The sequence below is a fragment of the Micromonospora sp. NPDC005367 genome (assembly GCF_040606825.1).
Taxonomy (GTDB): domain Bacteria; phylum Actinomycetota; class Actinomycetes; order Mycobacteriales; family Micromonosporaceae; genus Micromonospora.
In genome coordinates this window covers 57,672-114,862 of the sequence record NZ_JBEXFP010000010.1, presented here as the reverse complement: position 1 = coordinate 114,862, position 57,191 = coordinate 57,672, and the positions used below count along the sequence as shown (strand labels likewise).

Genomic DNA, 57,191 nt, shown 5'->3' with positions numbered 1-57,191 from the left:
GGCGAAATGGTGAGGTACCGCAGCCAGGGCGCGGGCGAGGGCTATCTCGCGATACCCTCCGGCGGTGCGGCCAGCCCCGCGGTCATCGTCATCCAGGACTGGTGGGGCCTCGTGCCCCACGTGCGGGCGGTCGTGGACCGCTTCGCCGAGGCCGGATTCGTCGCCCTTGCGCCGGATTTCCGGCACGGGGAGCCGGCCAGCAAGCCGAGTGAGCCGAGGCAGATGCTGAACAGCGTGCAGATGGACGAGGCGGCGGCGGACATCGCGACCGCGGCCGATTACCTCGCCGGTCGGACCGAGGTCGCCGGCAAGGTCGGCTGCGCCGGTTTCTGCGCCGGAGCCAGCCTGGCCCTGTGGGCGCCCACCCGATCCGAGCGGATCGTCGCCACGGCGGCCTTCTACCCGCGGCTCCCCTGGGAGGGGATGCGCAACGAGTGGACCGACTACGCCGGCAAGGCTGCGATCATCCACTGCTCCGAAGCGGACGGCACCTCCGCCGACGAGGGCGTGCAGACCGCACGCCGGGCCGTCGAGACCGCCGGCGGCACCTGCCAGACGTACGACTACCCGGGCACCGCGCACGCGTTCTTCAACGAGGACCGGCCGGAGAACTACGACCAGCGCGCCGCCGCGACCGCCTGGGCCCGCACCCTCGAACTCTTCCGGGCCAAGCTTGGTTGAGCCCCGTAGCCGCGAGGAGGTGGTCGACCGCGCCGAGCGGGCGACCGACCTCGCTGATCTCGACGCGGCCGTGAGTGACTGCTTCGCCTGTCCACGCCTGGTCGACTGGCGCGAGGAGGTGGCCCGCACCCGTCGCGCCGCGTTCCGCGACCAACGGTACCGGGGCCGCCCGGTGCCCGGGTACGGCGCACCCGACGCCCGGATCGCCGTACTCGGCCTCGCCCCCGCCGCGCACGGCGGTAACCGGACCGGTCGGATCTTCACCGGCGACCGCTCCGGAGACGTCCTCTTCGCGGCGCTGCACCGTGCGGGGCTGGCGAACCAGCCGACCAGCGTCGCCGTCGACGACGGGCTCACCCTGCGCGACACCCGGATCTTCTCGGCGGTGCGCTGCGCACCACCGGAGAACAAGCCCACCCCGCAGGAGCGGGACAACTGCGCGCCCTGGCTGCATCGCGAGGTGACCCTGATCCGCCCCACACTGCGGGTCGTGGTCGCGCTGGGCGCGTTCGCCTGGGCCGCGTGGTGGCCGACGCTGCGCCAGGTGTACGGCCTCCGTCCGCCCAGCCCGCGACCGGCGTTCACGCATGGGGCACACTGGTCCGGCACGGCCGTACCGGATCTGCTCGGCTGCTACCACGTCAGCCAGCAGAACACCTTCACGGGACGGCTGACACCAGGAATGCTGGACGATGTGTTCGCCCGGGCGAAGCAGCTGGCCGGAGTGGACTGAACCCGCGTGGGGCGGTGGCGATGACGGACGGCGGGCGTCAGCCCACGCCGTACGCGCCGGGCGACGATGCTCCGGCGCGTACCGGTCTCGACCTGGCTCGTCGGTTGTGGCCGGTGGTCGCGGTGGTCCTGCTGCTGGGTGTCGCCGCGGTGGCGGCCGGGCACTCGTCGATCGGCGCGAGCCGGATCCCGCCGGCCGTCAAGGAGATCCCGTTCCTCCCCGAGTACCCGTCGACGCAGCCGTCCATTCCGGTCGAGCCGCGCGACACCGCCCAGACCGACGGGCGGGAGATCCCGAAGTGGATCGTCACAGTGGCGCTCGTCCTGGGTGGTCTCGCCGTGGTGGCCGCGCTCGGCTACCTGCTCTGGGTGCTGCTCCGCGGGGCGCTGCGCCGGCGTACCCGGGCACTGCCCCAGCAGCGGCACCGACGCACCGCCCAGGGCACCACCCACGACGTGGTGGCCGCGGTCGACGCCGGCCTCGTCGAACTCGACGACCAGGCCGTCGACCCGAGAGTCGCGGTGATCGCCTGCTGGGTACGGCTGGAGGAGGCCGCCGCCGCGGCCGGCGTACCCCGGCTGGCCGGCGACACCTCGACAGACCTGGTGCTGCGCCTGCTGCGCGGCGACCCGTCGGCCGGTGTGCCGGCGATCGCCAGCGCCGACGTGCTGGCCGAGTTCGCCCACGTCTACCGGGAGGCGCGGTACGCGACCCGCCCGGTCGACGAACGCACCCGCGACCAGGCCCGCGCGGCGCTGCGACGGCTGCGCGGCGAACTCACCACGGCCACGCAGAGCGGTGCTGCATGAGCGGTAGCGCGAGCATCGACGACCTGCTCACCTTCGAGGAGGAACGGCCCCGGCAGGACGAGCGGACCGGGCGCAGCCGTCTGGGTGCGGTGCTGCGCCTGCTGGCCGGCGTCGCCTCGGTCGTCGTCGTGGTGATCGTCGGTCTACGCGCGGTCGGCATGCAGGTCTCGCTGCTGATCCTGATCGCCGGCGTGCTCGCCCTGTTCCTCGTACGCCGGATCGTGGCCGCGCTCGCTCCCGGCCCGCTTCCGCCCCCGCCCCGGCGCCCGGTGACCCGCGCGGACGACGGCACCTGGAACTGGACCGCCCAGGACGCGCTGCGTAGAGCGATCAACGGCTGGGAGTGGCCGCTGGAGTGGTCGAACACTCGGCCCGAGCGGTTCACCGGGATGATCCTGCCCCGCCTCGGCGAGTTGGCCGACGAGCGGCTACGCCTGCGGCACGGCGTCACCCGCGAGTCGGACCCGGCCCGGGCCCGTGACCTGCTGGGCGAGCGGCTCTGGGTGTTCCTAGAGACTTCCCCCCGCCGCACACCGTCGCCGCGCGACATCGCGGCGATCGTCGCCGAACTGGAGAAGATCTGATGAACGACGTGGACCGGAGCATGCCCGCCGCCGAGGTCGGCCGCCTGGCCCGGGCGGTGCTGGACGCGGTCGGCTCGGTCGTGGTCGGCAAACGGGACGCGCTGGAGCTGGTGCTCGCGGGGATCCTGGCCGGCGGGCACGTCCTGTTGGAGGACCTGCCCGGGCTCGGCAAGACGCTCACGGCGCGTTCGTTCGCACAGGCGCTCGGGCTGGATTTTCGCCGGCTCCAGTTCACCCCCGACCTGCTGCCCGCCGACGTCACCGGGTCGTTCCTCTACGACCAGCGCAGCGGTGACTTCTCCTTCCGGGCCGGACCGGTCTTCACCAACCTGCTGCTCGCCGACGAGATCAACCGGACGCCGCCGAAGACCCAGTCGGCGCTGCTCGAGGCGATGCAGGAGAAGCAGGTCTCGGTGGAGGGCGTCACCTACCGGCTGGACGAGCCGTTCCACGTCCTGGCCACCGCCAACCCGGTCGAGTACGAGGGCACCTACCCGCTGCCCGAGGCGCAGCTCGACCGTTTCCTGCTGCGTGTCTCGTTCGGCTATCCCGAGCACGAGGAGGAGTGGGAGGTGCTGCGCCGGCGGATGGTGCGCCGCCGGGAGGAGGCCGAGATCAAGCCGGTGGTGGACGCGGCGACGCTGCGGGCCATGCAGTCCGCGTTGGAGGACGTCGTGGTCGAGGATTCGATCGGGCGGTACATCGTGGCGCTCACCGCGGCCACCCGTGAGCACCCGTCGGTGTTGGTCGGCGCGTCACCACGCGGGTCGCTGGCGTTGTTGCTGCTCTCCCGGGTCCGCGCCGTGTTCGCCGGACGCGACTACGTGGTACCGGAGGACGTCAAGGAGGTGGCCGCTCCGGCGCTGGCGCACCGGATCACCCTCCGGCCGGAGATGTGGCTGCGCCGGGTCGATCCGTCCTTCGTGGTCGGTGAGGTGTTGGAGGGTACCCCGGCACCGGCCAGCGGCGCCCTGCCCAGCTACGCGGCCGGCGGGCCCACGCGCTGATGACCCGGGCGAGCGTGCCGGACCAGCAGCCGGCGGCGACCGGCTGGGCGCCCACCCGGGCGCTCGGCCGCGCGGTGCTGCTCACCGGTCTGCTGCTGGTGGCGGGGGTGGTGCTCGGCCGGATCGACTTGATCGTGCTGGCCGCACCCTTCGCGCTCGGCACCGCGTACGCGCTGCGCCGCCGGCCCGCCGCGCTGCCGCAGGTGTGGGTGGAGACCGACGACGGCCACCTGATCGAGGGCGCCGAACTTGCCGCCGCGGTCACCGTCGGCAACCCGGACCCGGTCGACTACGAGATCGCGGTGATCCGGGGCCGGGTCTCACCCTGGCTGCGGATCGACCGGGCCGGGTTCGCCAGCGGTGCCCGGGCCGAGGGGCGTGCGGTGCTGGACCGTCCGTTCGTCACGTCGGTGCCCACCTCGGCGGCGGTCGACCTGGAGCTGGCCGGCACCGCGCTGCGCTGGGGTCGGCACCCGATCGGTCCGGCGGGCGCGCGCGTCGCCGCGGCCGGCGGGCTGCTCGTGTCCCGGGCGGTGGTCACCGAACCGGTCCAGGTGAAGGTCTACCCGAAGACCGAGCCGTTCGAGGCGGTGGAGGCGATGCCCCGGGCCGCGGGCCTGGTCGGCGCGCACCGTTCCCGGCGCCCCGGTGAGGGCGGTGAGCTTGCCGGCGTACGGATCTTCGCGCCGGGGGACCGGCTGCGCCGGATCGACTGGCGGGTGTCGCTACGGGCGCGGCAGCTGCACGTGGCGGCCACCCTCTCGGACCGGGACGCCGAAGTGGTGGTGCTGCTCGACGTGCTCGCCGAGGCGGGCCGCTCGGGTGGCGTCGACGGCGCGGCGTCCGTACTGGACACCACGGTCCGGGCGTCGGCCGCCATCGCCGAGCACTACCTGCACCGCGGTGACCGGGTGTCCCTGCTGGAGTACGGGCCGGCCGCACGCCGGCTGCGCCCCGCCACCGGACGCCGCCAGTATCTGACCGTGCTGGAATGGTTGCTCGACGTACACGTCGACGTCGGCGGCGCAACCGAACCGTACGACCAGGTCTTCGGCCCGCAGTTGCTCTCCGCGGACGCCCTGGTGGTGGTGCTCACCCCGCTGCTGGACGAACGGTCGGCGCAGATGCTGGCCCGGCTGGCCCGTTCCGGCCGGTTCGTGGTGGCGGTGGACACCCTTCCCGCCGACCTGGCGCCGCCGAAGGACCGCGGCTGGGCCGAGGTGGCGTACCGGCTGTGGCGGCTGGACCGGGACACGATGATCGCCCAGCTGCGTGAGCACGGTGTGCCGGTGGTGCGGTGGGCCGGGGCGGGCAGCCTGGACCAGGTGCTGCGCGACGTGGCCCGGCTCGCCACCGCGCCTCGGGTGGGCGGCCGATGAGCGCGGGGCACCGGTCGGTGGACGGAGGCGGGCCGCGATGATCGACGCCCTGACCGAGCGGGTGCGTACGCTCCGGTCGGCAGCCACCCGGATCAGCCTGGCGCCGCTGATCGTCCGGGCGGGCATCTTCATCACCGTGCTGGCCGGCTTCGTGCTGGCCTATCCGGCCGAGGTGCTCTCCAGCCGGACACTCGGCCTGCTGGCGATCGCGGCGTTGCTGCCCGCGGTCGGTCCGCGCCGGGTCTGGCCGACCTTCGCCGCGCTCGTCGCGGTGGGCGGGTGGCTGGTCGCGGCCGACGGGTACGACCGGCCGATCGAGCTGTGGCGGCTACTCGCCCTCGCCGCCCTGCTCTACCTGGCGCACACGCTCTGCGCGCTGGCCGCGTTGCTGCCGTACGACGCCGTCGTGGATCCGGACGTGATCACGCGCTGGCTGCTGCGCGCGGGCGCCGTGGTGCTGGGGGCCTCGGTGCTCGGGGTGCTGATCATGGTGGCCGGCGGTCTGGGCGGAACCACCGGCCATCAACTGGTCACGGTGGGTGGTCTGCTGGTCGCGGTGGGTATGGCCGCGTTGCTCGGTTGGCTGCTGAGACGGCGGTGACACCAGTGGCCTGAAGGAGTTGCGCAGGTCACAGCGGTTGTGCTCCGTCACAGAACGGGGGCGCGATCGGGATTAGCCGAGCGGCCCGGGGAAAGATAGTCGGCGTGAATCCGAAGCGGATCCTTGTGGTGGGTGCTGGTCACGTCGGCCTCTACGCGGCCCTGCGCCTGTCGAAGAAGCTCAGCTCCCTCGAGGCTGAGGTCATCGTGGTCGACCCCCAGCCCCACATGACCTACCAGCCCTTCCTACCGGAGGCCTCGGCCGGCAACATCTCCCCCCGGCACTCCGTGGTGCCGCTGCGCCGGGAGTTGCGCCGGTGCACGGTCGTGGCTGGTGCGGTCACCCGGGTCGAACACGACCGCAAGGTCGCGACGGTTCAGCCGATCGCCGGGCCAACGCGAGAGATCGCGTACGACCACGTGATCGTGGCCCCCGGCTCGGTCTCCCGGACCCTGCCGATCCCGGGCCTGCACGAGAACGGCATCGGGTTCAAGACCATCGGCGAGGCCATCTACCTCCGAAACCACGTGCTGGCGCGGCTCGACCTGGCGGCTGCCACCTCCGACCCGGACGTCCGTCGGCGCGAGCTGACCTTCGTCTTCGTCGGCGGCGGCTACGCCGGCATCGAGGCGCTGGCCGAGATGGAGGACATGGCGCGCGACGCGCTGCGCTACTACCCGGAGCTCAAGCCGGAGGACATGCGCTGGGTGCTCGTCGAGGCCACCCAGCGGGTGCTGCCCGAGGTGGACCGGGACATGGGCGCCTACACGGTGCAGCAGCTGCTCAAGCGGAACATGGACATCCGGCTGGACACCCGGCTCGAATCGTGCGTGGACGGGATCGTCAAGCTCTCCGACGGCGACAGCTTCCCCGCCGGCACGATCGTCTGGACCGCCGGGGTGAAGCCGTCCCCGCTGCTCGACAAGACGGACCTCCCGCGGGGCGAGCGGGGGCACATCACGTGCGTGCCGACGCTCCAGGTCGTCGACGGTGACAAGGTGGTCGAGGGCGCCTGGAGCGCGGGCGACTGCGCCGCGGTGCCGGACCTGACCAAGCCGCCGGGTGCGTACTGCTCGCCGAGCGCGCAGCACGCGGTGCGCCAGGCCGCCCGGATGGCCGACAACATCGCGAACGTGATCCGCGGGCGCGAGCCGGTCGAGTACAAGCACAAGCACGCCGGCAGCGTGGCCAGCCTCGGCCTGCACAAGGGCGTCGGCCAGGTGTACGGCATCAAGGTCAAGGGCCTGCCCGCCTGGGTCATGCACCGGACGTACCACATGAGCCGGATCCCGTCGTTCAACCGGAAGGTCCGGGTTGTGGTCGACTGGACGCTGGCGTTCTTCCTCCGGCGCGAGGCCATCGCACTGGGGCAGCTGCACGAGCCGCGCGTCGAGTTCCTCGAAGCGTCGGCGCCGGTGCCCTCCCGCCAGGGCTGACGGACCTGTCGCGAAACCCCTCCGGCCGACCGCCGGAGGGGTTTCGTCGTACCGGGCAGGTGTGGGTCAGACCCGCCAGGTCCAGGCGTCGGCGATGCGGGTGCCCGGGCCGTACAGCTGCTCAAGAGTGATTCGCAGGCTCTCCGCGTGCGGAGTCCCGTCGGCCAGCGCCACGCAGGACGCGTTCCAGAACTCCATGTCCCGCGCGGCCTGCCGGCGCTCCTCGGGCCCGATCACCGGCCGTTCGCCCCGGCGTGCGACCTCGGCGAGCAGCAGCGACGTCGGCCGCGGGTAGTTGCCGAAGACGGCGGTGCCGCGGCGGCCGTACGGGCCGATGAAGAACCCTTCCGGCAGCCGGAACGCGGCGTCCGCGGCGGCGGCCCACCGCATGGGCCAGGGATCCTTCGGGCTGGGCAGCGGCACGGGCACCAGCACACCTCCCGGCTCGACACAAGCCCGCCAGTGGCCGCCGCTGACGAACTCCGGCACCGGGGGACGTTCGACGGTCGGCAGCGGAGTGGGCACCAGCGGCAGCAGCGCCACGCCGACCGCCGCCGGGACCAGCCGGCGGGTCAGACCGGTGCCACGCAGCGCCCGGTCCACGGCCAGCACCAGCAGCGCCCCGACCAGCGGCAGCACGGCGAGAGCGAACCGCATCGGCAGCGCGCCGTCCACCACCGGCAGCCCGGCCAGCAGGATGTACGGGCCGGGCAGTCCGGTACGCGTACCGCCCAGCACCACGGTCGGGCCGAGGGCCAGCGCCGCCATCACCAGCGCGGCGACCGTACAGGCGAGGGCCGCCAGCCGGCGGCGGCCGAGCCATACGGCGCAACCGACCGTGACGAGCAGCAGGGGCCAGCCGAGGAACGTGTTGTACTCGGCCGGTCCGGTGGTCAGCGTGGCCGAGCGTTCGCTCCCGGCCGCCGAGAGCGGGGAGATCGCCCACCAGCTGCGCAGGTCGGCCGAGAAGTGGCGCGGGTTGAAGACGCCGTCGGCGACCCCCTGCGGGCCGGCGAACTGGAACCAGAGCGGGTACGCGAGCACCAGCACGGCGAGCCCGGTGGCGAGCGCCAGGCCACCGGCGAAACCCGGCAGGGTGCGGCGGGCCAGGTCCCGGTCCGCCACGGCGCAGGTCATGGCCATGACCAGCAGGGTGAGCGCGGCGAGGAAGAGCACCTCCTCGCCGATGAAGACCTGCGCGCTGACCGTCACGGCGAGGCCGACCGCGGAACTCACGATCCGTCGCCGGTCCGCGCCGATCCGGAGGGCGCGTCCCGGCGGGGCGGCGGCCCGCAACCGCCGTGGGTCCGCGGCGTGTAGCAGCCGTACCACCAGCCAGACGATCACCGGAACCAGCCACTGTGCCGTCATGTGCAGGTGGCTGTTGGTCTGCGACACCATGCCCGGGCCGAAGCCGCACAGGCCGGCCCCGAGTCCGGCGGCGAGCCGGCGGGCCCGCAGCACCCGGGCGAAGAACAGGTACCAGGCGATCGCTGTGCCGGCCACGTTGGCCGCGGCCAGCAGTGCGAAGGTGACCGGCGCGCCGAACATCAGGGTGACCGGGGCGAGCACGATGCCGAGCGCGATGACCGTGGTGTTGGCCATCAGGTTCACCCCTTCCGGCGCGTTGAGCCGGTCGGTGAGCAGGCCGAAGTCACCGAGCAGAGCCCGAGCGTCGATGGTGAGGAACCATTCGTAGAGGGTCTGGTCCGCGGGGTTCAGCGCCAACGTCCGAGCACCGGGGTCCGGCCACAGCCCGTGGGTGAGCCAACCGGCCGACACGGCGAAGAACAGCGCCACCACGAGGTCGGTGCGGTGCCGGCCGAGGGCGGCCCGGATCCGGGCCGCGCGGAGGCGGCGGGCGGTCCGGTCGGCGGGGCCGGGAATCCGCTCGGGTTCGGCGTCGGTGGCCGTGGGGGCTGCGCTGCTCACAATCCGGCAACGGTGACGGGGTGCGCCGAGTCGCGGCCGACCGGTTAACGTGGCATTGCACCGCCGCGTGTCGACGCGCCGGTGCCGCCCTGCCCGGGTGGTGGAACGGCAGACACGGCCGCCTTAAAAGCGGCTGCCGCAAGGCGTGCGGGTTCGACCCCCGCCCCGGGCACCGACACTTTCGACTCCCGCATCCGATCGATGATCTCCACGGATGGGCCGGGCGGTTTACTCTTGTGTGTGCGCGTTCACGTGCATGACGACCCCCTGAGGGAGGCCAGACAGTGAAGACCTCGAACCCGGTGCTCGCCCGGCTCGGCCAGGCGGCCGAGCGTGAGCGCTCCGCCGGGTACGCCCCGACCGGGCCGTACGGTGCGCCCGGCGTTCCGCAGCAGTACCCGAGCCAGGCCGGATACCCGGCGGGTTACCCCGCGGCGCCGCCCACCGTGGCGCCCATGTCCATCGACGACGCGGTGGTCAAGACCGTCACCCTGCTCGGCATCCTCGGCGTCGCCGCCGCGGCCGCCTGGGTGCTCGTGCCCGACGCGCTGGTCGGGGTGGCCTGGATCGGCGCCGCGGTCGTCGGCCTGGTCCTCGGCCTGATCATCTCGTTCTCCCGGATGGCGAACCCGGCTCTGGTCGTCACCTACGCCGTCGTCGAGGGCGTCTTCGTCGGCATGGTCAGCAAGGCCTTCGAGCGGTCGTACGACGGCATCGTGCTCCAGGCCGTGGTCGCCAGCTTCGGCGTCTTCTTCGTGATGGCCATGCTCTACAAGGCGCGGGTCATCCGGGCCACCCCGGCGTTCGTCAAGGGCATGGTCGCCGTGATGGCCGGCCTCTTCGCCGTGATGCTGATCAACCTGGTGCTGGCGCTCTTCGGCGTCAACACCCACCTGCGTGACGGCAGCAAGCTGGCCATCGGCTTCAGCCTCATCTGCATCGTGGTGGCCGCGCTGAGCTTCGTGCTCAGCTTCAAGGAGGTCGAGGACGGCGTCCGGATGGGTCTGCCGCAGCGCTACTCCTGGGTCGCCGCCTTCGGCATCCTGGTCAGCCTGGTCTGGCTCTACCTGGAGATCCTGCGGCTGCTGAGCTACTTCCAGGGCGACGACTGACCGTCCGCCCGCGTACCACCGGCGCCCGTCCCGCACTGCGGGGCGGGCGCCGTCGCGTGCGGGCTCGGTGCCGCTGTGCCGTTTTGCCGCCGCCGCCCGGCCCGCCGGTGCAGAGTGACTGCGAGGGGTGCGGCGGTGAGGGGGTGGCGTGGTGCGCACCAGCAACCCGGTGCTGAACCGGCTCGACGAGAGCACGTGGCGGCCGGACCGGGTGCTCGACGTCGCGGACGAGATGACTGTCGAGGACGTCGTCGTCCGTACGGTCGGGCTGCTCCTGCTCACCGGCGTCACGGCGCTGCTCTCCTGGCTGTTCATACCGGCGGCGGTCTGGGTGCCGGGCGCGCTCGGCGGCAGCGCCCTCGCCGCGCTCGTGCTGGCACTGGTCATCTCGCTGCGCGGGATCACCAACCCGCTGCCGATGGCCGGGTACGCGGTGATCGAAGGGCTGCTGCTCGGTGTGGCGAGCCGCGCGTTCGAGCTGGTCTACCCGGGCATCGTCGCGCTGGCAGTGGCCGGGACGTTCGGCGTCTTCCTCGGCATGGCGTTGCTCTACCGGGCCCGCCTGATCCGTGCCACGCCCCGGCTGGCCCGCCTGGTTATCGGAACCCTGCTCGGCATCGTCGCGATCAGTCTGGTGAACCTGGTGGTCTACCTGGTCACCGGCCGGCAGGGGCTGGTGGTCTACAGCCTCACCGGCGAGGTCGGCGCATTGCCGTACGTGATCGCCGTCATCGCGATCATCGCGGGCGCGTTCAGCTTCGTCCTCGACTTCGACCTCGTCGAGCGCTCCGTGCGCGCCGGCCGACCCCGCCGGTACGCCTGGCTCTGCGCGTTCGGACTGCTCACCGGCCTGGTCTTCCTCTACTGGCAGCTGCTGCGGCTGTTCAGCTACCTGCGCAGGTGAACCCGGCGACGCCACCGCAGGGGTCTGCGCCGGTGCCCGGTGTCGTGGCTCGGCTCGCCGTCGTTCGGGGACCTGCCACGGGCAGCCGCCGCGCCGCGGGCCGATCCGTAGACTCGGCGCGGTGAGCGCAGCAGAACTGGAACGGGCGGTGCAGCTGCTGGTCCGCCAGGTCGGGCACTGGGAGCAGCCTCGGTGGGCGGCGACCGCCGCCACCGGCAACGTGTCCCGGGCGGACGTGGTGCACCGGTTGGTGCAGGAGATCGCCAACCTCGCGGCCGACGCCGAGGGCGAGCCGCGGCGTACCGTGTCCAGGTTGGCCAACGACCTCGCCCTGACCGATCAGCTCCGGGTGGTCGCGGCGGACCTCGTCGCGGCCGGCGCGGCGCCCGAGGTGCTGGCCGGGGCCGCCACCGAGGTGGCGGCGACCCGCGGCGCTCTCTGACCCCGCCCGGCCCCGACGGCCACGTGGGCGCGGCTCAGCTGAGCCGTTCGATCACCATGGCCATGCCCTGCCCGCCACCGACGCACATCGTCTCCAGGCCGATGGTCTTGTCGTGCCATTCGAGGGCGTTGAGGAGGGTGCCGGTGATCCGGGCACCGGTCATGCCGAACGGGTGGCCGACCGCGATCGCGCCGCCCATCACGTTCAGCTTCTCCAGCGGGATGCCCAACTGCCGGTACGAGGGGATCACCTGGGCGGCGAACGCTTCGTTGATCTCGACCAGGTCGACGTCGTCGATGGTCATCCCGGCCCGCTTGAGCGCCTGCCGGGACGCCTCCACGGGGCCGAGACCCATGATCTCCGGGGAGAGCGCGGTGACACCGGTGGAGACGATCCGGGCCAACGGTGTGATGCCCAGGTCCCGAGCGCGCTGAGCGCTCATCACCACGACGGCGGCAGCGCCGTCGTTGAGCGGGCAGCAGTTGCCGGCGGTGATCCGACCGTCCGGCCGGAACACCGGCTTCAGCCCGGCCACACCCTCCAGGGTCACCCCGGGGCGCGGGCCGTCGTCGGTGCTGACCACCGTGCCGTCCGGAGTGGTCACCGGGGTGATCTCGCGGGCCCAGAAGCCGTCCGTGATGGCCTTCTCGGCGAGGTTCTGGCTGCGTACGCCGAACTCGTCCATGTCGGCGCGGGTCACGTCGTACACCTGGGCCAGGTTCTCCGCGGTCTGCCCCATCGCCAGGTAGATGTCGGGCAGTTCACCGGACTCGCGCGGGTCGGTCCACACCTCGGCGTCGCCCTGCGTCCGGGCCTTCGACCGGGCCCGGGCAGCGGCGAAGCGCGGATTCTCCCATCCGCCGCCGACCAGCGCCTGCGCCTCCGGCGAGAGGGCGTCGGAATTGCCGCGGGCGTACCGGGAAACGGTCTCCACACCGGCGGAGATGAAGACGTCACCCTCACCGGCCCGGATCGCGTGCATCGCCATCCGGGTGGTCTGCAACGACGAGGCGCAGTAACGGGTCAGGGTCGCGCCGGGCAGGCCGTCCAGGCCCATCAGGGTGGCGACCACCCGGGCCATGTTGAATCCCTGCTCGCCGCCGGGCAGGCCACAGCCGAGGTAGAGATCGTCGATCTCGCCGGTATCGAGTTGGGGGACCTTGTCGAGGGCGGCCTGGACGATGGTGGCGGCCAGATCGTCCGGGCGTACCTCGCGCAGCGAACCCTTGTGGGCCCGGCCGATGGGGGAGCGGGCGGTGGCGACGATGACGGCGTCGCGGGACGACTCAGTCGACATGGGGCCACGCTAACCCGTCGGTAACTTGGTGTGGAAGTCGCCCACGTAACGAGAAATGTCACTACCGAGGTGCCGGGGACGGACGTCGCACGACGAGCCGCGACGATCCGGCGCGACGCCCGGCAGATCAGTGCCGGGAGGCGACGGTGGCCGCTGCGGCGACCGCCGGGAGCAGCGCGTGCGCCCACACCCGGTAACCGTCCGCCGAGGGGTGGTAGCCGTCGAAGCAGAGGGTGCCGGCGTCGGCCCGGAAGACCGGCCCGGTCTCGGTGGCCAGGTCGACCACTGTCCCCCCGGCGTTCAGCACGGCGGCCGTCTGGGCGCGGGCGACTCGCCGTCCCGACCAGCCGACCACCTGCCGTAGCGGTGGTGCGATCGCACGGACCGCGCCGAGATCCGGGCAGGTGCCGACCACGACCTCCACACCCGCCTCGCGCAGCCGGTGCACGGCCGCAGCAAGGTACGCCGCCGCGTCGGTCGAGCGGCGCAAGCCGGTGGCGTCGTTCGCCCCGATGAGGATCAGCGCCACGTCGGGCCGCCCACCGAGCAGGGCCCGAGCCACCTGGGTGGCGAGGTCGGTCGAGCGGGAGCCGCTGACCCCGACGCTGGAGAGGTGCACCAACCGGCCGGTGGGCCCCTCGGCGAGCAGGTTCGCGAGTTGGCCGCCGATCGTGTCGTCGAGCCGGTCGACGCCGACGCCCAGGGCGGACGAGTCGCCCAGCAGGACCAGTCGCAGCGGCGGCGCGCCGGCCCGGCCGACCGTCGCGCGCAGGGCCAGTCCGAGCTCGGGCTCGGCGTAGCGGCGGTGCCGGGCGACGAACGCCTCACCGGCCAGGACGGCGGCACCGCCGACCGTGCCGGCGATCAGGGTGAGCAGGGCCGCCCGGCCGAGCCGGCCGGCGAACCTCGTGGCCAGGTCACGCTCGCTCATGCCAGTCCCTCCACGGTGGGTGAGTCGGCGGCGGGACCGGACTGTGACACCGCGCCGACCCCGAAGAACGCCCGCCGGCGCAACTGCGCCCATCGACCCGTCGGCCCACGGTCGCGGCCACGAACCTGGGCGCCGCTGACCTCGGTTCCGGCGTGCCGGGCCGCCTCCTGCGCGGCCTCGGGCAGTGACCGTACGCCCCGATCGAGGACCGGCGCTGCCCGGCGTTCCGGCCCGATGCCGAGCGCGGAGAGCACGGTGGGCAACATCGCGGCGGCGGCCACGGCGTAGCCCTCGGCGGAGGGGTGGAACCGGTCCCAGGCGAACATCCGGGCCGGCTCGGCGGCGAAACGGGGGCCGAGCAGGTCGCCGAGGGAGACCGTCCAGCCGCCCGCCTCGACGACGGCCACCGTCTGGGCCGCGGCGAGCTGCCGGCTCCACCGCCGGGCCAACCAACGCAGCGGCGGCTGGATGGGCTGGATCGCCCCGAGATCCGGACAGGTGCCGACGACCACCTCGCACCCGGCGGCGCGCAGCATGCGGACCGCCTCGACCAGGTAGCGCACGGCCAGGGCCGGCGGGGTGCGGTTGGTGACGTCGTTGCCACCGATGAAGATCACCGCGATGTCGGGTTGGCACTCCAGGGCGGCGTCCACCTGGTGCTTCAGGCCGGCCGAGATCGCCCCGACCACGGCGAACCTGTGCAACCGCACCTGACGCTGCGCACTGCGGGACAGGCCGGTGGCGAGCAGCGCGCCGGGCGTCTCCCGGCGGCGGTGCACGCCGTAGCCGGCGGCCGAGGAGTCACCGAGCACCACCATGGTGAGCGGAGGGCCGGGAAACTTGGCACCGTAGACACCGTCAACGCGCGGCGGCGGCGCCTCGGCCATCGGAATGGTGCGGCGGGCCTGGCGGGCCTGACCGAGCAGCACTCCGGCGGTGGCGACCACGGCCGCCGCTGTGGCACCCGTGCCGATCGCCGTAAAGCGGGCGATCTGCCGAGCGCGCTGCCAGCGCGGACCAACCGGTGCGACGGAACCAGTCACCCCCATACCGCGACAGTATCGCGCCACCCCGACAGACCGCTGTCGTCATACCGGGCAGACGGTCACGGGACACACACGACCGTTCCGGGTACTACTTCCTCGGATCGGCTGCGGTCCGGCGCGATCCGTGGTCCAGGAACGCCGCCACCACGGCCGATGCGACTTCCGTTCGGCTCCGGCCGGCGGAGCCTGCCCGGCCCGCTTGCGCCGGGACGGCATGCTGCTCGCGGGAAGGAGCACGAGGATGGCGAAGACATTGAGGCGGAGCGCGGCCTTCACGGCGCTGGCCCGGGCGTTGGCCACCGGCGCGCGCGGCGGTCCGTCGCTGGGCGCCCGGCTGGCCGCGCTGCCCCGGATGATCCGGGCGACGGCCCGCCGGGAGTACGACGGTGGTCTCCGACTGGCCCTGATGGCGGCCGCCACGGCGTACATCGCCTCGCCGATCGACCTGATTCCGGAGATCCCGCTGATGGTCCTCGGGCTGGCCGACGACGCGGTCCTGGTCGCCTGGCTGGCCGGCAGCGTCCTGGCCGAGACGGAGCGGTTCCTGGAGTGGGAGACGCGTCGTGGCCAGGTCATCCCTGGGCATGTGGTGCCCTGACGGCACGTACCCTGGGCGCTGGGAATCCACCCAGCTGCCCGGCCGCCCGGCGCCGGCGCCGAGGAGAAGGACACATCGAGTTGCAGTACTACGACAACGTCGTCGACATGATCGGCAACACCCCGCTGGTGCGCCTGCGCAACGTCACCGAGGGCATCCAGGCCACCGTGCTGGCGAAGGTGGAGTACCTCAATCCGGGCGGCTCGGTGAAGGACCGCATCGCGCTGCGGATGGTGGAGGACGCCGAGGCTGCCGGGCTGCTCAAGCCGGGCGGCACGATCGTCGAACCGACCAGCGGCAACACCGGCGTCGGGCTGGCTCTCGTGGCCCAGCTCAAGGGCTACCGCTGCGTCTTCGTCTGCCCGGACAAGGTGAGCCAGGACAAGCAGGACGTGCTGCGGGCGTACGGCGCCGAGGTCGTGGTCTGCCCCACCGCGGTGGCCCCGGAGGATCCGCGTTCCTACTACAACGTCTCCAACCGGCTGGCCCGCGAGATCCCCGGCGCGTGGAAGCCCGACCAGTACAGCAATCCGGCCAACCCGCGGTCGCACTACGAGACCACCGGCCCGGAGGTGTGGCGGCAGACCGAGGGCGGGCTCACCCACTTCGTCGCGGGAGTGGGCACCGGCGGCACCATCTCCGGCATCGGCCGGTACCTGAAGGAGGCCTCCGAGGGGCGGGTACGGGTGATCGGCGCGGACCCGGAGGGTTCGGTCTACTCCGGCGGCACCGGCCGGCCGTACCTCGTCGAGGGGGTCGGTGAGGACTTCTGGCCGGAGACGTACGACCGGGGCATCGCCGACGAGATCGTCGAGGTCTCCGACAAGGACTCGTTCGAGATGACCCGGCGGCTGGCCCGCGAGGAGGGGCTGCTCGTCGGTGGCTCCTGCGGAATGGCAGTGGTGGCCGCGCTGGAGGTCGCCCGTAAGGCCGGGCCGGACGACGTGGTCGTGGTGCTGCTGCCGGACGGCGGCCGCGGCTACCTCTCCAAGATCTTCAACGATTCGTGGATGGCCCGGTACGGGTTCCTGGACAACTCGGGCACCGAGCCGACCGTCGCCGACGCGCTGGCCAGCAAGCCGGGCGGCCTGCCCGAACTGGTGCACGTGCACCCGACCGAGACGGTCCGGGACGCGATCGACTACATGCGCGAGTACGGCGTCTCCCAGCTGCCGGTACTCAAAGCCGAGCCGCCGGTGGTCACCGGTGAGGTGGCCGGTTCCATCGCGGAGCGGGACCTGCTGGACGCGCTCTTCACCGGCCAGGCACACCTGCACGACACGATCGAGCGGCACATGGCCGCGCCGCTGCCGATGATCGGCGGTGGGCAGCCGGTCAGCGAGGCGGTCGGTCTGCTGGAGAAGTCCGACGCCGCCCTGGTGCTGGTCGACGGCAAGCCCAAGGGTGTGCTCACCCGGCAGGACCTTTTGGCGCACCTCGGCGCCCGCTGAGCTGACGACCGAACGTTCGGGCCATCCCATGGCGTCGGGGGTGGCCCGTCGCCGGCCCGGCCACGCCGGTGGACCGCACGGGCCGGGCGGCGCCTACAACGGGCGGACGTACCGGAGCTGGCCGGTCACCGCGGTGCCGATCAGCTCCTCGCGTTCGACGCCGGTCGGCGACCAGCCGCCCCGCTCGTAGAAGCGGCGGGCGGCGGCGTTCCTCGTCAGGACCCACAGCACCGCTCGTCGCCAGCTCCGCTTCCGCATGCTGGCCAGCGCGTCGATCATCAGCTCCCGCCCCGTCCCGCGGCCCCGCTCGGCCGGGTCGAGGTGAATGGCGTTCAGCAGCCCGGTGGCCGGGTCGCCCTCGTCGTCCGGGCCCAGGTAGGTGAACCCGACGAGTTCGCCGTCCCGCTCGGCGACGGTCATCAGGTGGTCGTCGCGTTCCCAGCCCCACCGCTCGACCCAGTAGCGGCCCATCGCATCCGCCGTCGGCTCGACCAGCGCCTCCGCAGGCAGGAACGAGGAGTACGCGGCGACCCGGGAACGCTGGTGCAGCGCGCCGATCGCCATCAGGTCGTCGGCGGCGGCCCGGCGGAGCGTGACGGTCACCCGGTCGAGGCTACCCGGCGTGGCGGGACCTGAACGGTGGTGAGGTCCTCGGCGATGATCAGATCACCGTCGAAGTGCATCCGGGCCTCGTCGTGGAAGCGGCGGGGGTCGGCGTACCGCTGGGAGAAGTGGGTGAGCACCAGCCGGCGTACGCCCGACTCGGCCGCCACCCGCGCGGCCTGGCCGGCGGTGAGGTGCCCGACCTCGGCGGCGAGCGCGGCCTCCGACTCCAGGAAGGTCGACTCGATGACGAGCAGGTCGGCGTGCTCGGCCAGGGCGTACACCCCGTCGCACAGGCCGGTGTCCATCACGAAGGCGAACCGCTGTCCCGGCCGGGGCACGCTCACCTCGTCCCGGGCGACGCGTCGTCCGTCCACGTCCAGGTGGCCGACGCGGATCAGCTCACCGACGGCCGGACCGCTGATGCCGTACGCGGCCAGTTCCTCCGGCAGCATCCGCCAGCCGTCCGGCTCGACCAGCCGGTACCCGTACGTCTCGATGGGGTGGCGCAGCCGGCGGGCCTCCAGCGTGCCGCAGCGCAGCTCGATCCGTTGTCCGTCGACGTCGATCGGCTCGACGCGCAGCTCGGCGGTCTCGTGGAAGCTCGTGGCGTACCGCAGACGCGCGAAGTAATCCGCCCCGCCGGCCGGGAAGTGGACCGCCACCGGATGCGGTACCCGGTCCAGGGAGAGCCGCTGGATGGTGCCGGGCAGGCCGAGGCAGTGGTCGCCGTGGAAGTGGGTGACACAGATGCGGGTCAGGCCGGTGGCGGTGACCGTGGTGTGCAGCAACTGCCGCTGGCTGCCCTCGCCCGGGTCGAAGAGGATCACCTCGTCGTCCCAGCGCAGCACGTACCCGTTGTGGTTACGCGCCCGTGTCGGCGCCTGGCTGGCCGTCCCGAGCACCACCAGTTCACGCATGGACACGGGGGGCTCCTCCGCCGGATATGAAGCGACCCCCGGGGTGTCCGCGCTCTCGCGCGGGCCGGCTGGACTTTGGCCGGCACCCCGGGGGTCGGGTGGCTGTCGTGGTTTCGCCGCACCGCTGCCACACGGTCTCGACGATGGTGCCTGTGCCCGCCTCGCGGCGGACGTGAATCACTGTCGAGGACAGCGGCTAGCGGACAGCCACCTCACGAGTCCGATTGCTATACAAGTCTGGACCACCTCCTTTCCCGTGTACCGCCACGCTATCCAGTCGCCGAGGGGCGTGGCAACGGATTTCGATCACACGCCGGGCGGGAATGCGAGCCGCCCGGGGCGCGGGGCCACGGGCGGCGGGAACGGAACGGGTCAGCCGGCTCCCCACTCACTCAGCACCGGGTTGCGGGCTGCGGCCGAACCGCCGGACCTCCTGAGGCCAGCCGCATGCCTCCGCGAGCTTGCCGGCCCACATCCGCGCCGTCTCCTCGTCGGCCACGTCCACCACGGTCAGCCCGCCCAGCCACTCCTTGGTCTCGACGTAGGGCCCGTCGGTGAATACCAACGTGCCGCTCGTGTCGTCGGCACTGAAGACTGGGCCATCCTCCTCCAGGCCCCCGGCGAACACGTACGCGCCGGCCGCCTTGATCTCATCCACGACCGCCGCAGCGAGTGGCCCGCGCCCGCGAAACCACTCCGCGGTGTGGTCGCCCACCCACTGCTGATTGAAGTAGATGAGGTACTCGGCCATGTCTGCTCCCTCGTCTCGGGCGGACCCTTGTCTGCCTCCATCCTCACCACGAACGGCGCCGGGCGGATACGACACCTCAGGCCGAAAATTTCCACGTCGATGTTGGCGAGGGGAGCGGTGATACGGCTGGTGAAGGTCGGACGGCACCCGGGCGACACCGACCGGGCAGCTCAGCCCGTTCGGGCCGTGGTTGCAGTAGCCGTTCGGGTTCATCGTCGGTGGTGAGGCGGTGTGCTACTGGCCGGCTGGTCCGGCCGGCGATCGCTGTAGGAGCTGTCGGGACGACTCGAAGCCCAGCCGTTCGTACACCGGCACCGCCTTGCGGCCGGATTGAACCGTCACGCGGAGCGATCCGAGGTGTGCGGCATGCTCTGAAGCAGCCTCGACGAGCGCCGAGCCAATCCCTTGGCCTCGCTGATTCGGCATCACGAAGACGCTCTGGATGTCGGCGGATAGCCGGCTTGTCGCTCCAGGCCGCGGGACGCGAGGAACGAGCGCGACCCAGGCCATGCCGACGATCTCCGGCCGGTGGAGTCGAGCGACGAACGCCAGATGCGAGTCCTGGCGGGCGGCCCACCACTGCGCAAGCTCCGCGGTGAACGTGTCAACGGAAAGCTGGGGTGGCTCCTCGTGAAGCGTGTCCAGCCACAACAGCCGGGCCAGCCCTGCGACGTCGTCCGGACGCGCCTGACTGATCCTCACGGGGTGAGTTTGCCACGATCGTGGAGGGCAGTTGGTCACGCCAAGTCGGCGCTGGCGCGGATCCGCAGAACCGCGCCAGCGCTGGGTCAGGCCGTCTTGGCCACGCCGACCGGGCAGCTCAGCCCGTTCGGGCCGTGGTTGCAGTAGCCGTTCGGGTTCTTCGTCGGCGCCAGGTACTGCTGGTGGTAGTCCTCGGCCAGGTAGTACGCGCCGAGCCGGTCGATCTCCGTGGTGATCTCACCCTTGCCGGCGCGGGCCACGATCGGCGCGAACGCGTCGCGGGAGGCGATCGCGGTGGCCAGCTGCTCGTCCGTGGTCGCGTAGATCGCCGACCGGTACTGGGTGCCGACGTCGTTGCCCTGGCGCATGCCCTGGGTCGGGTCGTGGTTCTCCCAGAAGACCTTCAGCAGGTCCTCGTAGGTGATCTTCGAGGGGTCGTAGACCACCTCGACGGCCTCCGCGTGCCCGGTCCTACCCGAACAGACCTCCTCGTACGTCGGGTTCGGCGTGTAGCCGCCCGCGTAGCCGGCGGAGGTGGTGATGACCCCCGGCAGGGTCCAGAACAGCCGCTCGGCTCCCCAGAAACACCCCATGCCGAAGACGGCGACCTGGCTGCCCTCGGGGAAGGGGCCCTTCAGCGGAGTGCCGAGGACCTCATGCCGGTCGGCCACCGGCATCGCGATCAGGCGGCCCGGCAGGGCCTGGTCGGCAGAGATCATCTCGGCCTTCATGCGGCGAAGGAACACAGTGGGACTCCTCTCGTGGCTTTCCCAGCCCGTGCAACACCGCCGGGTGCCTCACCCTTACCCGCTGCGCTCCGGCTCACCCGGTGGCCAGCGCGGCGGCGACCCGCCCGGCGTACTCCTGCGCCTCGGCGTCGTCGGCGTAGCGAGTACGGGGCCAGAAGAAGCCGCGAAGTCCGTCGCCCTTGGTCCGCGGCACGACATGAGTGTGCAGGTGCGGGACGGACTGGGACACCTTGTTGTTGATGGCCACGAAGGTCCCACCGGCGCCCAGACCGGCCTCGACCGCCACCGCGAGTCGTCGCACGAGGGCGAAGTAGCCGGGCAGGGACTCCGGCGGCAGGTCGGCCAGCGTCACCAGATGGGCGCGGGGCACCACCAGCACGTGGCCCTTGAACACCGGCCGGGTGTCGAGGAACGCCACCCCGTCCGGCTCGTCGGTCACCCGCATCGCAGGGAGCTCACCCGACACGATTCCGCAGAACACGCACCCCGCCATCCGGCCAGGCTATGCCGGGCCCACCGGTGGGATCAGGCCGGGTCGAGGTAGGCGTCCCAGTCGTCGTCCGGCACCCCGACCGGCCCGGTCTCACCACTGGCGAGTCGCCCCCTGATGTCGGCCTCCCAGCGTCGCGCCCAGTCCCTGAGCTGTTCGATGTCGAGATCGCCGAGGCCGTACGACCGAAACCCCCGCTCGTCCCGCTCGTCCACCCCGCCCAGCCGGTCCGCCAACTCCTCGATCGAGAATCCTGCCGTGTGACGAGCGCCCAGCCGTTCCAACTCGGTCCAGGTCAGCCGTGCGTTCGCGGCCCGGATGTCGATGAAGTCCCGGTGAGCTGCTCGGTCGTGCAACGCCCGCATTTTAACCCGACCGCGTCCTCGAACGAGAGAACCGGACCGATGTTCAGCAGCGCGGGCGGGCCGAGTGCCTCCTTGAGCAGGTCCACTTCACAGGTGCTCGTCTCGCCGGAGACCACCAGCCGTGCCATCCGCGGGGTTGCCTCGATGATCCGGACGGTGAAGCCGGAGGCGGCGAAGGCGGCCGCGAGGCGGTCCACCACCACCGGCAGGGGCAGGATGCTCGCGGTCGCGAAATCCACGTCCTGCGATGGCCGGTTCAGCAACTCGTGCGCGCACATCGCGTACCCGCCGGCCAGCATCAGACCGAGATCGTCGCCGGCTGCGAAGCCGATCTCGACCAGCCGGCGGTGCAGGACCTCCATCAGGCGGCGAGATCGGGCAGCCGCCGCTCCCACAGCGAGATCAATCGCCGGGCGGTCAGCCGACGCACCCGCGGCCAGTCCCGACGCAGCAGCTCGGGGTGGATGTAACGGATGATGTCGTCGCGCTGACCGCAGTCGAGCAGGAGGCAGTAGAGCGTCAGTCGCTCGCGCGGATCGCTGACGTCGAAGTCGGTCGGCCCGGACCAGGCCAGTCGTACCGGAAGCTCGACCCGGCCGTGCTCGGGGCCGGACAGCTCCGCGAGCGAGGCCGGAATGCGGTCGACCACACCGATCAGGCGGGAGGGGAGGGCGGTCGAGGTCACCGAGCCATTATCGCCGACCGGTGGGACAGCCCGCCGACGCGACGCGCTGGGTTGCGCCCGGCCGGCGGCGATCGCGGACTAACGTCACGGGAATGAGTCACGGCTTCGAGACGCTCGCCATCCACGCCGGTCAGGACCCCGAGGCCCGCACCGGCGCGGTGATCCCTCCCATCTACCAGACCAGCACGTACGCGCAGGACGCCGTCGGCGCGCCGCGCCTTGGTTACGAGTACAGCCGCTCCGGCAACCCCACGCGCGATGCGCTCCAGGAATGCCTCGCGGCGCTGGAAGGCGGCTCGGTCGGGCTCGCCTTCGCCAGCGGGCTGGCGGCCGAGGACACGGTCCTGCGTACCCTCTGCAAGCCCGGCGACCACGTGGTGATCCCCGACGACGCGTACGGCGGCACCTACCGCCTCTTCGCCCGGGTGCTGGAGCGCTGGGGCCTGGACTTCACGCCGGCCAAGGTCTCCGACCCGGACGCGGTCCGGGCCGCGATCCGTCCCGGCAGCACGAGGATCGTCTGGGTGGAGACGCCCACCAACCCGCTGCTCGGCATCGCCGACATCGCCACCCTGGCTGCCGTGACGCACGAGGCGGGCGCGCTGCTGGTGGTCGACAACACCTTCGCGTCGCCGTACCTGCAGCAGCCGATCGCGTTCGGCGCCGACGTGGTGGTGCACTCGACGACGAAGTACGTCGGCGGCCACTCCGATGTGGTGGGCGGCGCGCTGGTCACGGCCGACGCCGGGCTGGGCGAGGAGCTGCGCTACCACCAGAACGCGATGGGCGCCGTCAACGGGCCCTTCGACGCGTGGCTCACCCTGCGGGGCATCAAGACCCTCGGGGTACGGATGGACCGGCACTGCGACAACGCCGAGCGGCTGGCCGCCTACCTCGACGGACACGCGCAGGTCGCGCAGGTGATCTACCCTGGCCTGCCCTCGCACCCGGGTCACGAGATCGCGGCGAAGCAGATGCGCCGGTTCGGCGGCATGATCTCCTTCCGGGCGGCCGGCGGCGAGGAGCACGCCGTCGAGATCTGCAACCGGACCAAGCTTTTCGTCCTCGCCGAGTCGCTCGGCGGCGTGGAATCGCTGATCGAGCACCCGGGCCGGATGACACACGCAAGTGCTGCGGGCTCACCGCTTGAAGTTCCCAGCGATCTCGTGCGACTGTCTGTCGGCATCGAGACGGTCGACGACCTGCTCGCCGATCTGGAGCAGGCGCTGGGCTGACCGCTGGCTGGGGAGGGTGGCCGTGCAGGACATCATGCCGACCTGGGTCGGGGCGACCGCCAAGCAGATCGCCCGGGGCGTACGGCGGGGTGACGTATCCGCCACCCAGGTCGTCGCGGACCACCTCGACCACATCGCCCGGGCCGACGCCGACCTCGCCGCGTTCCGCGCGCTGCGCGGCGGGGAGGCGATCACCGAGGCGGAGAAGGTCGACGAGCAGGAGGACCTGGCCAACCTTCCGCTGGCCGGTGTGCCGGTGGCGGTGAAGGAGAACACACCGGTCGCCGGGCTGCCCACCTGGCACGGGTCGGCCGCGGTGCGTACCCCGGTGGCCGAGGCCGACCACGAGGTGGTCCGCCGGTTGCGCGGCGCCGGCGCGGTGATCCTCGGTGTGACGCGGATGCCGGAGCTCGGCCTGTGGGCGTTGACCGACGACGAGACCGGGGTGACCCGAAATCCCTGGGATACCCGACGCACCCCGGGTGGCTCGTCCGGTGGGGCCGCCGCCGCAGTCGCCGCCGGGCTGGTGCCGATGGCGCACGGCAACGACGGTCTCGGCTCCATCCGCATCCCCGCCGCCTGCTGCGGCCTGATCGGGCTCAAGCCGGGCCGCGGCGTGATCCCCTGCGAGCTCGGCGCGGACGACTGGTTCGGCCTCACCGAGCACGGCGTGCTGACCACCACTGTCGCCGACGCGGCGGCGGGTTTCTCGGTGCTGGCCGGGCGGCGCCCGGAGAAGCTGGTGCCGCCACAGCGGCTGCGGGTCGGCGTGTCGCTGCGCTCGCCGGTGCGTGGTGTGTCGCCGGACGGGCCGAACCGGGATGCCGTGGCCGCCGCGGGGCGGTTGCTCGCCGCCGCCGGCCACGACACCGTACCGGCCGACCCGGTCTACCCGACCCGCCTCGGCCTCCAGGGGCTCGCCACCTGGTTCGCGGCGGCCGCCGCGGACGTGCGGGCCACCGGTGTCGACCGGCGCCGCCTGCAGCGGCGCACCCGCCGGCACGTCGCGCTCGGCGAGTGGGCGCAGCGACGCGGGTACGTTCGGGAGGCCGACCGGGCCGCCTGGCGGGTCCGCTCGGTCGGTTTCTTCAGCGACCACTCGGTCGATCTGCTGCTCACCCCGGCCCTGGCGGCTGTGCCGCCGGAGGCGATCAGCTGGTCGTCCCGTTCCTGGCGGGCCAACATGGCGGCCAACATCCGGTACGCCCCGTTCGCCGCGCCCTGGAACATCGCCGGCCTGCCGTCGATCGTGGTGCCGGTGGGGCGGCGTCCGGACGGCCTGCCGGTCGCCGTGCAACTGGTCGGGCCGCCCGGCTCGGAGCTGCTGCTGCTCGGGGTCGCCGGGCAGTTCGAGATGGAGTCGCCGTGGCCCCGGCATGCCCCCGGTTACCCCCGGGTCGGTACGGGGTCACCCGCCGTCGCGTGATCGTCCGACCCGCCGGGCAGGCGACGCTTCGCGGGCGTCGCCGCCGGAGCTCCGACCGGCGGGTGGCACGATCGGGGCATGACTGAACTGGTCGGTCTCGCCGACGTACAGGCCGCGCGAGAGCTGCTCGCCGGCGTCACCCGCACCACCCCGCTGGAGCCCTCCCGGCCGCTGAGCGCAGCCCTCGGCGGACCGGCCTGGCTCAAGTGCGAGAACGTGCAGCGGGCCGGGTCGTACAAGGTGCGCGGGGCGTACGTCCGGATCTCCCGGTTGTCGGCGGAGGAGCGCGCCGGAGGTGTGGTGGCGGCGAGCGCCGGCAACCACGCCCAGGGGGTGGCGCTCGCGGCCGGCCTGGTCGGTACGCACGCCACGGTCTTCATGCCGGTGAACGCGCCGCTGCCGAAGGTCGCCGCCACCAAGGGGTACGGGGCGCAGGTCGAGCTGGTCGGCAACACGGTCGACGAGTCGATGGTGGCGGCGCAGACGTTCGCCGAGCGGACCGGCGCGGTGTTCATCCACCCGTTCGACCATCGGGACGTGATCGCCGGTCAGGGCACGGTGGCGCTGGAGATCCTCGAGCAGTGCCCGGACGTCAAGACGATCATCACCGGGGTGGGCGGAGGTGGCCTCGCCTCCGGGATCGCGGTGGCCGCGAAGGCGCTGCGTCCGGACATCCGGGTGATCGGCGTGCAGGCGACCGGTGCGGCCGCGTACCCGCCTTCCCTGCTCGCGGGGGAGCCGGTACGGCTGCCGGCGTTCGCCACCATCGCCGACGGGATCGCGGTGGGGCGTCCGGGAGACCTCACGTTCACCCACGTGCGCAAGCTGGTGGACGAGGTGGTCACCGTCTCCGAGGAGGACATCTCCCGGGCGCTGCTGATGCTCCTGGAGCGCGGCAAGCAGGTGGTCGAACCGGCCGGTGCGGTCGGAGTGGCGGCGTTGTTGGCCGGTGTGGTGCAGGTGGAGGCGCCGGTGGTCGCGGTGCTCTCCGGCGGCAACATCGATCCGCTGCTGATGCTGCGGGTGATCGAACACGGGCTGGCCGCCGCCGGCCGCTACCTGCGCTTCACCGTGCGCTGTTCGGACCGTCCCGGTCAGCTCGCCTCGCTGCTGAGCGAGATCGCCGAGCACCGGGCGAACGTGGTGGACGTGGAGCATCAGCGGGTCCACCCGCACCTGCATCTCGGTGAGGTGGAGGTGGCGCTCTCGGTGGAGACGCGCGGTGTGGAGCATTCGGACACGCTGATCAGCGCGCTGCGGGCCAGCGGCTACCAGGTGGTCTTCGCCGGCGAGGGGTGAGCGCGACGCGGTCCATGCCAGCGAGGCGTGACACCGGTCGGTGTCACGCCTCGCTGCACGATGTGCGGGCCGGCCGGCCCGGGATCAGCCGCCGAACGGCTCGAACTTGACCACTGTCACCTTTATGTCGGCCCCGCTGGGTGCTGTGTAGGTGCAGGTCTGCCCCGCGCGGCAGTGGAGGATGGCCTTGCCGAGCGCCGATTCCGGACTGTAGACGGTCAGGTCGGTGGTGGACGCGATCTCGCGGGACCCGAGCAGGAACGTCTCGGTGTCGTCCTTGTCGTCGTCGAAGTAGATCGTCACCACCATGCCGGGCGCCACCGCGTCGGCGGACGGCGCCTCGCCGACCTGCGCGGTGCGCAGCAGCTCCTGGAGGTAGCGGATGCGACCCTCGGCCTTGCCCTGCTCCTCGCGGGCGGCGTGGTATCCGCCGTTCTCGCGCAGGTCGCCCTCCTCGCGCCGGGCATTGATCTCGGCGGCGATGACCGGCCGGTTGGCGATCAGCTCGTCGAGTTCGGCCTGGAGCCGGTCGTGAGCGTCCTGCGACAGCCAGGTGGCGGGCGCCTCGTTGCCAGTGGACACAGGCGATCTCCTCAGTTGTGCGTGGCTGGCTGACAGGTGAATCTCCAAGTTACCAGTGCGATACGACACGAGGTGGCGACGAACACCACCGGCGGATCGCCCCGGGCCTGCCCGCCGGCACGCCCATCCGTCCACCTGCGCACCTACCGGGCGGCCGCCGTACGGGCTGGTCAGGTGCCGTTCCGGGAGCAGGCGGAAGGTCCGGCCGACGGGTCGGCGGCGGTGCGGGCCAGTGGCTGTGCGCGGTAGGCGGCGCGGTCCGCGTGCAGGCTGGGAAACGGTCGCGGTCGTTGCGCCGGCTCGGCCGATTCCCGGGGGCAGGCCGGCCGGCTCGGGCCGATAACCGGCTGGGTCAGGCCGCTGGGCGGCCCGATCCGGGCGTCAGGCCGCTGGGCGGCAGCGCAGCACCTCGCCGATGAAGGCGCGACCGGTGGTCGACAGCCGGTGCTGGACGGTGACGTGCTTCTCGCCCGGCGGCGCGGTCACGGTGACTTCCTCGCGGGCCACCTCGTTGCCGGCCCGGTCGCGGGCCCGCAGCAGGCAGACCGCCGATCCACCGCTCGGCACGGTCACCTGGAAGTCGAGTCGTACCTGCTTGTCGGTTATGTCCGTGTAGGTGATGACCTGTGCGTCATAGTTCGGATCGCCGTACTGGCGATAGAGCCGCACGGAGATCACGCCCAGCACGGCCAGCAGGACGACAAGCGCCAGCACGGCCGGCGCCTTCGAGCGGCGACGGCCCGGTTCCCGGCGGCGGCCGTACCGCCCGGGCGGAAACACCGGGGCTTCCGGTGCAACTGTGGTGTGCGTCTCGCTCACCGGCGGGTATCTCCTGGCGTCGTTGTCAGTGGGATCAGTAAGAATGGCTCAGTCCATCCTCCCAGCCCGGCTCCCAGTCAAGCATGGCGGGTCGGCTCTCGGAGGTGACCGCCCGGTGGGCATCGGGCGGAGGATCATGGCAGGTCAACGGCCCGGTCCCGGGCCGACCGGCCGACCCAGACGAGGAGTGCCGAAGTTGGCAGAACAGCTGCGCCTCATGGCCGTCCACGCACACCCGGACGACGAGTCCAGTAAGGGTGCCGCAACCATGGCCAAGTACGTCGCCGAGGGCGTGGAGGTCCTCGTCGTGACGTGCACCGGGGGCGAGCGCGGTAGCGTGCTCAACCCGAAGCTCGACCGGCCCGACGTGTGGGCGAACATCGCGGAGATCCGCCGAGCCGAGATGGATGCGGCGCGCGCGATCCTCGGCGTCGAGCAGGCCTGGCTAGGCTTCGTCGACTCAGGGCTGCCCGAGGGCGACCCGCTGCCGCCGCTGCCCGGGAATTGCTTCGCGCGCCAGGAGGTCGAGGTGGCCGCCGGTCCGCTGGTGCGGCTGATGCGCGAGTTCCGCCCGCACGTGGTCACCACGTACGACGAGCAGGGCGGTTACCCGCACCCCGACCACATCATGTGTCACAAGATCAGCGTCGCCGCCTTCGACGCCGCTGCTGACGCCGACCGCTATCCCGAGCTCGGTGAGCCCTGGCAGCCGCTGAAGCTCTACTACGACATCGGCTTCTCCAAGCCGAAGATCATGGCGCTGCACGAGGCGGTGCTCGCGGCCGGGCTGGAGTCGCCCTACCAGGACTGGCTCAAGCGCTGGGCGGAGAACCCCAACGATCAGCGCCCCGAGATCACCACGCAGGTGCCCTGCGCGCAGTATTTCCCGGTCCGCGACGACGCGCTGCGGGCCCACGCCACCCAGGTCGACCCGGACGGCTTCTTCTTCCGGGTCCCGATGGAGATCCAGCAGAGTGCCTGGCCGACCGAGGACTTCCACCTGGCGCGCTCGCTGGTGGCGAGCTCGTTGCCCGAGTCGGACCTCTTCGCCGGGGTACGTGAGACGGCGCATGCCCGCTGATCTGGTGCGGCGTTACGCTGGTGGGCAACCGCACATCGGAGGAACGCCATGTTGACCACTGCCCAGGTGCTCGCGGAGAACAACTTCGGGGATACCCGCGCGGGTAGCCTGGCCGGCCCGATGGGTCTTCTCCTCATCCTGGTGCTGGGCACCGCCACCGTCCTGCTGATCCGCAACATGAACTCCCGGCTGCGCCGGCTGCCCGATCGGTTCCCGCAACAGGGTCCGGCGGGCAACCCGGGCAGGGCGGACGCGGTGGTCGTGGATCCGACGGATGGAAGTGAAGGACAGGATTCATCCTTGAACGCTCCCACCGGGCACCAGCAGCAACGAAACGGGTAGTCCGAGCGTGAATCACGCCGAACCCGGCGGTCGACCCCTGTTGCGGCTCCCGGGTTTGGCTTAGCCTCTCGCCGGGGGGACCACGCGTCCCCGAACCGTGCGCGGGAGGGGGCGCCGATGACCGTCGCAGCAGCGGCCGCCCGTCGTACGGCGTGCGTACCGGTCCACGGAGCGGGTCGGTGACCTCCGATCGGGCCACCGAGCAGGCCGACCGGCTCGGGCTGCGCGGCATCCCGCCCCAGGTCCGGATGCTCACGGCGGCGCTCGTCGTGGCCTCCCTCGCCGCCGCGGTGGTCGGCCTGGTCCTGCCGCACCGACTGCCCGTCGACGATTCGCTTCCCGCGCCCGCGCGCTACGGCATCGCGGTCGCCGTTCTCGCCTTCGCCCAACTGGCCCGACTGCGGTTCCGTGCGCCCGCCGGCATGGTGAGCATCACCTGGGGCGAGGCAGCTCTGATCATCTGCCTCTACCTGGTGCCCGCCGGATGGATACCCTCCGCCACCCTGGTCGGCACCGGACTCGCCTGGTCGGCGCTCTCGGTGTTCGGCGAACGGTGGCCGGTGCTGGAGACCGTCCGGATCTCGGCATCGCTGTCGGCTGCTTCCGCGCTCGCCGTGGCGGTCACCACCGCCCTCGCGGACCCGCTGCTCGCCGCCCCGGCACCGGGGCTCGCCGCCGCCATGGTCGCCGGCGCGGTGACGTACCTGCTCGTGACCGCCTGGCTCAGCGGGGTCACGCTCGGCCTGCGGCACGGCGTCCCGATCGGGCCTCCGCTGCTCGCCGCGCTCCGCGGCAAGCTGCTGATGTTCGTCGGCAACGTGGCGGTCGGCCTGGTCGTGGTGGTGCTCCTGCACATCGACGCACGCTGGCTGTTGCTGCTCCCGCCGCCGCTCTGGCTCCTCCAGCAGACCTACCGGCACCGGCTCCGGGCCGATCAGGAGCGGCGCACCTGGCGGACGTTCGCCGAGTCCACCGCCGCCCTCAACCAGCTCGACGAGCGGGGCGTGGCGGGCGCGGCGGTCTCCGGTGCGCTCGCGATGTTCCACGCTGAGCTGGTCGAGGTCGACGTGGTCCGTGCCGACGGATGCTGGTGGCGGTACCGCGGCGACGCCGCGGGTGGTCTGGTCGACCGCGAGATCACCGACTCCGGGCCCGGCGAGCCCGAGGACCACGAGCTGGTCCGTTCGCTCGCCGTCGGCGACCTCCCCGTCGGGCGCCTGCGGATCCGCTTCCCCCGGTCGGCGCCGCCCAGCGGGCGCGAACGGGATGCGGTGGCGGCCTTCGCCGACGCGCTCGCCGCCGCGCTGCACGACGCGGCGACCCATCGCGAGCTGCGACAGGTCACCGCCCGGTCGTCGTACGACGCGGTGCACGACCCGCTCACCGGTCTGGTCAACCGGGCAGCCATGCTCAGCACCGGTGACCAGCTGCTGCGGCAGCTCGCACACGACCACCCGGTGGCGCTGCTGCTGCTCGACATCGACCAGTTCAAGGAGGTCAACGACACCCTCGGGCACGTGGCCGGCGACCAGCTGCTGCGGCTGACCGCCAGTCGGCTGGGCGCCCTCGCCCGCTCGGGAGACCTCCTCGGCCGGCTCGGCGGCGACGAGTTCGCGCTGTTGCTGACGTCGGTCCCGGTGCTCGGCGACCGGAGCGCCCCGATGGCGTACGCGCTGCGTCAGGCCCGGGAAATCGCCGAGCGGCTGGCCGCTCCCACCGAGATCGCCGGGGTGCGGATGTCCGTCGAGGTCTCCGTCGGGGTGGTGGTGGCCGACGCGGGCACCGCCGACCTGACCGAGCTGCTGCGCCGGGCCGACATCGCCATGTACCAGGCCAAGGAGGGCGGCGGCAACGTCGCGGCGTACGACAGCACCCGCGACGCGGCGAGCACCGATCAACTCGCGCTGCTGGCCGAACTGCGCGAGGCGCTGGAGGTGGACGACCAGCTCGTGTTGGCGTTGCAGCCGGCGGTCGACCTGGCCACCGGGGCGCCGACCGGGGTGGAGGCACTGATCCGCTGGCGGCATCCGCGCCGCGGCTGGCTCAGCCCGGTCGAGTTCATCCGGCCGGTGGAGAACAGCGAGCAGCTCGGCACGTTCACCCGGTACGTGCTGGACAAGGCGCTCGCGGTCGCCGCCGGCTGGGCCCGCGAAGGGCTGGACGTCCCGATCTCGGTGAACCTCTCCGCGCGGAGCCTGCTGGACCCGCGGCTGCCCGGCGAGATCGCCGAGGCGCTGCGTCGCCACCAGGTGCCGGCGCGTCGGCTGGTGCTGGAGATCACCGAAACGGTGGTGATGAGCGAGCTGGAGATCATCGACGAGGTGCTGGCGACGCTCCGGTCGATGGGTGTGCAGCTCGCGGTGGACGACTTCGGCACCGGTTTCTCGTCGCTGACGTTCCTCACCCGGATCGCGGTCGACGAACTGAAGGTGGACCGCTCCTTCGTGATCCGGATGGCCGAGTCGCCGGAGGCGGCGGCCATCGTGCGGACCACCGTCGGCCTCGCGCACGAGCTCGGGTTGCGGGTGGTGGCCGAAGGGGTGGAGACCGCGGAGCAGCGGCTGGCCCTGGCCGAGCTGGGCTGTACCGCGGCCCAGGGATACCACTTCTTCAAGCCGATGCCGGCGGACAAGATCGGCGCTGTCCTCGGCACCCTGCTGGACGGGGCCCGCCCCAATGTCTTCCCGCTCCGAGCCGACGGCGCGTCCTGACTCCCGCGGTGGTTATGGTCGTCGGGTGAATCGACTCGCCGAGGCCACGAGCCCGTACCTGCTCCAGCACGCCGACAACCCGGTCGACTGGTGGCCGTGGACCGAGGAGGCGTTCGCCGAGGCGCGCCGGCGCGACGTACCCGTGATCATCTCGGTCGGCTACGCCGCCTGCCACTGGTGCCACGTGATGGCGCACGAGTCGTTCGAGGACGAGTCCGTCGCCGCCCTCATGAACGCCGACTTCGTCTCGATCAAGGTGGACCGGGAGGAGCGCCCGGACGTCGACGCCGTCTACATGACCGCCACGCAGGCCATGACCGGCCACGGCGGCTGGCCGATGACCGTCTTCGCCACGCCCGACGGCACCCCGTTCTTCTGCGGCACGTACTTCCCGAAGCCCAACTTCCTCCGGCTGCTCCAGTCGGTCACCACCGCCTGGCGCGACCAGCGGGACGACGTGGTGCGCCAGGGGGCCGCGGTGGTCGAGGCGATCGGTGGCGCCCAGGCCGTGGGCGGCCCCACGACGCCGCTGGAGGTCGACCTGCTCGACGCCGCGGCCGGGCAGCTCGCCGATGAGTACGACGAGACGCACGGCGGGTTCGGCGGCGCGCCGAAGTTCCCGCCGCACATGAACCTGCTGTTCCTGCTCCGCCACTACCAGCGCACCGGCTCGGCCCGGAGCCTGGAGATCGTCCGGCACACCTGCGAGGCGATGGCTCGGGGCGGTATCTACGACCAACTGGCCGGCGGTTTCGCCCGGTATTCGGTGGACGCGCACTGGACCGTGCCGCACTTCGAGAAGATGCTCTACGACAACGCGCTGCTGCTGCGGGTGTACACCCAGCTCTGGCGACTGACCGGAGACCGGCTGGCCCGGCGGGTGGCCCGGGACATCGCCCGGTTCCTCGCCGACGAACTGCACCGGCCCGGCGAGGGGTTCGCCTCCGCGCTGGACGCGGACACCCAGGGCGTCGAGGGCCTCACCTACGTCTGGACGCCGGCACAGCTCGTCGAGGCGCTCGGTGAGGAGGACGGCCGCTGGGCCGCCGACCTGTTCGGCGTCACCGCCGACGGCACCTTCGAGCACGGCACCAGCGTGCTCAAACTGGCCCGTGACGTGGACGACGCCGACCCCGAGGTGCGCGCCCGCCGGCAGGGTGTCGTCGGCCGGCTGCTGGCCGCCCGGGACACTCGCCCGCAGCCGGCCCGGGACGACAAGGTGGTGGCGTCCTGGAACGGGTTGGCGATCACCGCGATCGCCGAGTTCCAGCAGGTGGCCAGGCTCTACGCGAATCCGGACGACGAGGACGCGAACCTGATGGAGGGCGTCGTCATCGTCGCCGACGGCGCGATGCGGGACACCGCCGAGCACCTGGCGACCGCGCACATCGTGGGCGGGCGGCTGCGCCGCGTCTCCCGTGGCGGGGTCGTCGGTGCCCCCGCCGGCGTACTCGAGGACTACGGCTGCGTCGCCGAGGCGTTCTGCGCGATGCACCAGCTGACCGGTGAGGGGCGCTGGCTGGAACTGGCGGGGCAGTTGCTCGACGTGGCGCTGGAGCGGTTCGCGGCACCGGGCGGCGGTTTCTACGACACCGCCGACGATGCCGAGCGGCTGGTCACGAGGCCGGCCGACCCGACGGACAACGCCACCCCCTCCGGGCGCTCGGCGATCGTCGCGGCACTCGTGACGTACGCAGCGCTGACCGGCGCGCCCCGGTACCGGGAGGCGGCCGAGGACGCGCTGGCCACCGTCGCACCGATCGTCGCCCGACACGCCCGCTTCACCGGGTACGCGGCGGCCGTCGGTGAGGCGCTCGTCTCCGGGCCGTACGAGATCGCCGTGGTGACCGACCAGCCGGCCGACGAGCCACTGCTCTCGGCCGCGCACCGGCACGCCCCGCCCGGGGCCGTGATCGTGGCGGGTCGCAGCGACCAGCCCGGGGTGCCGCTGCTCGCCGACCGGCCGCTGGTCGACGGGCGTCCCACCGCGTACGCCTGCCGGGGTTTCGTCTGCGAGCGTCCGGTCACCGAGGTCGACGACCTGGTCGGGCAGCTCGGCCGGCGCTGAGGCGTCGGCCCCGGCCGGCGTGGCCCGGTGCTACCAGGCCACGCCGGGCAGTGCCCCGTCACGGCGGTCGAACGTGCGATTCGCCATCCGGGGCCGGTCGTGACCGGCGGCCCGGATAGGCTGGCGCCGCTATGGATTCCCGTACCGGTCTGCCTGTTGTCGGCATGGTGGGTGGCGGCCAGCTGGCCCGGATGACCCACCAGGCCGCGATCGCCCTCGGCCAGTCACTACACGTCCTCGCGCTGGCCCCGGACGACGGTGCCGCGCTGGTCGCCGCCGACGTGCAGTACGGCGATCACACCGACCTCGCGGCGCTGCGCACCTTCGCCAAGGGCTGTGACGTGGTCACCTTCGACCACGAGCACGTGCCGAACGAGCACATCCGCACCCTCGCGGCCGAAGGGGCGAAGCTCTACCCGCCGGCCGACGCGCTGCGGTACGCCCAGGACAAGCGGGCGATGCGGGAGCGGTTGACCGAGCTGGGCGCCCCGGTACCGGTCTGGCGGCCTGTCGGCGAGCCGGACGACCTGGTGGCCTTCGGTGCCGAGGTGGGCTGGCCGGTCGTGCTGAAGGCGGCCCGCGGCGGCTACGACGGCCGGGGCGTCTGGATGGTGACGGACGCGGCGCAGGCGGCCGAGCTGGTTACCACGCTGCTCGCCGGGGGCACCGAGTTGATCGTCGAGGAGCGGGTGCCGCTGCGCCGGGAGTTGGCCGTGCAGGTGGCTCGCTCGCCGTTCGGGCAGGTCGCCGCCTACCCGGTGGTGGAGACCGTGCAGGTCGACGGCATCTGCGTGGAGGTGCTGGCCCCGGCGCCGGACCTGCCGGAGGAGCTGGCGCTCGCCGCCCAGCAGCTCGCCATCGACCTGGCCACCTCGCTCGGTGTGGTGGGGCTGCTCGCGGTCGAGCTGTTCGAGGTGGCCGATGCCTCGGGCAAGCCCGGCATCGTCGTCAACGAGCTGGCCATGCGCCCGCACAATTCGGGACACTGGACCATCGAGGGCTCGCGTACGTCGCAGTTCGAGCAGCACCTGCGTGCGGTGCTCGACTATCCGATGGGGGACACCTCGCTGACCGCACCGGTTGTGGTGATGGCGAACGTGCTCGGCGGTGAGCCGGGCGGGATCTCCATCGACGAGCGGCTGCACCATCTCTTCGCCGCCGAGCCGGGCGCGAAGGTGCACCTCTACGGCAAGCAGGTCCGCCCGGGTCGCAAGATCGGGCACGTCACGGTGCTCGGCGACGACCTGGCCGACGTACGGGCGCGGGCCGTGCGAGCGGCGCGCTGGTTGCGCGAGGGGCATGAGTGAACGCGAGGAGCGCACTCGCGTCCCCCGCGGAAATGAACGAGAGGCGGAACAGCGTGACCACCGTCGGGTTGATCATGGGCAGCGACTCGGACTGGCCGACCATGAAGGCCGCCGCCGAGGTCCTCGACGAGTTCGGGGTGTCCTACGAGGTCGGAGTGGTCTCCGCCCACCGCACCCCGGTGAAGATGATCGAGTACGGCCGTGCCGCCGCTGAGCGTGGCCTGAAGGTGATCATTGCGGGGGCCGGCGGTGCCGCCGCTCTGCCCGGCATGGTCGCCTCGGTGACGCCGCTGCCGGTGATCGGGGTTCCGGTGCCCCTCAAGCACCTGGACGGCATGGATTCGCTGCTCTCCATCGTCCAGATGCCGGCCGGCATCCCGGTTGCCACGGTCTCGATCGGCAACGCCCGCAACGCGGGCCTGCTCGCCGTGCGCATCCTCGGCGCCACCGACCCGGAGCTGCGTACCCGGATGGTCACCTTCCAGGAGAACCTGGAGCAGATGATCAACGAGAAGGACGCGAAGCTCCAGGCGAGCGTCAACGCGGTGGCCTGACCGGCCGCGCCGCCCCAGCCGCCGGCGGGCTCCACCGCGCCGGCGCGACCCACCGCGTCAGCGTGGACCACCGTGACCATCGCTCTGCTCAGCTGGGTGGTGCGTATCGGAGTGCAGAGCAAAGGCACCGAAGTGGGTGGCAGTCCGGCGGAGCTGCCGGTCACGGCCGGTGACCGGCCAGCGGCATCACTGACAGTCATCGCGGGAAGCTTCACATCCCGCTATCAGCCGAGCTTCCGCCCGGCGTGTCCACGGCCTCACCGCATGCCACGCAGGGCGGTCTGCAGGCGCTCCTGAGCGCGACGGCGGCGCTCGTTGCTCGCTCCGAGGACCAGCAGCAGGATGCCGACGGGGATCAGCGCCAGCCACGGCCCGAACGCGAAGAGCGCATGGATCGCGGTGATCGCGGTGACCGTGGCCCCGACGATCACGGGTGCCTGCTGCCGGCTCGACGAGCCGAAGACGAGCACCGCGACCGCCCCGAGCAGCAGCAGCACCTGCCGTAGCGTGGTCGAGCCGGTGGCCAGCACGATCGCGAGGCTCGGCACGAACGCGGCGACCAGCGCCGGGCCGTACGCCACCCAGCTGCTGAGGTCCGGGCGGTGCCGCAGCTCCAGCACTCCCACGAGCAGGGCCAGCGCGGCGAACGGCAGGGTGTACGCCTCGGGCAGCGCCACGTCGGCGACCTGCATGAGGATCCACCAGGCGCTGATCTCACAGACCACCACCGCCCAGAACAGGACTCGGCGCTCGACCGGCCGGCGGTTGGGCCGGCTGGCCGACACACCGAGCACCGCGCCCCAGGCCGCCAGCAGAGCGGCGATGTGCCGAGGTGAGTCGAACGCCAACGCCAGCGCGATGAGCGCGGCCGCGTGACCGCTCCACTCCACCGTGGCCGCCTCGCGCTGCGCCTCCGGACGACGCAGCCGGGGCAGCACGGCGGCGAAGACCTGCAAGGCGGCGCCGACCGCGAGCACGCCGAACGCCGACCAGACTGCGGCCAGCCCGGCGACGAGGCCGGCGGTCAACACGAACAGTTGCGCCATCAACGAGGCGAAGAGCCAGCCCAGGATCCGGGCACGCTGCGTGGTGCCGAAGACCGCCGCCACCGTGCCCACGCCGACCGCTCCACCCAGGGTGAAGAGAGTCAGCTCCCGGGTGGCCAGACTGCCGGCGAGCCCCGCGCCGCCCGCCGCCAGGCCGATGACGAAGACCAGCACCCGGGCGAGGCGCAGCGATCGGGCCGGCTCGACCAGCGGCGGGGGCGGAGTGAGGGCGAGCCCCAGCATCGAGATGGTGAAGACGGACAGCGCGGCGAGGACGTTCGCCGGCCAACCCCCGCCCAGCGCCGTCGGGGCGATGAGCAGCGTGACGGCCGCGCCCGGCAGCACCACCGGCACCGCCCGGGTGGGCCGACCGCCGCTGAACCCGGTGGCCGCGAGAGTCGCGGTCGCGGTGAGCAGGAGCGCGGTGAGCACGTGCGTGGAATTCACCGCGCCGGGCGGCGGGGTGAGCAGCTCCGGCGGTGGCCCCTGCCAGATCCGGGCAAGCGTGCGGTGCGGCTCGACCAGCGCCACCTCCAGGGCCTGCGCGATCGAGGCGAGCGCCAGGGCGGTGGGTAGCACGGCGGCGGCCAGTGCCCCGGCGGCCGGGCTGACCCGCCAGCGGCGCCGCTCCAGGTCGTCGGGCGATCGGCGCAGCGCCCCGTCCAGCAGCACCGACCAACGCCGTACCGGCTGCGCCGCACCGGAGGGTGGGACGGTGGCCGCGCGAACCAACTCGGCCAGTACGCCGAGCAGCGCCGCCGCGGCCGCGTAGACGCCGACCGCGAGGCCGGTGGGGAAAGCGGCCAGGGCGCTGATCGTCGCGCCGCCGGCCACGGCCACGCTGGCCCAGGGCAGATACTGCGGGATGCGGCGGCGGGTCGCTGCCACCGCTGCCAGGCCGAGGCTGGACGCGGCAAGCGCCGCGGTCAGCACCACCTGTGCCGAGTGGTCGAACTCGGCGGCCAAGGCCGCGAGCGCGCCGGGCAGGGCGAGCAACGCCGCGCCCGCGCCCGCGCCGCCGATTTGGGCCAGGTGCGGCGGCATGCCCTCGGTCTCGACGTCCTCGGTCAGCGTGCCGGCGAAATTGCGGGCCAGTACTGCCACCACCGCACCGATCAACGCGATGCTGCCCAGCACCAGCGCGGTCGTCCACGGACGGACCAGTCCCGCCCCGGCGGCGTGCAGGGCCACCACCCCGGCGACCGTCGCCCGGGACATGGCGGCCCGCGGATCGAACGACGCGGTGGCGGCCATCCCGAAGACGGCGGCGGCCATGCCGCCGACCAGCACCGGTGACCACCACGGCAGGGCGAACGCGGCCGGTGCCCCGATCGTGGCCAGCACCACGGCGACACCGGCGACGTCGTGCCTCCAAGGCGGCGGCAGTAGGACGGCGGCCGCGAGCGCGAGCAGCCCCAGGGCGACCGGCGCCTGCCAGATGGACCCCCCGGTGGGCGCCGCCGGCCAGCCGGAGAGATCTCCGTTCCAGATCGGACCGGGGGTGGCGAGCACGCCGACGCCACCGCGCAGCGCGATCCAGCCGGCAGCCAGGCCGATCAGCAGGCCACCTACGGAGACGCCGAGGATCGGGCCGCGGCGCCACTCCTCGGGCATCGCCCGAGCTGCCACGGCCACGACCAGCACCAGCGCGGCGGCAACCGCGAGCTGGCCGCCGGGGGCGAGGACGGCCGTGATTCGGACCAGCGTGGCGATCAGCGCCGCCGTCACCGCGGCGGCCGCGAGATCCGATCCGTCCAGGGTGAGGTCGGAGCGACGGCCGGCGTCGATCGACGGAGCCAGGAAGAGCAGCACCGCGGCCACCAGCAGTAGCGCGCCGACCCAGGCGTCGGCCACGGTCGCCCCGGGAGCGCCGAACGCGGCGGCGGTCACCAGCAGCGCGCCGAGCCCGGTGCCGACCGCCAGCGGTGCTGGGATGTGCCGCTGCGAGACCTGGACGATCGCCGTGTACCCGAGGGTCACGCACACCGCCAGGAATGCTGCCGCGAGTACCGGGACGGTCTCCTCGCGCAGGCTCGCCGGGGTCGGCGTCGGGTCCGCCGGGGTGGTGGCGGCGACGAAGGCGGCCACCGCACCCGGCAGGGCGAACGCCGCGCCGCCGGCGGCCCACGCGGAGACGACGTCGGCCGGTGCCGCGGCGATCCGGATCCGGGGAGCCGCCGCGACGAGTACGCCCGCCAGGAAGAGCACCACCAGCACGGCCGCGGTCAGCGTGGGACGCGCGAGGGCAGCTCCCGCCCCGAGCAGGCCCACTGCTGCCGCGCCCACCGCGTGTGCCAGCGCGGCCCGCCTGGTGCGGGCGGACAGGCCGACCGCGCCGATGCCGACTGCCGTGAGCACCATCGGCCAGGGCGCGGCGGCCCAGCTCAGGCCGAACGACGCCGGTACGGCCAGAGCGGTCAGCGCAGCTCCGGCCACCGCGAACTCGCGCCGGATCTCCGGCGGCAGGGCCAGCACCGCGGCGATGGTGAGCAGGAAGGCGCTCGCGGCCAACTGCCAGTCGGCCGGGCCGACCGCGGCGGCGAGTTCGGCGGGGTACCCGTCGAGGTCGGCGGCCCAGGCGGGCAGCGCGGCGCGCAGCGGTGCGACGCCGGCGCGTAGCGCGCTCCCGGCCACCACCAGACCGCTCACCGTGAGCGCCACCGCCGAGGCGAGTTGGGGCCCGCGCCGGGCTGCCTCCGGTACGGCCCGGACGGCCAGGCCGGTGACTGCGATGACACCTGCGATCAGCAGCAGCGCCCGGCCCGGCAGGGCCACCGAGGCGACCCGGCTCAACGCGCCGATGACGGCGAGGGTGAGGACGCCCGCGCCGAGGTCCGGCAGGGGAGGGCGGCGCAGCGCCAGAGTGCCGGCCATCCCCACGATCGCGGCGAGCAGCAGCACCAGCCCGGCACCGGTGGCGACCGGCACGGTGGTCGCCCGGAGTAGGGCGGTCACCGCGTACGCCAGCGCGACGGCGACGGCGATCCCGTGCAGCAGCCAGGTCAGCTCGCGCAGCCCGGGTACCGGACGGGGCGGCGCGTCGGCGGCCGCCGGTTCCGGTGGTGCGATGACCTCTCCGGCCTCCTCCGGGGCGCCCTCGGGACGGGTGTCGGCGGACCGTTGCCGGGGCGCGGTCGGCGGTGCCGGGGGCGTGGGCGGTGATTCCGGCAGGTCGCGCCGCACCGGGCGTTCCACGGCCACTCCGGAACGGGCCAGGCAGAGATCCAGCAGGGCGACCGCGGTCAGCGCCAGCGCCCAACCGGCCGGCCCGCTGATCCGGTCGTACGCCAGCAACGGCACCACCGGCTGGGCGGCGAGCACGGTGGCGAACCGGGGTGCGCGCAGCCCCGTCCAGGCGGCGTAGCCGATCGAGACGGCGGTGGTCGCCAGGAAGATCAACCCGGCGAAGACCGCGCCGGAGGCGCCGCCGTCGCCGATCCGGTCCACCGCCCAGAGCGCGTACCCGGCGAGAGGCACCAGCAGCAGGCCGACGGCGGCGATCGTCTCGGCGGTGGAGGTGAGCCCGCGCCGAGCCAGCACGGGCGGCGCAAGCAGCAGCAGCACGGTCGCGACGAGCAGGACGCCGAGGCGTACGAGCGCGTCCATCGAACTCGTCGCCACCGCGGCGAAGACCACTGCGGCGACGGCGAGCAGCAACGCGCCCAGCCCGAGCGGGATGTTCTGCACCTCCCGCGAGGACGCCTCCGGCGGGTGCTCCCGATCGTCGACGTCCAACCAGGTCACCGGCGGTGGTGGCGGTGGCGGTTCGGCGGACCCGGGCGGGGTGCCCTGCCGGGGGACCCGAGGCGGCGCGCCGGTGGTGGCGGTCGGCGGACGTCGGCCGGGGCGACGGCGGAGCACCCGGCGCGGTCGGGTCGCCTGCTTGGTGCGCTCCTCGCCGGCGTGCGCGAGGATGTCCCGCTGGAAGAGCGCGGCCTGCATCTTCGCGGCGATCTGCCGCTGCTCACGGGCGATGGCGACTTCGCGCGCCTTCATCTCCGCGATGGAGCGCTCGATCTCCGCCAGGTGTTCGACCCACTGTGGCTGTTCGGCGCCGCAGTGCGGGCACCGGTCGGCCGGTTTGATCTCCCGATCGCACGACGAGCACTGAAAGGTCGCCACGACACCCCTCCACCCGCACTGTGGACCTTCACTGTCGCAGCATGCCCAAATCCGGCGCGATTTTCGACAGTTGTCGGCGGGTTCAGGACAAACGAGCCTTCCGGCAAAAGGCAACGGCCGGCCGCGGAGGAACTCCGCGACCGGCCGTCGTGGCCGTCTCGGTCAGGGGCGACCCATGCCCCGGTACTCCCAGCCGGCCTGCGTCCACATTGCCGCGTCGAGGCAGTTGCGCCCGTCGACGACCTTCCGGCCGGAGACCAGTTCGCCGAGGGCGACCGGGTCGGCGTTGCGGAAGTCGGCCCACTCGGTGAGCACGCAGACCAGGTCCGCGCCGGTCACGGCGTCGGTCATGCTGGCCTCGTAGATCAGCTCGGGCATGGCCCGGCGGGCGTTCTCCATGCCCGCCGGGTCGAAGACGTGCACCTCTGCGCCGGCCTTGCGCAGCAGCCCGGCCACGGCGAGCGCCGGGGCGTCGCGTACGTCGTCGGTGTTGGGCTTGAAGGTGGCGCCGAGCACGGCGATCCGGGTGCCGGAGAGGTCCGGTCCGGCGGGCCCGGTCCGGCGGCCGAGCAGGTCCGCGGCGAGCTGGAGGACGCGGGTACGGCGGCGAAGGTTGATCAGGTCGACCTCGTGCAGGAAACGCAACGCCTCACCCGCGCCCAGCTCCTGGGCCCGGGCCTGGAAGGCGCGGATGTCCTTGGGCAGGCACGCCCCACCGAAGCCGAGACCGGCCTGGAGGAACCGGTTGCCGATCCGCGGGTCGAAGCCGATCGCCCGGGCGAGCTGGGTGACGTCACCGCCGGCGACCTCGCACACCTCGGCCATCGCGTTGATGAACGAGATCTTGGTGGCGAGGAAGGCGTTCGCGGCGACCTTGACCAGCTCGGCGGTGGCGAAGTCGGTCACCACCAGCGGCACCTCGCGGTCCTCGGTGGCGGCCAGGTCGAAGACGCCCTTGTGCGCGGCGTAGAGCATCCCGTTGGCCCACTCGCTCTTCACGCCGACCACGATCCGGTTGGGGCGCAGCACGTCGTCGACGGCGAAGCCCTCCTGGAGGAACTCCGGGCTCCACGCGACCTCGACGCCGAGGTCGGCCGGGGTGTGCTTGCCGACGAGCTGCTCAACCCAATCGGCGGTGCCGACCGGCACCGTCGACTTGCCGACGATCAGCGCCTTGCGGGTGAGGTGCTGCGCGAGGCCGGTCACCGACGCCTCGACGTACGACAGGTCGGCGCCCATGCCGTCGGCGCGCTGCGGTGTGCCGACGCAGATGAAGTGCACGTCACCGAAGTCGGCGGTCTCGGCGATGTCGGTGCTGAACCGCAGCCGGCCGGCCGCGAGGTTGCGCCGGAGCAGCTCGTCGAGGCCCGGCTCGTGGATCGGCACCTGGCCCGCGTTGAGCATCGCGATCTTGTCGGCGTCGACGTCGAAGCCGAGCACCTCGTAGCCCAGTTCGGCGTAGCAGATGGCGTAGGTCGCACCGAGGTAGCCGGTGCCGAGGAAGGTCACCCGAGGCCGGGCGGCGCCCGACGGCGGCGTCACCGTGGCGATGGGGGGCACCGGCTGGCTGCTTGGGTACGGAATCGTCACGCCTGTCTTCTCCGCTCGCACTGGGCGGCGCTGCGTCGCGTCGCTACTGCTGCGGCGCCTGGCCGGGCACCGGAGGGAACTGCTCGTCTTTATATGGTCGCCGGGCGGCGGCGGTACCCGTCGAGGACGAGCGTACGCCGCGGTAACTTGTACCTGAACCTTGGTCGCTATCCTTCAGTCTGCGCCGTCCGCGGTCAGGAGACCGTACAGACTGCGCATGATAGCGGTGAAGGGGAGGGGCCGGCATGGCCGTAGAGGAGTCGTTCGACGTCTACCGGTTGCCCGAGGAGCACGAGGCGATCCGTGAGGCGGTCCGGGAGGTCTGCGCGGCGAAGGTGGCTCCCAACGCCGCCGAGGCTGACGAGACCGGCGAGTTCCCCAAGGCGTCCTACGACGCGTTGCGCGCGGCGGACTTCCACGCGCCACACATCCCGATCGAGTACGGCGGCGCCGGTGCGGACGCGCTGGCCACCGCGATCGTGATCGAGGAGGTGGCCCGGGCCTGCGCCGCGTCCTCGTTGATCCCGGCGGTGAACAAGCTCGGCACGATGCCGCTGCTGCTGGCCGGCTCCGAGGAGCTCAAGCGTCGCTACCTGACCGCGGTGGCGAGCGGCGACGCGATGTTCTCGTACTGCCTCTCGGAGCCGGAGGCCGGTAGCGACGCGGCGTCGATGACCACCCGGGCGGTTCGTGACGGGGATCACTGGGTGCTCAACGGCGTGAAGCGGTGGATCACCAACGCAGGGCTGTCGGAGTACTACACCGTCTTCGCGGTCACCGACCCGACGGCCCGGTCGAAGGGCATCTCCGCGTTCGTGGTGGAGAAGTCGGACTCGGGCGTGAGCTTCGGCGCTCCGGAGAAGAAGCTCGGGATCAAGGGCTCCCCGACGCGCGAGGTCTACCTCGACAACGTGCGGATCCCGGCGGACCGGATGATCGGCGCCGAGGGGACCGGTTTCGCCACCGCTATGCGCACCCTGGACCACACCCGGGTCACCATCGCCGCTCAGGCGCTCGGCATCGCCCAGGGCGCACTCGACTACGCCAAGGGCTACATCCAGGAGCGCAAGCAGTTCGGCAAGGCGGTCGCCGAGTTCCAGGGTGTCCAGTTCATGCTCGCCGACATGGGCATGAAGCTGGAGGCGGCCCGGCAGCTGACGTACGCGGCGGCGGGCAAGTCCGAGCGCGGCGACGCCGACCTCACCTACTTCGGCGCGGCGGCCAAGTGCTTCGCCTCGGACGCCGCCATGGCGATCACCACGGACGCGGTACAGCTGCTCGGCGGCTACGGCTACACCAGGGACTACCCGGTCGAGCGGATGATGCGGGACGCCAAGATCACCCAGATCTACGAGGGCACCAACCAGGTGCAGCGGATCGTGATGGCCCGCCAGCTGCTGCGCGGCTGAGGCGGGGCACGCCGTCGGGGTGGACCGTCCCCGCGAACACGGGTCGGGGGCGGGCCGGGAGTGCCGGCCCGCCCACAATCTCAGCGGATGCCGGTGCTGTCCTCCGGCTTACGGGGCGGGGCCGACCAGGGCGACTCCCCGCCGGTGCGCCGGGGGAGCGGCTCGGTCGGGGTGGAGTCGGGGTAGGCCAGGGTGATCGGAGCGGCGGTGTCCCGCTCCGGTGAGGCGACCGGCGGCCAGTCGGTCAACGTGACCTCGCTGTCGGTGGTGTTCTTCTCCGCCTCGGCGGGCGTCGGCGCGTCTGCCGGTGCCGGCCAGCGCCGCCAACGCTGCAGGCTGAACGTCGCCATGATCAACATCATGCCGAGAAGGAAGAGCGTGCCGTTCTCCACCGGCAGTTGCAGGGGGAGCGGATCGCCGAACACCTTCCAGCCGTCCGGGATGGTGTCGCGTACCTCGAACGGCGCCACGAACATCCCGATGTACGGGACGACCATCAGCACCCCGGCCACCAGCGGACCGACCGGCGAGATGCGCAGCGTGCCGAGCAGGCCCAGCAGGATGCCACCGACACCGAGGTAGACGGCCGGCTCGATCAGGTTGGCCGTGTTGAACTTTCCGATCTCCACCCAGCGGCCGATCGTGCCGCTCGACCCGTCCTGCCCGAGCGTGACCAGCACCCAGGTGACAGGCGCCACCACCAAACCGGCGAGGAAGCTCCAGAGATGTCGCATCCGCGCACCGTACCGTTTTCGTCATGACCGAGCACCCCTCCACCGCGCCGGCCGGCAAGCCGACGTCGTACTCCCGGGTCACCTTGAGCCGGATCATGACCGCCGTGGACGTCAACCTGTACGGCACCGTCCACGGCGGCGTGCTGATGAAGTTCGTGGACGACGTGGCCGGAGCAGCCGCCGCCCGGCACAGTGGCGGCACGGCGGTGACCGCCGCGATCGACGAGATCGTCTTCTCCGAGCCGGTCCGGGTCGGTGACCTGTTGCACGCGCACGCCCAGGTGAACTGGACCGGTCACAGCTCCATGGAGGTCGGTGTCCGGGTCGTGGCCGAGCGGTGGGACTCGGCCGAGGACGAGCCGATCCGGGTCGCCACCGCGTACCTGGTGTTCGTCAGCGTCGACGTGGGCGGCGCGCCGCGACCGGTGCGACCGGTGCTGCCGGAGACGACCGAGGACGAGCGACGCTTCCGGGAGGCGGAGATCCGGCGAGCCCACCGCCTGGCCCGCCGCCGCGCGATCCAGGCCCACCGCGCCGGCTGACCTGCGAGGAGGCCGCCCCTGCCCGACCTCCGCGGCGGGCGGCGGCCAGTCGCGGTCGGTCCTCCGACGAGCACCCCCGGGGGCCCGCGAGGCGTGACGGGAGGTCCCTTCCTCGCCCCGGCCCACAGCGGGAAGCCTGTTGGCATGTGGGGCGGCCACGCCCCTTCGGAGGCGGCGGGTGCGGAGAATGGCGCTTCGACGTAGGGCAAGATGGCGCCACGGCCCATCGCACAGTGTCGTGTCCGGGGCCAGGGGAGGGCAGAGCAGTGGGTGACGTGCTGTGGACGCCGCCGGCGGACGTACGTGAGCGGTCCCGGATCGGGGGCTACCTGCGCTGGCTGCGGGAGCACCGTGGCTTGGACTTCGCCGACTACGACGCGCTGTGGCGCTGGTCGGTCACCGATCTGGAAGCGTTCTGGCGCTCGATCTGGGACCACTTCGAGGTGGTGGCGCACACTGCGCCGACCGCCACGCTGACCGGCCGGAGCATGCCCGGAGCCCGCTGGTTCCCCGGCGCCACGTTGAACTATGCCGAGAACGTGCTGCGCATGCCCGGCCTGGCCGACACCGATCCCGCGGTCATCGCGCACGGCCAGACCCGTGCGCCGGTCACCCTGACCGCCGTCGAACTGCGCGAACAGGTCCGGCGGGTGGCGGCGGGACTGCGCCGGCTGGGGGTCACCGCGGGCGATCGGGTGGCCGCGTACGCGCCGAACATCCCGGAGACGTACGTACTGCTGCTCGCCGCGAGCAGTCTCGGCGCGATCTTCACCTCCTGCGCGCCCGAGTTCGGCACGCGCAGCGTCACCGACCGTTGGCAGCAGATCCAGCCGACGGTGCTGGTCGCGGTCGACGGCTACCGGTACGGCGAGAAGGCGGTGGACCGCCGTGCCGAGGTCGCCGCGATCCGGGCCGCGCTGCCGTCACTGCGGCACACCGTCGGCATCGGCTACCTCGACCCGGCGGCTGTGCCCGAGGGAGCGACGTCCTGGGCGGAGCTGGCCGCGCCGACCGACGAGCCGTTGACCTTCACCCCGGTCGCCTTCGACCACCCGCTCTACGTGCTCTACTCCTCCGGCACCACCGGGCTGCCCAAGCCGATCGTGCACGGGCATGGGGGGATCCTGCTGGAGCACCTGAAGATGCTCGCCCTGCACCACGACCTGGGCCCCGGCGACCGGTTCTTCTGGTTCACCACCACCGGCTGGATGATGTGGAACTTCCTGGTCTCCGGACCGGCGGTGGGTGCGGCGATCGTGCTGTTCGACGGCAACCCGGGTCACCCCGACCTCGGCGCGCTGTGGCGGTTGGCGGAGGAGACCGGCACCACGTACTTCGGCACCTCCGCGCCGTTCCTGCTGGCCTGCCGCAAGGCCGGCCTGGTGCCGAAGGAGATCGCCGACCTCTCCGCGCTGCGCGGCCTCGGCTCCACCGGCGCGCCGCTGCCGGCCGAGGGCTTCACCTGGGTGTACGAGACGGTCGGCGAACGCCTTCAGCTCCAGTCCCTCTCCGGTGGCACCGACGTCTGCACGGGATTCGTGGGCGGGGTGCCGCTGCTTCCCGTGCACTCCGGCGAGATCACCTGCCGGGCCCTCGGCGCGAAGGTCGAGGCGCGCTCGGCCGACGGCACCGCGGTCCTCGACGAGCTGGGCGAACTGGTGATCACCGAACCGATGCCGAGCATGCCGGTGGGCTTCTGGAACGACGTGGACGGCTCCCGCTACCGGGAGGCGTACTTCGACGTCTATCCGGGGGTCTGGCGGCACGGGGACTGGATCACGATCAACTCGCGGGGCGGCTGTGTGATCACCGGGCGCTCCGACGCCACTCTCAACCGGGGCGGCGTACGGCTCGGCACCGCCGAGTTCTACTCCGTCGTGGAGGGGCTGGACGAGGTCGTCGACTCGGTGGTCGTGCACCTGGAGGACGACCAGGGCGGTGCCGGTGAGCTGCTGCTGTTCGTGGTGCTCGCCGACGGGTTGGAGCTGGACGACGAGCTGCGGAAGAAGATCAGCCGCGAGCTGCGTACCGCGCTGTCGCCGCGGCACGTCCCCGACGAGATCCATCAGGTGCGGGCGGTGCCGCGCACGCTGTCGGCGAAGAAGCTCGAGGTGCCGGTCAAGAAGATCCTCACCGGCACCCCGGTGGACCGCGCCGCGGCCAAGGGGGCCCTGGCCAACCCGGAGTCGCTCACGGCCTTCGCGCAGCTCGCCCAACGTCGCGCCCCGCAGGACCAGGCCACCCCCGCCTGACGCCCGGGCTCCCCGCCCCTCGGCGTGCCGCAGGCCCGCAGTCGTCGGGCGGCGGGGTGACGCGGAGGGGCGTGCGGCCCGTCAGGTCACGGTTCGGGTGATTTTTTCCGCCGTCAGGCGGTCGGCGACGCGGGCCTGGTCCAGGTTGCCGCAGAGGACGACGCTGGCGCCGACCGTGAGTGGCGCGAGCAGCCACTCCACCGGCTCGGGGTGCCGAGCCGCGTCGATCAGTACCCGGTCGCCCTCGACCAGGCCGAACTCCGTCGCGCGGGCCCGTGCCCGCCCGAGCAGCTGCGCGTCGGCCGGGCCGCCCGCGCCGTGCGAGGTGAAGTGGTCGCCGTGGCCACGCACCTCGACCACGTAGTCGGCGAAACCGGCGGGCACCTCCCGCAGCGGCAGGGCGAACGGGTCGAGCGCGAGCGCGTACCGCTCGTCCGCCGGCCAGGCGTCCGCCTCCGTCACCCGGTCCAGGGCGGCGAAGAGCACCTCGACCGGGCCGGGCGCCTCGACCACGGTGAGCCCGGCGGACCAGCAGCCGAGCAGCACCGCGGCGGTCTGCCAGTGCGGCGGTAGGAGCACCGCGGCGGTGTCGTCGGGCCCCACGGCGGCCCCGTCGACCAGCAGGTTGGCCGTCTTGGCCACCCAGTTGGCCAGCGTGGCGCCGGACAGTTCGGTGCGCTCGCCGGAGGCGTCGTCGTACCAGGTGAGCAACGGTCGGGTCGGATCGGGTGCGATCGCGTCGGCGAAGACCCGGGCAATGTTCTCGGCCATCGGCGCGAACGATACGCCGCCACGGTATGCACCTGACGACGATGACAAGTACGCATACCGTCGGGTCGCAGTCAGCGTCGGCGGCGGGCTCCGGCGTAGGCTTGCGGCCGGAGTGTTGTTCCCCACAGACCCGCCAGCAAGGAGTCGCCCCGTGACCGCCGGTCGCCCGCCCCGCGTGCTCATCGACGCCACGAGTGTCCCCGCCGACCGTGGCGGCGTCGGGAGATACGTCGACGGCCTGCTCGGGGCGCTGGGCAAGGTCTGCGGGTCGGGTGTGGATCTGGCCGTCGTCAGCCTCCGCACCGACCTCGAGCGCTACTCCCGGATGTTGCCGGGCGCCGAGATCGTGCCCGCGCCGGCGGCTGTGGCACACCGGCCGGCCCGGCTCGCCTGGGAGCAGACGGGATTGCCGCTGCTGGCCCAGCAGCTCGCCGCGCAGGTGCTGCACTCTCCCTTCTACACGTGTCCGCTGCGTGCGGGCTGTCCCGTCACGGTGACCGTGCACGACGCGACGTTCTTCACCGAGCCCGAGCACTACGACAAGTCCCGCCGCACGTTCTTCCGCAGCGCCATCAAGACGTCGCTGCGCCGGGCCGATCGGGTGATCGTGCCGAGCAAGGCCACCCGGGACGAGCTGATCCGCCTGCTGGACGCCGACCCGACCCGGATCGACGTCGCCTACCACGGGGTCGACCACACCGCGTTCCACGCGCCCAGCGACGAGGAGAAGGCCCGCGTGCGGGCCCGGCTCGGGCTGGGCAGCAGCAACTACATCGCGTTCCTCGGTGCCAAGGAGCCGCGCAAGAACGTGCCCAACCTGATCCGGGGCTGGGCGCAGGCGGTCGCCGACCGTCCCAACCCGCCGGCGCTGGTGATCGCCGGCGGCCAGGGGCACGACGACGACATCGACCGGGCGGTCGCCGAGGTGCCTGCGCACCTGCGGCTGCTGCGTCCGGGCTACCTGCGCTACGCGGATCTGCCCGGCTTCCTCGGTGGGGCGCTGGTGGCCGCCTACCCGTCCTACGGTGAGGGTTTCGGGCTGCCGATCCTGGAGGCGATGGCCTGCGCCGCCCCGGTGCTCACCACGCCCCGGCTCTCGTTGCCCGAGGTGGGCGGTGACGCCGTGGCGTACACGAGTGAGAGCCCTGACCAGGTCGCGGCCGACCTCGCGGCGCTGCTGGACGACGAGCCGCGCCGGTTGTCGCTGGCCAAGGCGGGCTTCGACAGGGCCAAGGAGTTCACCTGGGAGTCCAGCGCCGAGGTGCACATCGCGGCCTGGAGCCGGGCGCGGTCCTGACGTCCATCGAAACCGCCGGTTCGCATGTGCGCCGTTCGGGCATGATGTGCTGATGCTCTATGCCGTCATCCCGGCGGGAGGCAGTGGCACGAGGTTGTGGCCGCTGTCCCGTGCCGGCCACCCCAAATTCCTGCATCCGCTCACCGGAACGTCCGCCTCGTTGCTACAGGCGACGGTGGAGCGGCTGGCCCCGCTGACCACACCTGAACGGACGATGGTGGTCACGGGGGCTGCGCACGTGACGGCGGTGGCACGGCAGTTGGCCGGTCTGCCGGAGGAGAACATCCTCGTCGAACCGTCGCCCCGGGACTCGTGCGCGGCCATCGCGCTGGCCGCGGCCGTGATCGCGCGGCGGGATCCGGACGCGGTGATGGGCTCCTTCGCGGCCGACCACCTGATCGGTGACCCGCTGCGCTGGGCTGAGACGGTGCGGGAGGCGATGCGCGGCGCCGAGCAGGGGCTGTTGATGACGGTCGGGATCACCCCGACCCGCGCGGAGACCGGCTACGGCTACCTGGAGTGCGGCGACCTGCTCGGCGACGGCCCGCTGCGCATGGTCGCGGAGTTCAAGGAGAAGCCCGCCGCCGATGTGGCCGAGGCATACTTCCGCTCCGGTCGGCACCTCTGGAACGCCAGCATGTTCGTCTGGCGGGTGGACGTGTTCCTCGCCGAACTGGCCCGGCAGCAGCCGGCTCTGCACGCCGGAGTGACCGCGATCTCGGCGGCGTGGGGTGATCCGGAGCAGGACGAGGTGCTGGGTGCGGTCTGGCCGACGCTGCCGAAGATCTCCGTCGACTACGCGGTCATGGAGGGTGCGGCGATGGCCGGCCGGGTGGCGACGGTCCCGGGCGACTTCGGCTGGAACGACGTCGGCGACTTCCACACGCTGGGTGACGTGCTGCCGGCGGACCACACGGGCAATGTGGTGCTCGGTGCCGCCAAGCCGGGCGTACTGCTGCGGGACAGCACCGGTCTCGTGGTGGTGCCGCACTCGGGCCGGTTGGTGGCCGCGATCGGCGTGCACGACCTCGTGGTGGTGGACACTCCCGACGCGGTGCTGGTCTGTCCCCGTGAGCGGGCGCAGGACGTCAAGGCCCTGGTGGACGAGCTCAAGGAGCGGGGCGAAGAGGACTACGTCTGAGCGTGGCGAGGGCGGGCGCCACGAGCTGGACGGTCCCGTCGGCCAGCGGCTCGGGCAGCCGCTCCGGCGGGAACCAGCCGAGCGCGGTGGACTCGTCGCTCACCTGTTCCACCGCGCCGGCCGGAGCGAGGACCGCGAACCGGACGTCGTAGTGCAGTGAGCCGCCCTGGCAGGCGACCGGGTGGATGTCCACGTCGATCGGCACCGGGTCGATCCGCAGCCCGGGGATCCCGGACTCCTCGGTGGCCTCGCGCAGCGCGGCGCCGGCGAGCGTCCGATCGCCGGGCTCGCAGTGCCCGCCGAGCTGCACCCAGCGGTGGAACTTGCCGTGCAGGCAGAGCAGTACCCGGCTGCCGGTGGCGTCCAGGACCAGCGAGCTCGCGGTGACGTGCCCCGCGCGGTGCGCCCGGCTCATCGCAACCGGTCCGGCCGCGAGCAGGGCCAGCGTGCGTTCCCGGGCGATGCCGGCGGCGGGACTGGTGGGTGCCCACCCGGTCAGCAGCGCCGTCGCGTCGGCGTGCAACGCCGCGTACGGGTCGTCGGCGTCGGCCGCGGGTGGGGCGGGCGTCATCGGCTGGCTGGGCAGGCTGTCCGGTGCGGGTGCGACGTCGGGCATCCCGACACTGTACGAGTCGACCCCGCATCGATCTCGCGAGCCGCTGGCCCGGAGGTGCCCGGGCGGGACGGCCGGGCGGCACCCCTGCGGTGCAAGGGCCGCAGACCCTCGTGGCGCCGCCCGGTCGCCGGTCCTCCCCGGCCCCGGTGCTGCGGCGGCGTCACGCAACGGACGCGCCGAGACCGGCGGGCACTGGAAGCATGCCCAATCCGGCCGGAGTACGTCGAGGTTTTTCAGCCCACGCTTAAAGATGGAGATAAGTGCCGGCCGGTAGAGTGCAAACGGTCGCCTGACACACCCCGGTCAGGCGAGCGGGAGCGCGCCATGTTGAAGATCTACTTTTCCGGCGAGGACGTCCTGCGGACCCGGGTCGCCCCGGCCGCCGATCCGGTCTGGGAGCTGGTCCTCAGTCTGCACCTCCTGCGTGGTCGCAGCCGGGACCCGATGATGGCCGCGTGGCGGCGTACGGTGGCCGGCGGGCTGCGCCGGGAGAGCGCATCCGAGCAGCTACGTCTCCTGCTCGCGTTGAATCCGCCCCAGGGATACTTCCCCGACTTCCTCACCCCGTACGCCAGCCTTGGCGGCTTCGAGGCGGGACTGGACGCGGTCCGCAGCACGCCGGCCGAGTTGTTGCGTCGTGACCTGGCCGTGCTCGCCGGCGAGAATCCGTTGCCGCCGTCGGCGTCCGCACTGGCCAGGGGGGAGCCGGAGGCGCTGCGCGCGCTGACCGACTCGATGGAGCGTTACCGGTCGGTGGCGATCAGCCCGTACTGGGGGCGGATCCAGGCGGCGGTGGAGGCCGACCGGGCGCGCCGGGCCCGGGCGGTGCTGGACGGCGGTGTGGAGGGACTGCTCGCCAGTCTGCGGCCGAACATGCGCTGGGATTCGGGCGTGCTGGAGGTGCGTGACTACCCGGACAGCCGCGAGCTGCACCTGGACGGTCGAGGGCTGCTGCTCGTGCCGTCGTTCTTCTGCGCGCGTACCCCGGTGGCGTTGCTTGACCCGGCGCTGCCGCCCGTCCTCGCGTATCCGGTGGACCGGCTGGGCGGGCTGCTGCCCTCCGGCGGCGAGGCCGGGCCGGTACCCGGGGAGGCGCTCGCCGCGCTGATCGGCCGGACGCGGGCCGCGGTGCTGGAGGCCAGCGACGACGGCTGCACCACCGGTGAGGTGGCCCGGCGGTTGAACATCTCGCCAGCGGCGGCCAGCCAGCACACGGCCGTGTTGCGCAACGCTGGACTGCTCGTCAGCCAGCGGGACCGCAACAAGGTGCTGCACACCCTGACCCCGCTGGGCCGCGCCGTCCTCGACGCCTGACCGGTGCCGTCCGGCGTCGATCGGGGGCAGGCTGGGCCGAACAGTTCGCCCGGCCGCACCGGATGCGCGACTGGGAGCAGGGGGCGCCGACCCGGCCGGCCGGTGGGCCGGCGGCGGAGCCGGCCGGGACCGGTCAGACGGCCAGGGCGGCGCTCGCGGTGCTCGCCGCCGGGGGCGGCAGGAGCAGGGACGGGATGCCCTCGACGGCCAGCGCGATACGCAGCCGGTGCAGGTCGGCGCCGAAGCGGACCAGGTCCGGACTGTTCACCGGGGTCGGCGGCGAACCGAGGATCAGCCGGGTCGCCTGCGACGGCCAACCGGTGATCGCGGCGGCCAGCCCGGGGCGTAGGTCGTCGTCGACGAGGTTGAACACGGTGCCGGGCGCGACCGTGTGTGCGACCGCGTCGATCGCCCGCCGGATGGCGTTCGGGTCGGCCGGCGTCTCACCCGGACCGTCGGCGAGGGTGGCCCCGGCGGCGAGGCCGGCAGCCCTGGCCTCGGCGGTGCCCAGCGAGAAGAGGTCTTGCGCGGCGTCGCGGACCAGCACTGCCGCGCCGGCGCCGTCGTCGTCCCGGCTGGCGCCGAGGTAGCCGCGGATCACGGCGACCGGCACCTGGTCGATCTTGCCCTTGATCAGCTCGCCGGCGCCGGCCAGCTCGTCCACCACCGCCATCTCGGTCAGGTTGAGCTCGTTGCCGTACGGGTCGGTCTCACCGCGGTGGTCGCGGATCGCGTCCATCCCGGCCACCCCGAGCGCCACGTCGGTGAGCCCGTTGCGCCACGGCCGGCCCATGGTGTCGCTGACGATCACCGCGACGTCCCGGTCGTAGCGCTCACGCAGCGCGGCGCGTAGCGCCCGGGCCGAGGCGTCCGGGTCCTTCGGCAGCAGCACGAGCCGGGTCTTGTCGACGTTCGAGGCGTCGATGCCGGCGGCGGCCATCACGAAACCGTGGTGGGTCTGCACGATCCGGGTCGCGCCCCGGCTGGCCACCACCCGGGCGGTCTCCGCGGTCAGCACCTCGTCGCGAGCGGCCTGTCGTTCGGGCCCGTCGGCTGGAATGTCCGCCAGCCTGCCCTCCGCCTTGGAGACGATCTTGCTGGTGACCACCAGCACGTCGCCGTCGCGCAGCCAGGGTGCCGCGGTCGCGATCAGCGCCGCCAGGTCGTCGCCCTCGGACACGTGGCCGATGCCCAGCACCGGCAGGATCTCCAGCTTCACTGCAACTCCACCGCGGCGCGGACCATCGCCGCCGTCGCCGCCTCGTCGGTCATCCGCAGCGGTACCGTGCGGACCGTCACGTCCGGCACCATCGTGCCCTCGTCCTCCTCGGCGACCAGCCAGCCGTCCAGCAGGCCGCCCGCCGACCGTCCGCCGTAGAGGCCACCCACCCCGGCCGCGCTGCACTCGACGCCGAGCACCGCGAGGCAGCGGTCGGCCATCCCGCGCACGGGCGCGCCGCCGATGATCGGCGAGACACCCACCACCCGGGCAGGCCCGTCGGTGACCGCCTCCCGCAGCCCGGGCACGGCCAGGATCGGCGCGATGCTCACCACCGGGTTGCTCGGCGCGACCAGCACGATGTCGGCCGACCCGATGGCGTCCAGCACCCCGGGCGCCGGCTTGGCCGTCTCCGCGCCGACGAAGACGAACCGGTGGGTCGGCACCTCGGCCCGGTGGCGTACCCACCACTCCTGGAAGTGGATCGCCCGCTGGGCGCCGTCGACGTCGACCACCGCGTGCGTCTCCAGCCGGTCGTCCGTCGCCGGCAGCAGCCGTACGCCCGGCTGCCAGCGGGTGGCCAGCGCCTCCGTGACGGCGGAGAGCGGGTAGCCGGCGCTGGTCATCGTGGTGCGCACCAGGTGCGTGGCGATGTCCTTGTCGCCCAGGCCGAACCAGGCCGGCTCCGCCCCGTACGCGGCGAGCTCCGACTTGACCGTCCAGCTCTCGCCGACCCGCCCCCAGCCCCGCTCCGGGTCGGCTCCGCCACCGAGGGTGTACATGACGCTGTCCAGGTCGGGGCAGATCTTCAGCCCGTGCAGGTACAGATCGTCGCCGACGTTGACCACCGCGGTCACCTCGGCACCCACCTGGCGGGCGTACGCGCGTACGCCGACCAGGAACCGGGCGCCTCCGATGCCACCCGCGAGAACCACGATGCGCATGCCGACCATCCTCCCGCACGCCACGCCTGCGGTCCTCCGGTGGCCCGGGAGACTAGGCTCACGTCCGGCAAACCGTCCGCCTCGCCCCTGGGAGAGCTAGTGACCAGCCCCGCCGAGCCCGCGTCCGCCGACGCGAACCGGGCCCGCCAGCTGACCAAGCCGCTACGCGAACTGGCCGCGTTCGTGCTGCTCGGCGCGAACGCCGTGTTCTTGTTCGTCGGCCTGATCCGGCTGTTGACCGGCCCCGACTACGGCACCTTCAGCGACCGTGCGGGCAGCTCCTTCTTCGCGTTCGTCGGCTTCGAGGCGGCGGCGTTGCCGCTGCTGGCCGTGCTGCTCGCCACGCACATCGAGCCGGTCCTGTCGAAGGCGAAGACGATCACCCAGGTGGCGCTGGTCGAGTACGCCGTCGGCGCCCTGTTCGGTGCGCTGACGTTCCTGATCGCGACGGTCGGGCGGCTGGCCGAGGGCGCGGTGCTCGACACCCTGCTCGGCCTGCTCACCCGGCTTGCCCAGTTGGCGCTCTTCGCGGTGGCCGTGTTCGTCGTGTACACGATCTGGCGCGCCTTCTACTACGTGCCGAAGCCCAAGCCGCAGCCCGGCGTCTACGGCTCGCCGCAGCCCGGCTGGCCGGCGCAGCCCGGTGGCTGGCCCGGTGCGGGTCAGCCCGGCGGCTACCCGGTACCCGGCCAGCCCGGCGCGTACCCGGCGCCCGGCCAGCCGAGCGGCTACCCGCAGCCCGGCCAGTACGGGCAGTACGGGCAGCCCACGCCGCCGTTCACGCCGGCGCCGCAGTCCGCTCCGCCGGCCAACGTCGCGCCGCAGTCCGCCCCGCCGGCGAACCCGGCCCCGCCGTCGGCGCCGCCGTTCGGGCAGCCGCCGTCGGCGGAGCCGACCCAGACGATTCCGCGTCAGCCGGCCGAGCCCACCCAGGCCATCCCGCGCCCGGGCGACGGCGAGAGCGACCGGACGCAGCCGATCAACCCGGGCGACGAACCGCGCAACCCCGGCGACGCGCGACCCTGACCCGCGTACACACGAATGCACAGAAAGAGTGGCCTTCCGACGCAGGAAGGCCACTCTTTCTGTGTACGTGTCCCGTCCCGCGCACGGGCGGGTGTGGCGCGCGTTCGGGGTGTGGTTGCCCACGAGGGCGGTAAGGCGCTGCCGATCACCGCTTAGGCTGGGCGGATGGTTGATCGCACCGACTCCGCGCCGACCGAGGCGAGTGTGCGCCGGGCGTTGCGCCGCGCCGCCACCGGCCGGGCGCTGGACGTCGACGAGGCGACCGCGCTGCTCGGCGCGCGCGGCGACGCCCTCGACGAGCTGCTCGGCGTTGCCGCCGGGATTCGTGACGCCGGGCTCCGTGACGCCGGCCGGCCCGGGGTCGTCACATACTCCAAGAAGGTCTTCATCCCACTCACCCGGCTGTGCCGGGACCGCTGCCACTACTGCACCTTCGCCACCGTGCCGCACCGCCTCCCGGCGCCCTTCCTCGACCGGGACGAGGTGCTGGCGATCGCCCGGGAGGGCGCGGCGCAGGGCTGCAAGGAGGCGCTGTTCACCCTCGGTGACCGGCCGGAGGAGCGCTGGCCGGCGGCCCGGCGCTGGCTCGACGAGCGCGGCTACGACTCCACATTGGACTACCTGCGTGCCTGCGCGGTGGCGGTGCTGGAGGAGACCGGGCTGCTGCCGCACCTGAACCCCGGCGTGCTCTCCTGGTCCGAGCTGCAACGACTCAAGCCGGTCGCGCCCAGCATGGGCATGATGCTGGAGACGACGGCGACGCGGCTCTGGTCCGAGCCGGGTGGCCCGCACTTCGGGTCGCCGGACAAGGAACCGGCGGTACGGCTGCGGGTGCTCGACGATGCCGGCCGCGTCGGCGTCCCGTTCACGACCGGGATCCTCATCGGTATCGGGGAGACCCACGCCGAACGGGTCGACGCGCTCTTCGCGATCCGCCGCGCACACCGGGAGTACGGCCACCTCCAGGAGGTGATCGTGCAGAACTTCCGCGCCAAGCCGGACACCGCGATGCGCGGCATGCCGGACGCGGAACTGCACGACCTGGCGGCCACCGTGGCGGTGGCCCGGCTGCTGCTCGGCCCGCGGATGCGCATCCAGGCGCCGCCGAACCTGATCGAGGGCGAGTACGACCTGCTGCTGCGCGCCGGCATCGACGACTGGGGTGGGGTCTCCCCGGTGACCCCGGACCACGTCAACCCGGAGCGTCCCTGGCCGCAGCTGGACGAGTTGGCCCGGCGTACGGCCGAGGGCGGGTTCACCCTGCGGGAGCGGCTGACCATCTATCCGGAGTACGTCCGCGCCGGTGATCCGTGGCTGGACCCGCGCCTCCTGGCGCACGTCACCGCGCTGGCCGACGGGGAGAGCGGGTTGGCCGTCGAGGACGCTCGCCCGGTCGGCCGGCCGTGGCAGGAGCCGGAGGAGGTCTTCGGCGGGCGCACCGACCTGCACGTCACGATCGACACGACCGGCCGTACCGGCGACCGTCGCGGCGACTTCGACAACGTCTACGGCGACTGGGCCGAGGTCGCCACGAAG

General features: G+C 72.7%; 52 protein-coding genes, 1 tRNA gene and 1 pseudogene (2 of these 54 cut by a window edge). 31 read left to right on the top strand and 23 right to left on the bottom strand.

The genetic code is table 11. The features are described from left to right. The 8 genes from ABZS42_RS10205 to ABZS42_RS10170 form a co-directional block, all read left to right on the top strand. Nucleotides 1-681: the 3' portion of a dienelactone hydrolase family protein gene (locus ABZS42_RS10205; RefSeq protein WP_355143669.1), read on the top strand. Its footprint begins 3 nt before the window's first position; 681 of the gene's 684 nt are visible here — the last part of the coding sequence; the start codon falls outside the window, past its left edge; its stop codon occupies nt 679-681. Next, nucleotides 674-1,414 (top strand): uracil-DNA glycosylase, encoded by a 741-nt coding sequence (locus ABZS42_RS10200; protein ID WP_355143667.1) that lies wholly within the window; start codon nt 674-676, stop codon nt 1,412-1,414. The genes ABZS42_RS10205 and ABZS42_RS10200 overlap by 8 nt, the downstream gene beginning before the upstream one ends. 20 nt (nt 1,415-1,434) lie before the next feature. After that, nucleotides 1,435-2,223: a DUF4129 domain-containing protein gene (locus ABZS42_RS10195; RefSeq protein WP_355143753.1), complete on the top strand. Its 789-nt coding sequence runs from the start codon at nt 1,435-1,437 to the stop codon at nt 2,221-2,223. Next, nucleotides 2,220-2,807 carry a hypothetical protein gene (locus ABZS42_RS10190; RefSeq protein ID WP_355143665.1) on the top strand — a complete coding sequence of 196 codons (588 nt, stop codon included), beginning with the start codon at nt 2,220-2,222 and terminating at the stop codon, nt 2,805-2,807. The genes ABZS42_RS10195 and ABZS42_RS10190 overlap by 4 nt, the downstream gene beginning before the upstream one ends. Then, a complete protein-coding gene (locus tag ABZS42_RS10185) occupies nt 2,807-3,814 on the top strand; it encodes a MoxR family ATPase (protein ID WP_355143663.1) in 1,008 nt (335 codons plus the stop codon). Before ABZS42_RS10190 ends, ABZS42_RS10185 begins: the two co-directional genes overlap by 1 nt. Next, entirely contained in the window at nt 3,814-5,193 is a 1,380-nt protein-coding gene (locus tag ABZS42_RS10180; protein WP_355143661.1) for a DUF58 domain-containing protein, read from the top strand. Before ABZS42_RS10185 ends, ABZS42_RS10180 begins: the two co-directional genes overlap by 1 nt. Before the next feature lie 37 nt (nt 5,194-5,230). Further along, nucleotides 5,231-5,794, top strand: coding sequence for a hypothetical protein (locus tag ABZS42_RS10175; RefSeq protein WP_355143659.1), 564 nt, complete (start codon nt 5,231-5,233; stop codon nt 5,792-5,794). A gap of 104 nt (nt 5,795-5,898) precedes the next feature. After that, nucleotides 5,899-7,230, top strand: a complete 1,332-nt coding sequence (locus ABZS42_RS10170; RefSeq protein WP_355143657.1) for an NAD(P)/FAD-dependent oxidoreductase — start codon at nt 5,899-5,901, stop codon at nt 7,228-7,230. A gap of 66 nt (nt 7,231-7,296) precedes the next feature. Here the strand turns inward: ABZS42_RS10170 and ABZS42_RS10165 are convergent, their stop codons facing one another. Beyond that, nucleotides 7,297-9,162 (bottom strand): hypothetical protein, encoded by a 1,866-nt coding sequence (locus ABZS42_RS10165; RefSeq protein ID WP_355143655.1) that lies wholly within the window; start codon nt 9,160-9,162, stop codon nt 7,297-7,299. A 91-nt stretch (nt 9,163-9,253) separates the two neighbouring features. Here ABZS42_RS10165 and ABZS42_RS10160 point away from each other — a divergent pair. The 4 genes from ABZS42_RS10160 to ABZS42_RS10145 all read left to right on the top strand — a co-directional run bounded on the left by ABZS42_RS10160 (nt 9,254) and on the right by ABZS42_RS10145 (nt 11,620). Beyond that, nucleotides 9,254-9,334 (top strand) — tRNA-Leu (locus tag ABZS42_RS10160). A 112-nt stretch (nt 9,335-9,446) separates the two neighbouring features. Continuing rightward, a complete protein-coding gene (locus ABZS42_RS10155; RefSeq protein ID WP_355143653.1) occupies nt 9,447-10,274 on the top strand; it encodes a Bax inhibitor-1/YccA family protein in 828 nt (275 codons plus the stop codon). Between the two features lie 151 nt (nt 10,275-10,425). Beyond that, nucleotides 10,426-11,178, top strand: coding sequence for a Bax inhibitor-1/YccA family protein (locus ABZS42_RS10150; RefSeq protein WP_355143651.1), 753 nt, complete (start codon nt 10,426-10,428; stop codon nt 11,176-11,178). 121 nt (nt 11,179-11,299) lie between these two features. Beyond that, complete coding sequence (locus tag ABZS42_RS10145) at nt 11,300-11,620, top strand: hypothetical protein (RefSeq protein WP_355143649.1); 321 nt, start codon at nt 11,300-11,302, stop codon at nt 11,618-11,620. Between the two features lie 34 nt (nt 11,621-11,654). Here ABZS42_RS10145 and ABZS42_RS10140 read toward each other — a convergent pair whose 3' ends face one another. The 3 genes from ABZS42_RS10140 to ABZS42_RS10130 all read right to left on the bottom strand — a co-directional run bounded on the left by ABZS42_RS10140 (nt 11,655) and on the right by ABZS42_RS10130 (nt 14,897). Continuing rightward, nucleotides 11,655-12,917: an acetyl-CoA C-acetyltransferase gene (locus ABZS42_RS10140; RefSeq protein ID WP_355143647.1), complete on the bottom strand. Its 1,263-nt coding sequence runs from the start codon at nt 12,915-12,917 to the stop codon at nt 11,655-11,657. A gap of 127 nt (nt 12,918-13,044) precedes the next feature. Then, on the bottom strand, nt 13,045-13,848 hold the full coding sequence (locus ABZS42_RS10135; RefSeq protein ID WP_355143645.1) for an SGNH/GDSL hydrolase family protein: 804 nt from the start codon (nt 13,846-13,848) through the stop codon (nt 13,045-13,047). Further along, complete coding sequence (locus ABZS42_RS10130; RefSeq protein WP_355143643.1) at nt 13,845-14,897, bottom strand: SGNH/GDSL hydrolase family protein; 1,053 nt, start codon at nt 14,895-14,897, stop codon at nt 13,845-13,847. Before ABZS42_RS10130 ends, ABZS42_RS10135 begins: the two co-directional genes overlap by 4 nt. Before the next feature lie 238 nt (nt 14,898-15,135). Between ABZS42_RS10130 and ABZS42_RS10125 the strand changes: the two genes are divergently transcribed. After that, nucleotides 15,136-15,492 carry a YkvA family protein gene (locus ABZS42_RS10125; protein WP_355143641.1) on the top strand — a complete coding sequence of 119 codons (357 nt, stop codon included), beginning with the start codon at nt 15,136-15,138 and terminating at the stop codon, nt 15,490-15,492. An 80-nt stretch (nt 15,493-15,572) separates the two neighbouring features. Continuing rightward, complete coding sequence (locus tag ABZS42_RS10120; protein WP_355143639.1) at nt 15,573-16,943, top strand: cystathionine beta-synthase; 1,371 nt, start codon at nt 15,573-15,575, stop codon at nt 16,941-16,943. 93 nt (nt 16,944-17,036) lie between these two features. Here the strand turns inward: ABZS42_RS10120 and ABZS42_RS10115 are convergent, their stop codons facing one another. The 10 genes and pseudogenes from ABZS42_RS10115 to ABZS42_RS10070 form a co-directional block, all read right to left on the bottom strand. Beyond that, nucleotides 17,037-17,546: a GNAT family N-acetyltransferase gene (locus ABZS42_RS10115; protein ID WP_355143637.1), complete on the bottom strand. Its 510-nt coding sequence runs from the start codon at nt 17,544-17,546 to the stop codon at nt 17,037-17,039. After that, nucleotides 17,543-18,472: a ribonuclease Z gene (locus ABZS42_RS10110; RefSeq protein ID WP_355143635.1), complete on the bottom strand. Its 930-nt coding sequence runs from the start codon at nt 18,470-18,472 to the stop codon at nt 17,543-17,545. Before ABZS42_RS10110 ends, ABZS42_RS10115 begins: the two co-directional genes overlap by 4 nt. A gap of 382 nt (nt 18,473-18,854) precedes the next feature. Further along, nucleotides 18,855-19,217, bottom strand: coding sequence for a YciI family protein (locus ABZS42_RS10105; RefSeq protein WP_355143633.1), 363 nt, complete (start codon nt 19,215-19,217; stop codon nt 18,855-18,857). A gap of 147 nt (nt 19,218-19,364) precedes the next feature. Continuing rightward, nucleotides 19,365-19,436 (bottom strand): annotated as a pseudogene (locus ABZS42_RS10100) (peptide-methionine (S)-S-oxide reductase); the annotation flags it as partial. A 15-nt stretch (nt 19,437-19,451) separates the two neighbouring features. Then, nucleotides 19,452-19,919, bottom strand: a complete 468-nt coding sequence (locus ABZS42_RS10095) for a GNAT family N-acetyltransferase (RefSeq protein ID WP_355143631.1) — start codon at nt 19,917-19,919, stop codon at nt 19,452-19,454. Between the two features lie 86 nt (nt 19,920-20,005). Next, nucleotides 20,006-20,665, bottom strand: a complete 660-nt coding sequence (gene msrA, locus ABZS42_RS10090; protein WP_076471192.1) for a peptide-methionine (S)-S-oxide reductase MsrA — start codon at nt 20,663-20,665, stop codon at nt 20,006-20,008. Between the two features lie 76 nt (nt 20,666-20,741). Next, nucleotides 20,742-21,161: an HIT family protein gene (locus ABZS42_RS10085; protein ID WP_355143628.1), complete on the bottom strand. Its 420-nt coding sequence runs from the start codon at nt 21,159-21,161 to the stop codon at nt 20,742-20,744. Nucleotides 21,162-21,193: 32 nt separating this feature from the next. Next, on the bottom strand, nt 21,194-21,514 hold the full coding sequence (locus tag ABZS42_RS10080) for a hypothetical protein (protein WP_355143626.1): 321 nt from the start codon (nt 21,512-21,514) through the stop codon (nt 21,194-21,196). Beyond that, a complete protein-coding gene (locus ABZS42_RS10075; protein ID WP_355143624.1) occupies nt 21,454-21,885 on the bottom strand; it encodes a hypothetical protein in 432 nt (143 codons plus the stop codon). The genes ABZS42_RS10080 and ABZS42_RS10075 overlap by 61 nt, the downstream gene beginning before the upstream one ends. After that, entirely contained in the window at nt 21,885-22,208 is a 324-nt protein-coding gene (locus ABZS42_RS10070; protein WP_355143622.1) for a hypothetical protein, read from the bottom strand. Before ABZS42_RS10070 ends, ABZS42_RS10075 begins: the two co-directional genes overlap by 1 nt. A gap of 92 nt (nt 22,209-22,300) precedes the next feature. Here ABZS42_RS10070 and ABZS42_RS10065 point away from each other — a divergent pair, with 92 nt between their 5' ends. From ABZS42_RS10065 to ilvA, 3 genes are all read left to right on the top strand, one after another. Beyond that, nucleotides 22,301-23,443: a cystathionine gamma-synthase gene (locus ABZS42_RS10065; protein ID WP_355143620.1), complete on the top strand. Its 1,143-nt coding sequence runs from the start codon at nt 22,301-22,303 to the stop codon at nt 23,441-23,443. Nucleotides 23,444-23,459: 16 nt separating this feature from the next. Next, nucleotides 23,460-24,869 carry an amidase family protein gene (locus tag ABZS42_RS10060; RefSeq protein ID WP_355143618.1) on the top strand — a complete coding sequence of 470 codons (1,410 nt, stop codon included), beginning with the start codon at nt 23,460-23,462 and terminating at the stop codon, nt 24,867-24,869. A gap of 78 nt (nt 24,870-24,947) precedes the next feature. Beyond that, nucleotides 24,948-26,168: a threonine ammonia-lyase gene (gene ilvA / locus ABZS42_RS10055; RefSeq protein ID WP_355143616.1), complete on the top strand. Its 1,221-nt coding sequence runs from the start codon at nt 24,948-24,950 to the stop codon at nt 26,166-26,168. 84 nt (nt 26,169-26,252) lie between these two features. Here ilvA and greA read toward each other — a convergent pair whose 3' ends face one another. Continuing rightward, complete coding sequence (gene greA, locus ABZS42_RS10050) at nt 26,253-26,750, bottom strand: transcription elongation factor GreA (RefSeq protein WP_355143614.1); 498 nt, start codon at nt 26,748-26,750, stop codon at nt 26,253-26,255. 381 nt (nt 26,751-27,131) lie between these two features. After that, a complete protein-coding gene (locus ABZS42_RS10045; RefSeq protein ID WP_355143612.1) occupies nt 27,132-27,569 on the bottom strand; it encodes a DUF4307 domain-containing protein in 438 nt (145 codons plus the stop codon). Nucleotides 27,570-27,765: 196 nt separating this feature from the next. Between ABZS42_RS10045 and mca the strand changes: the two genes are divergently transcribed. From mca to purE, 6 genes are all read left to right on the top strand, one after another. Next, nucleotides 27,766-28,650 carry a mycothiol conjugate amidase Mca gene (gene mca / locus ABZS42_RS10040; RefSeq protein WP_355143610.1) on the top strand — a complete coding sequence of 295 codons (885 nt, stop codon included), beginning with the start codon at nt 27,766-27,768 and terminating at the stop codon, nt 28,648-28,650. A gap of 48 nt (nt 28,651-28,698) precedes the next feature. Beyond that, nucleotides 28,699-28,992 carry a hypothetical protein gene (locus ABZS42_RS10035; protein ID WP_355143608.1) on the top strand — a complete coding sequence of 98 codons (294 nt, stop codon included), beginning with the start codon at nt 28,699-28,701 and terminating at the stop codon, nt 28,990-28,992. A 248-nt stretch (nt 28,993-29,240) separates the two neighbouring features. After that, a complete protein-coding gene (locus ABZS42_RS10030; protein ID WP_355143751.1) occupies nt 29,241-31,703 on the top strand; it encodes a bifunctional diguanylate cyclase/phosphodiesterase in 2,463 nt (820 codons plus the stop codon). A gap of 25 nt (nt 31,704-31,728) precedes the next feature. Further along, nucleotides 31,729-33,771: a thioredoxin domain-containing protein gene (locus tag ABZS42_RS10025; protein WP_355143606.1), complete on the top strand. Its 2,043-nt coding sequence runs from the start codon at nt 31,729-31,731 to the stop codon at nt 33,769-33,771. Nucleotides 33,772-33,902: 131 nt separating this feature from the next. Continuing rightward, nucleotides 33,903-35,078 carry a 5-(carboxyamino)imidazole ribonucleotide synthase gene (locus ABZS42_RS10020; protein ID WP_355143604.1) on the top strand — a complete coding sequence of 392 codons (1,176 nt, stop codon included), beginning with the start codon at nt 33,903-33,905 and terminating at the stop codon, nt 35,076-35,078. A 53-nt stretch (nt 35,079-35,131) separates the two neighbouring features. After that, entirely contained in the window at nt 35,132-35,632 is a 501-nt protein-coding gene (gene purE / locus ABZS42_RS10015; protein WP_355143749.1) for a 5-(carboxyamino)imidazole ribonucleotide mutase, read from the top strand. A 257-nt stretch (nt 35,633-35,889) separates the two neighbouring features. On the opposite strand, the gene ABZS42_RS10010 is transcribed toward purE, so the two are convergent. Both ABZS42_RS10010 and ABZS42_RS10005 read right to left on the bottom strand, forming a co-directional pair. Beyond that, a complete protein-coding gene (locus ABZS42_RS10010; RefSeq protein ID WP_355143602.1) occupies nt 35,890-40,800 on the bottom strand; it encodes a permease in 4,911 nt (1,636 codons plus the stop codon). 162 nt (nt 40,801-40,962) lie between these two features. Beyond that, nucleotides 40,963-42,390, bottom strand: a complete 1,428-nt coding sequence (locus ABZS42_RS10005) for a UDP-glucose/GDP-mannose dehydrogenase family protein (RefSeq protein WP_355143600.1) — start codon at nt 42,388-42,390, stop codon at nt 40,963-40,965. 245 nt (nt 42,391-42,635) lie between these two features. On the opposite strand from ABZS42_RS10005, the gene ABZS42_RS10000 reads away from it, so the two are divergent. Continuing rightward, the gene (locus tag ABZS42_RS10000; protein ID WP_355143598.1) at nt 42,636-43,799 is read left to right on the top strand and encodes an acyl-CoA dehydrogenase family protein; all 1,164 of its coding nucleotides are present in this window, start codon (nt 42,636-42,638) and stop codon (nt 43,797-43,799) included. 80 nt (nt 43,800-43,879) lie between these two features. Here the strand turns inward: ABZS42_RS10000 and ABZS42_RS09995 are convergent, their stop codons facing one another. Then, nucleotides 43,880-44,533 (bottom strand): hypothetical protein, encoded by a 654-nt coding sequence (locus tag ABZS42_RS09995; protein ID WP_355143596.1) that lies wholly within the window; start codon nt 44,531-44,533, stop codon nt 43,880-43,882. A 23-nt stretch (nt 44,534-44,556) separates the two neighbouring features. Here ABZS42_RS09995 and ABZS42_RS09990 point away from each other — a divergent pair, with 23 nt between their 5' ends. Together ABZS42_RS09990 and ABZS42_RS09985 are read left to right on the top strand one after the other, a co-directional pair. After that, complete coding sequence (locus tag ABZS42_RS09990) at nt 44,557-45,075, top strand: acyl-CoA thioesterase (protein ID WP_076471207.1); 519 nt, start codon at nt 44,557-44,559, stop codon at nt 45,073-45,075. A gap of 266 nt (nt 45,076-45,341) precedes the next feature. Further along, the gene (locus ABZS42_RS09985) at nt 45,342-47,327 is read left to right on the top strand and encodes an acetoacetate--CoA ligase (protein WP_355143594.1); all 1,986 of its coding nucleotides are present in this window, start codon (nt 45,342-45,344) and stop codon (nt 47,325-47,327) included. Between the two features lie 81 nt (nt 47,328-47,408). On the opposite strand, the gene ABZS42_RS09980 is transcribed toward ABZS42_RS09985, so the two are convergent. Beyond that, on the bottom strand, nt 47,409-48,098 hold the full coding sequence (locus tag ABZS42_RS09980; RefSeq protein WP_355143592.1) for a TIGR03089 family protein: 690 nt from the start codon (nt 48,096-48,098) through the stop codon (nt 47,409-47,411). Between the two features lie 151 nt (nt 48,099-48,249). Here ABZS42_RS09980 and ABZS42_RS09975 point away from each other — a divergent pair, with 151 nt between their 5' ends. Further along, a complete protein-coding gene (locus tag ABZS42_RS09975; protein WP_355143590.1) occupies nt 48,250-49,395 on the top strand; it encodes a glycosyltransferase family 1 protein in 1,146 nt (381 codons plus the stop codon). A gap of 52 nt (nt 49,396-49,447) precedes the next feature. Then, nucleotides 49,448-50,536 (top strand): sugar phosphate nucleotidyltransferase, encoded by a 1,089-nt coding sequence (locus tag ABZS42_RS09970; protein WP_355143588.1) that lies wholly within the window; start codon nt 49,448-49,450, stop codon nt 50,534-50,536. Here ABZS42_RS09970 and ABZS42_RS09965 read toward each other — a convergent pair. After that, nucleotides 50,505-51,107, bottom strand: coding sequence for an NUDIX hydrolase (locus ABZS42_RS09965; RefSeq protein ID WP_355143747.1), 603 nt, complete (start codon nt 51,105-51,107; stop codon nt 50,505-50,507). The two genes, ABZS42_RS09970 and ABZS42_RS09965, sit on opposite strands and share 32 nt — an antisense overlap. Nucleotides 51,108-51,476: 369 nt before the next feature. Here ABZS42_RS09965 and ABZS42_RS09960 point away from each other — a divergent pair, with 369 nt between their 5' ends. Then, nucleotides 51,477-52,466: a winged helix-turn-helix domain-containing protein gene (locus tag ABZS42_RS09960; protein ID WP_355143586.1), complete on the top strand. Its 990-nt coding sequence runs from the start codon at nt 51,477-51,479 to the stop codon at nt 52,464-52,466. 133 nt (nt 52,467-52,599) lie between these two features. Here ABZS42_RS09960 and ABZS42_RS09955 read toward each other — a convergent pair whose 3' ends face one another. Beyond that, nucleotides 52,600-53,685 carry a coenzyme F420-0:L-glutamate ligase gene (locus ABZS42_RS09955; RefSeq protein ID WP_355143584.1) on the bottom strand — a complete coding sequence of 362 codons (1,086 nt, stop codon included), beginning with the start codon at nt 53,683-53,685 and terminating at the stop codon, nt 52,600-52,602. Then, nucleotides 53,682-54,629 carry a 2-phospho-L-lactate transferase gene (cofD, locus tag ABZS42_RS09950; RefSeq protein WP_355143582.1) on the bottom strand — a complete coding sequence of 316 codons (948 nt, stop codon included), beginning with the start codon at nt 54,627-54,629 and terminating at the stop codon, nt 53,682-53,684. Before cofD ends, ABZS42_RS09955 begins: the two co-directional genes overlap by 4 nt. 99 nt (nt 54,630-54,728) lie before the next feature. On the opposite strand from cofD, the gene ABZS42_RS09945 reads away from it, so the two are divergent. Further along, entirely contained in the window at nt 54,729-55,655 is a 927-nt protein-coding gene (locus ABZS42_RS09945) for a hypothetical protein (protein WP_355143580.1), read from the top strand. Nucleotides 55,656-55,820: 165 nt separating this feature from the next. Continuing rightward, nucleotides 55,821-57,191, top strand: partial view of a bifunctional FO biosynthesis protein CofGH gene (locus ABZS42_RS09940; protein WP_355143578.1) — the 5' portion only. The gene runs 1,143 nt beyond the window's last position; 1,371 of the gene's 2,514 nt are visible here — the first part of the coding sequence; the start codon lies at nt 55,821-55,823; its stop codon lies beyond the right edge, outside the window.

Excerpts from the sequence above, each read along its gene's own strand:
- ABZS42_RS09960 (WP_355143586.1), top strand. The coding sequence starts at position 51,477 with ATGTTGAAGATCTACTTTTCCGGCGAGGACGTCCTGCGGACCCGGGTC.
- ABZS42_RS09990 (WP_076471207.1), top strand. The coding sequence starts at position 44,557 with ATGACCGAGCACCCCTCCACCGCGCCGGCCGGCAAGCCGACGTCGTAC.
- ABZS42_RS10075 (WP_355143624.1), bottom strand. The coding sequence starts at position 21,885 with ATGGAGGTCCTGCACCGCCGGCTGGTCGAGATCGGCTTCGCAGCCGGC.
- ABZS42_RS10000 (WP_355143598.1), top strand. The coding sequence starts at position 42,636 with ATGGCCGTAGAGGAGTCGTTCGACGTCTACCGGTTGCCCGAGGAGCAC.
- ABZS42_RS09980 (WP_355143592.1), bottom strand. The coding sequence starts at position 48,098 with ATGGCCGAGAACATTGCCCGGGTCTTCGCCGACGCGATCGCACCCGAT.
- ABZS42_RS10180 (WP_355143661.1), top strand. The coding sequence starts at position 3,814 with ATGACCCGGGCGAGCGTGCCGGACCAGCAGCCGGCGGCGACCGGCTGG.
- ABZS42_RS10130 (WP_355143643.1), bottom strand. The coding sequence starts at position 14,897 with ATGGGGGTGACTGGTTCCGTCGCACCGGTTGGTCCGCGCTGGCAGCGC.
- ABZS42_RS09970 (WP_355143588.1), top strand. The coding sequence starts at position 49,448 with ATGCTCTATGCCGTCATCCCGGCGGGAGGCAGTGGCACGAGGTTGTGG.
- ABZS42_RS10065 (WP_355143620.1), top strand. The coding sequence starts at position 22,301 with ATGAGTCACGGCTTCGAGACGCTCGCCATCCACGCCGGTCAGGACCCC.
- ABZS42_RS09995 (WP_355143596.1), bottom strand. The coding sequence starts at position 44,533 with ATGCGACATCTCTGGAGCTTCCTCGCCGGTTTGGTGGTGGCGCCTGTC.
- ABZS42_RS09965 (WP_355143747.1), bottom strand. The coding sequence starts at position 51,107 with ATGACGCCCGCCCCACCCGCGGCCGACGCCGACGACCCGTACGCGGCG.
- ABZS42_RS10030 (WP_355143751.1), top strand. The coding sequence starts at position 29,241 with ATGCTCACGGCGGCGCTCGTCGTGGCCTCCCTCGCCGCCGCGGTGGTC.
- ABZS42_RS10125 (WP_355143641.1), top strand. The coding sequence starts at position 15,136 with ATGGCGAAGACATTGAGGCGGAGCGCGGCCTTCACGGCGCTGGCCCGG.
- ABZS42_RS10195 (WP_355143753.1), top strand. The coding sequence starts at position 1,435 with ATGACGGACGGCGGGCGTCAGCCCACGCCGTACGCGCCGGGCGACGAT.
- ABZS42_RS10035 (WP_355143608.1), top strand. The coding sequence starts at position 28,699 with ATGTTGACCACTGCCCAGGTGCTCGCGGAGAACAACTTCGGGGATACC.
- ilvA (WP_355143616.1), top strand. The coding sequence starts at position 24,948 with ATGACTGAACTGGTCGGTCTCGCCGACGTACAGGCCGCGCGAGAGCTG.
- ABZS42_RS10175 (WP_355143659.1), top strand. The coding sequence starts at position 5,231 with ATGATCGACGCCCTGACCGAGCGGGTGCGTACGCTCCGGTCGGCAGCC.
- ABZS42_RS10140 (WP_355143647.1), bottom strand. The coding sequence starts at position 12,917 with ATGTCGACTGAGTCGTCCCGCGACGCCGTCATCGTCGCCACCGCCCGC.
- ABZS42_RS10085 (WP_355143628.1), bottom strand. The coding sequence starts at position 21,161 with ATGGCGGGGTGCGTGTTCTGCGGAATCGTGTCGGGTGAGCTCCCTGCG.
- ABZS42_RS10135 (WP_355143645.1), bottom strand. The coding sequence starts at position 13,848 with ATGAGCGAGCGTGACCTGGCCACGAGGTTCGCCGGCCGGCTCGGCCGG.
- ABZS42_RS10020 (WP_355143604.1), top strand. The coding sequence starts at position 33,903 with ATGGATTCCCGTACCGGTCTGCCTGTTGTCGGCATGGTGGGTGGCGGC.
- ABZS42_RS10185 (WP_355143663.1), top strand. The coding sequence starts at position 2,807 with ATGAACGACGTGGACCGGAGCATGCCCGCCGCCGAGGTCGGCCGCCTG.
- ABZS42_RS10190 (WP_355143665.1), top strand. The coding sequence starts at position 2,220 with ATGAGCGGTAGCGCGAGCATCGACGACCTGCTCACCTTCGAGGAGGAA.
- ABZS42_RS10105 (WP_355143633.1), bottom strand. The coding sequence starts at position 19,217 with ATGGCCGAGTACCTCATCTACTTCAATCAGCAGTGGGTGGGCGACCAC.
- cofD (WP_355143582.1), bottom strand. The coding sequence starts at position 54,629 with ATGCGCATCGTGGTTCTCGCGGGTGGCATCGGAGGCGCCCGGTTCCTG.